Here is a 57671-nt window from a genome sequence, read left to right as displayed (position 1 = left end):
GCAGGAAGTGCTGTAAGCGGTCGCGTAACGTCTCATAAAGAAGCTGAAGTAAGGGGAAGTATTGGGCATTAAGTATTAAATATTAAAAATAACTCTTTTCTATTCCCCATTCCCCATTCCCCGTTTTGATAAAAACTCGGTAAAATGCACCCGGTTGAGTTGACTCTCAGATTCTACCAGTACCCTTTGCTACAAAGTTTTTAATACAGGAAACTGTTCCTGGGACTTTGTGCTGCTAAATAAGACTTTCACAAAGTAGAAATCACAATATCTGATGAATTCTACTTGCTGATTAGTTTTTATTGCAACGGAGCTATAGGATCAACATTTGATTTGATGCCCAATTCATTTTTTTCACTACTTAAATTACACCTTTAAATTTGTGGATTTTCAGCAGCATTACGTAAGCGCATAAGCTGACGGCGCATTTGAGGAGAAGCTTTAAACTCAGACACCTCCTGCGCTTTAACGGACGCTTGTAGTGTCTCTAGAAAGTCATCAGAACCTTCAGTTAAAGCATCAAGTAGCACTTGTAAGAGTTGTTCGCGATCGCTCAATAGACTCTTTTCCTCAATCAACCGGAATTTGAGATGGATTTCGCACTCATAAACACCTACTTCGAGATTATTTATCTGGCGTGGTAATGCTTTGGAGTTCATAACTATTGAGATTCCTTTACTTGGTTGTCATGAGGGTAAGGAGGTAGATGTCCAGCAAAATTCGTTATATCTCTTTTGAATCCAAAGTGCTTGAATTAAGAATTTTTCTTCATCAATCACTTTTGTATTCGATTTTCTTCTCCTGTGTTTTATTTACAAGCTAAGTTTTCACTGTCTAGATTTTGATGTTCCTGTGCCAGATGTAGCTTATGGTAAGCCATAACTATTATTCAGTTTTTAAGATTCTACACAATAAAGTTTCTGTAAGAAGTTGTACAACCTTTTTAAAGGTTTTTACATCAACTTTATGTGAACCTCAATAACAGTTTGACTTGTTACCTTGATTTTGGTGTTTATACGTAAGTAAAATCGCTTAATTTTCTGGGAATTATTACAGCCAGAAGTCGATGTAGCACTATTCAGTAAAATTACTTGATGTACGTTTTTTGCAATAGAAAATTCCGAATAAATTAGTGAGCATAATCATTAAAATAAAAACTTTTTTTCTCCATCAAAAAATGTACACAGACCAAATTATTCCTGGTGAGTGCCTGATACTACTGGGTTTTCGGCTTCATAAGTACGAAAATCCCTAGCATTAGGTAAGATTCACACATCGCTTTGACTTGTTTGTATACGCCAAATAAAAATACTTTCCCCAGTAATTTTTACAAAAAACAATGGGACTACTGTCAGTACAAGCCGCTAATTGTGTCTTCAACTCCTAACAGTAGTAGTAAGTTAATCAGTACAAGTGATATTTTTACTTATGCCCATCCAATATACCCTTTTGAAACTGCGTTCAAAGCTTGTAAATTAAGAGCATTCATAGGTTGAATATAGCGTTTACAATAATTTCAGTGTAATCCACCCAAATCTTACAGCCTTTTTATGGATAACCCGATGCTGCTCAAGTCCACAACCCGGCATGTTCGCATTTTTGCAGGCGAAATTGACCGGGATGGCGACCTGGTTCCAAGTCAACAGGTCTTAACCTTAGATATTGACCCAGATAACGAATTTAACTGGAATGAAGATGCGCTGCAAAAAGTTTATCGAAAATTTGATGAACTAGTAGAAGCATCTAGTGGCCAAGACCTCACGGACTATAACTTGCGGCGTGTGGGGTCAGACTTAGAGCATTATCTGCGATCGCTTCTCCAACTCGGCGAAATCAGCTACAATCTTTCTGCCCGCGTTACCAACTACAGCATGGGAGTCCCTCAAGTTGCTATTGAAGACAAGCAGACTGCCTGAAACTTTCTGAAAATCTAGGCAATCTGGAAAAACCTAACTCTCTTTCCTTATTAGGAAGGTGGAAAATTTAAAATATCTCTCCTACCAGGAGAGATATTTTAGAGATAAGTTTTCTTCCTTGTTTAGGTACTTTTGCCAAAAATATATTTGGTATTCTTAATTCTTAATTAAAGTTAATTGTTGCTATCTTACTTATAAACTAAATAAATGCCAATACGATCTGCCTGTTGATGATGCGATAATTCAGCAAAAGCAAATAGCGCAGTTATGCTTGGGTTATGCTTTGGTAACAGGGTTGGAGCTAGTTGCTTTTGCGATGGTCACAGAGCAATGGAAGCTATGATGAGGCTGTAGGGTTGACTGGGGAGCAGATTTTTTCGATAAGTTTAAGTATTAGCACCTGCTGATATCCGCCAGCTAAAATCATCATCTAAAGTCTGGATATGTCAAGTTTAAAAAATATGAGCGGTCTAGATTGTCCCCACTAATGCTGTTAAAGAAATTGCCAATCGCTGATCGGTGCGAAAACTATGGAAAATGACGCGGCAACGCTCTACTGTCCAAACGAAAATTGTCAGGCTCCCAACCCTCTGACTCACAAGTTTTGCCAGCGATGCTCCACGCCCTTACCCAAAAATTACCTCTGGGCTGTGGTAGATGCCCCAAGTGTGGGTAGCCCTGGAGAAATATTAGCCGATCGCTATTTAGTTCTTGATAAATTTGTTCTTTTAGATACAAAACCTGGTTTATTAGCGCTAACGCCTGAGTTAGAGAACTTACAGCCTCTAAGAGCTTACCTGAGACTCATTCCCTACCGCTTACATGTACCACAGGTATATGGAGTAATTTTTATAGCTGACGGGCCCTCCCATGAAAAAGAAATATTACTCTTAGAAAAACCGCCACTATTAAAACCGCCACTATTAGTAGATGACACAATCCAAGAAGTGTATTTGGGCAGCGAGTTAACCACCGCTTGGCGTGATGCAACATCGATGCGTCAACTCAATTGGTTATGGCAAATAGCTCATCTGTGGCAACCTCTGGCAAGTGAAGGTGTCGCTTCTAGCTTGCTTGACTCTTATGTATTACGGGTAGAAGGATCGTTAGTCCGTTTGTTGGATTTGCGTTTTGACAGCGAAATCTCACCAGAATTGCCGCAATTAGGTGAATTTTGGCAGCAGTTAGTACATGAAGCCAAACCAGCCATAACTGAATTTGTGAATCACGTTAGCCTTGCCTTAATTCAGGGTGAGATTAACTCAACTGACCAATTAATTGGAGTTTTAGATGGAGGACTGGCTGGCTTAGGGCGATCGCAAACGCCCACGATCAAAATTATCACCAAAACTGACACTGGGCCAAGCCGCCAACGCAACGAAGATGCCTGTAGCCCCCCTAGCGGAACTCTGGTAAGTAAACCACCCCAGCCAACAGCTTTAGCAATTGTTTGTGATGGCATCGGTGGACACGAAGGTGGCAATGTCGCCTCAAATTTAGCCATTGAAACCATCCAGCAGCAGGTACAGCAACTAACAAAAGTTCCCTACGACCACATAGACCCCTCACTACTGCTTAATGACCTAGATAAGGCAGTGGCAATTGCCAATGACAAAATCAGTCAGCGCAATGATAGTGAAAACCGCCAAGGGCGGCAGCGCATGGGTACAACTTTAGTCATGGCATTGCCTGTGGCCCACGAAATGTACATTACCCATGTAGGTGATAGTCGTGCTTACTGGATTACCCGCCACGGCTGTTATCAAGTTACCCTTGATGATGATGTCGCTTCCCGTGAGGTGCGGCTAGGATATGCTATTTACCGCGATGCTGTACAACAAAGTTCTGCTGGTTCTCTCGTCCAGGCTTTGGGTATGGGGCCTAGCACTTCATTACACCCCACATCAACACGGTTTATGCTCGACGAAGATGCTGTTTTTCTGCTCACATCCGATGGTTTGAGTGATTTTGATCGGGTGGAGGAATACTGGGAAACAGAAATCTTGCCGATTCTACTTGGCGAAGCAAGTATTGCAAATGTTGCGGATAGATTAATCGAAATCGCTAATACTAAAAATGGACACGATAATGTCACCATCGCTTTAGTCCATTATCAAGTCCAATACTGGGAACCAGAAATTACCATCAAAGCTTTTATTCCAAAAAGTTATTCTGCCAAAACTGTTGATTTGGAATCCAGGGGAACAGATACAACACATTTAGGCAGCCCAAACCAGAAAACTCAGGTGATTCCAGATACTGAGCCTGCAAAACCTGTGCAATTACCGCTACAGTGGATTGTTCCTTTAATATTTGTGATAGTAGCAGGCTGTTTAGGATTGTTGGTGAAGGAATGGCGATCGCCATCAGGCTTACTTCCATTTTTTCCTAAGCCCACCCCAATTGAAAAGCCTAGCATCGAAGCAACACCAGGAGCGCGATCGCTTAATAATCTTTCTCCTGGCTGGGTAATTAAAACCAAAAATCAAATATCTTTGGGAAATAACCAATCACTTCCCCCTGGAGCTTTTTTGCAAGTTATCGAAACCAAACCAAATCCCAAACCTGCTTCTGGGGACTTTGAGGTACATTTTTTGCAGCGTTGCTTGAATCAAGCCACGACAACTTCAATAAATCCCCCAAACCCTCTAGATACTAATAAGCCTTTGCAGGAAGCAAATAAAAAAATATGGATTAAATTCTCTCAAATTCAAAACTCTGAGGTGTTGGAACCAAATCAGTCCCCCTCATGTAATACTTTGCCGCAACCGCCAGCTAATCAATCACCCGGTACCAGTCCAAGTTAGTCAAATACTCGATAAACTGGTAAAGACCTGGAATAATAACAAGTAACAACCAAAGTAAAAAACTTGCAAGGTAAAAAAATATCCAATTTCTACCTTTACAAATTGTTAGTTGAAATTATTTGTTTTTAGCTTTTAGTTTTATGAATCCATGCCATCCCTGAATTTGGCGATCGCCCGTCTTCTAAATACTGGCACTGACAACTTCGCCATTTGGGTGGTCAAGGCTCCCTATCCCAGTGGCTACGTTTTGCGTGACTGTGTATGGCCTGTTGAACTCAATCAAGTCTGGCAAGAATGGCAGCAGATGTTTGCTGGCCATGGTCGCCTAGATATTTCCCCAAACTCAACATCTCAAAAGTCTAACCCATTCCCTATAGATTTTATTTTACCCCCTTCAAGTCAGACTACTGGCCCCTACAGCAGTCGTCTGATGCAATACTTGGGAATGAATTTATGGCGCTGGGTATTTGACGGGCAAATTCTCGGTAGTCTAGAACGTAGTCGTGGGATTGCTATGGGTCAGCATACACGTTTGCGCTTTCGGCTAGAAATTCGTGACCCGGATCTCATCGCTCTCCCTTGGGAAATTATGCAGCGTGAACCTGGTCAATCGGCGATGTCTCTCTCTCAAGATTTGCTATTTAGTCGTACCAGCAGCGAAGTTGACCCTTTACCGTATTTGCGAACCGATCAGGCTTTAAGCATCTTGCTAGTTTTAGGTCATGATGAAAAACTGCAACTAAAACAAGAAGCCGCTATCTTGCAGCAAAGTCTTGTAGATATACCTGTGGGTGGTAACTCCCAAAGATATGCACCTTGTATAGTGAATCAACTCATACAACCAACTCCACATGAGTTGATTCAAGAATTAGAAACCAAAGCATACAATGTTTTCTTTTACGCTGGACATGGTTTGCCAGGGGCAGACGGAGGCTTACTGTTTTTGCAACCAGACATGCCCCTGAATGGCATAGAATTGGCGCAAGTCTTGACCCGTACAGGTGTAAAACTAGCACTTTTTAATGCCTGTTGGGGCGCACAACCAGCTGCTATCAATCATCAAGCTATACCTGCCAGCAGTTTAGCAGAAGTACTGATTCGTCATGGTGTGCCTGCTGTTTTGGGGATGCGTGATGAAATCGCCGATCATGAAAGCCACAGTTTTATTCAAGCCTTTACCGAAGCTTTGCGATCGCACAAACCAATAGATGAAGCTGTGGCACTGGCTAGGCAAGAGTTATTAACACTGTATAAATTTAATCAACCTGCTTGGACTTTACCTGTTCTCTACCTGCATCCAGATTTTAATGGTGAACTCATTAAGAATCTGGATGAAGGTATTACTGAACTACCAGATACAGCCATTCCTGATATAGGTTCCTCGCTTCCCACTGCTTCGTTGCGATCGCTCACTCCAAAAGGTAAAACCTGGCTATTGCGTAATGGAGTCACTCGCATCGGCCGCACGAAAGATAATGATATTATTATTCCCGAACCCTCTGTATCTAAACGCCACGCCGAAATCTTTTGCCGTAATACTCTGACTGATGCTACATTGGTGCGAACTTATTATTTGCAAGATTTTTCTACCTACGGCACAACCTGGTTTTTAGGGCCTAATGGCTGGCAACAAATCCTCCGAGAGGAAGTCCCCTTGAAATCAGGAATACAGTTAAAGTTTGGAAGTGCTAGAGGCGAAATCTGGGAGTTTACTCTTGAAGACTCTTAGGGGAGCTATTGCATAAATAGATTTTGATTTTGATGTTCAGCATCAGCTTTTAAAATATATTTTTCCTTGAGAAAAAATCAACTATTTTTGCGGAAATCTCTTCTAGGAAACTGTAGTTGTCAATACCAGCAAATAATTGTGAGGCAATAAAAAATGGCTAATAAAATTAACGGCTCAGACACCTTCTCTTCTTTACCATCTCAAGTAGATTTAGAGTTATTAGAAGCACTATTAGAACCAGACGATGCTACCTATCCCTGGAATCCAACTGATGAAGAGTCCGAAGCTTATTTTCACGAACTAGAACAACAGTTCGGAATGCAAGATTTACTTGAGGAAGAACTGACGACGCGATCGCAAGATTTTTATGACAATCTAGATGCACTTTGGTCTAATATCTCCCTTGCGTCAAGCTACGATCGCAATCCCCAACAGGCACTAGTGCTGAATCTTCAAGAAAAACTACGTAATACTTTTGCCGCCTGTGTCCCCCAAACATTGCTCAACACCATTGCCACCAAAGCTGCTGAGATTTTTGCTGCCCAGCAATCAATTGGTGAACAACTAGTTGAGTGCGTTCAGACAGTATTACCAACTTGGGGAACTGAGGATCTTTTAGTCTTAGCTCGTCCTTATACTTACGCTATGCGGAGTAGCGAATCAAAAAATAAGGCATCTGCCATCAGTAATCTTAACAATAGCGAGTGGACAGCTTTATCAGAAGTCGAGAAGGCAAAGGTTAGTTTAGCGATCGCTTCTTATGCATTTACTCAACTCAATCAGTCTCAGTCGGAATTATAAACAGGGAATACCTGATAGATGGTGATAGATGGGTAAAAGGTGACAGCAAATAAAAAAGAAAAATGATCTTTTTTATTTATTTTAGTTATAGTCACCCCAGAATAAATTTAAGGTACGCTTCTTTTCAAACTATACCATCTATCCCGATCGATAAATATTCAAGAGTTTTTAGGCATTAGGCATTGGTCAATAATCAATAGTCTTGTTTGCTGCTGCCTCATCTATTATTTTGGGCCCAGAAATCGGGTAGCAAAATTTTGCGATCGCGTCGGTGATAACGCCCGTGCCTTGAGAATTGCCGCCATCAAAAAGGCGTAAGATAACACCCCAACAACTACTAACAGCAAGGCATTAATAGATCCTGTCGCATTCCACAGAGCATGGAGCGCAGAGGCACTCAGATAACCAATCGAAAGAATTTGCCAACTTCTACTAGGCTTGAGAACAGCCAACCCGATAAAATAGCCCAGGTAGCCACTATAAGCCATGTGTCCGGCTACAGAGCCTAAAATTCGCGGAATTAGCAGTTGTAAACCCGCTAATTGACCAGCAGCACCTATACCTACCTGTTGCGTGACATTTTGAGTAATGTCTGGCACATACTGTCCGAGGGTTTCCAATAGAGTGAAGCCCACAGCAGAAGCCGTTCCCAGGAGAATACCATCTAGAGGTTCCCAGACACCGATCTTTTCCCGCCAAGGTGAAGACAACATTCTGCCGATGGCAAAGGCTCCTAATACAGGTAATGCCTTGAGTAATTCCTCCATCAACCCAGCACCAAAAAACATCCGTACCAGTAACTCTGTGAAAGTGGTAGATTCCTGGGGTGAGGGTAAGTTTCCAGGAAGGATGCCGCGAAACACGAAAATAAATACATCCAGCACTGGACTGAGTAAAATCAACGTTGTAGCCAATGCCGAAGCCATTAGCACCCACCAAGGCTTTTCTTTACCACAAAGTTGGTAAACAAAATAGTAGGCAGCAAAAGCGATGTAAGTTGCGACAATAACTTGATTAGCTTGGGGTTGACCGACTGTAGCAAACATTAACACTACAAAGATTACGGTCAGTATACCCGGTACGAGGTAAGCTTTGCGAGTTAAATCTTTACCAGTGGAAATAATGGGGAAAAGTTGGGTAAAGCTAACAGAATCTGGCTGCTTTAATTGCGTGTGGCCGTGGTAATTTGTCGCTGAAGGTAATGGTGTAATTTGGTTAACTGTTGTGGCCGGGGTTTGGTAAGTAAACTCGTACTCAAAAACGTATTGTGGGCCATCAGCACCTAGAGAAATGCGATCGCCTGGGTGCAATTCCTGACATTCATACAAGCGTTCTCCATTCAAATAAGTTCCATTAGCACTATTTAAGTCACAAAGCACCCAGCTGAATTTGCTGTCTGGGGATAAAGAGAGGGGACGAACCACTGCATGACGACGAGATACCATTCGGTACATCATGGCATCCAAGACAACTTGGCAGCTAGGGTCGCGTCCAATTACCATCTCTTTACTGGGGGGCAGCGAGTAGCGAGATTCAGATCCAGAAGCTGTCCCATTACCAGACACTAGCCGCAGAAATGCATTATGTCTTGCGTTTTTGCCTGTCATCGAGTTAGTGTGCGTTTCTAAACTAATTCTTCTTCATATAATTTGGCACCAGGATTAACCTTAGCCACATCAACAGCAGCATTGCTAAATCCACTATAGCTTCACTTCCTGCTAAGAAATTTAAAATTATAGATGGGAAATTTCAAATTCTTTCAGCTAATGTTAATAAGTATTCCATGTACTGAGAGTTTCTCCTAGTATCATTTTCGGGCTGCAAGTTAATAAAGTGTAATGTATCTTACAGATTTAAGGACTTACGCAAAACTATACGCGGTAGGGGCAATTCATCAATTGCTCTCAGAAGAAAATTAGAGTTTCGGCTATTTTTTTCTAACTCCTGATTTCTTCTGTAATTAAAGCAGATTAAATTCTGCGATCGCTATGGGAAAGTTTTTGCTTTCATGTCCTGAGCGGCTGAGTTTAATCAAGGCAAAACGCTGTAAGGGCGTTAAAGCTGCCCAATTTTGCTGTGTTAGGGTTACACCTATTTCTTGAGCTTTTTCCTTGATGCTGGGTGGTACAGTGCTAGAGTCTAGCCATGCAGGATGTGGCTCTATGGGTAATTTTGTAGCTAGTATACCCGTGCGTTGTAGGATTAATTGTTGGATATGTTCGCGGTAAGACTGAATTTCTGTTTCTGTAGTGCAAGGGAATTCAACTAAAGCTTGACGCTCGGCTGTAGTCATTTGATTCCAATCAGACAATTTTAGCTTGATGCCACAAGTATCTAAATTGCAACGCACCTGCATAGGAACACAACGCAGGGAATCAACAAAGTCTGCTTCAAATTTAAAGAAATCTGTCATAATTAAGTATTCAAAATTAAGAGCTTTTGACTATCGGTAATTTTTTGATATTGTCAGTTACAAAAATTAGTAATTAAAAATAAAATTTAATTAGCGATCGCACATTAATAATTTGTTCAAAATGCAGTTTAGGGTGTTCTTAAGTATCAAGTATACTATATTATTTTTTCGGATATCAGACTAAAATATCGCATTTATAAAAATAAATTAATCGCAGAGAGGATAATCGGAGATTTTCACAACTTATTTACGATTGCTATATATCTTCCTAAACATTAGGATTGATGAAAAGCAATCTCTAGAATTTAACGAGTATTTTTGTCATTACTGAGACGGATTATTAAATAACTAATTGAAAGTGCGAGAATAGCAATTCCTAAACCAATTATATCAATACCTGAAACTTTTTCTAAGTCAAGAATAATGATTTTTCTAGAGACAGCAATCAAAGAAGTAACAATAACTAATTCAACCTGAAAAACATGCCTTCGTAGATAAGCTGTGATATTTTCTAAGATTTCTAAAGCAATTAAAATATTCAAGAACAAGCCAAAAATCTTATACAAGGTTGTGTTAAACTTGGCATAAGGGGCTGACAATAACTCTTTAAAAATAAAAAATGCTAAGTCCCCGATCGCAACCAAAATTACAACTACCATAAAAATAGATAGAACTTTAGAAACTAGCACCTCTATGTTTTCAATGATGTGCATGAAGTTCTCATCTTTGGTGGCTCCTATAATTTGCCTCATTAACTTTTTCATTTGCTGCACTCTATTTCTAAATAAAATAAAATCCCATAGATAAATCTAGAGGATTAAAGTAATTCGTAATTCGTAATTGAGTTTTGTAACTCTTATATCTGACAAGAAAACTTACCGATGAAGAGAGCTTATTTGCTTAAACCCTCAGAATTTATTAAAAAAAGATGAGTTAACGTAGGTAGGCATAATTAAATATAAGATCAAACCTCATCCTCAATCCCTCTCTTTAGTAAGGAGAGGGAAGCCGGAGACAGGATGAGGTTTTATATTTAATTTGACCAACTTACTTACTAATACTTCGTAAGTTTTCTAGCTAGGTTTGATTTTTTATCCATAGATAAAACCAATGTTAAGTAGGCGGGCAAGAATAAATCAAACTATGTTACCCAATGTAAAATTAATTAAGTTGGCTTGTAGTAAGGGCTTTAGCCCTATTGTCAGGGCTAAAGCCCTTACTACAAACCTTTAATTATTTACGCCCACTTACTTAGTAGAATCTATATAATTACTAGATATTTTGCCTCTTTGAATATGGTAATTGGTAACAGTCAAAATTAGAGAGTCATAAAAAATGATAATAACTATTGACTATTGATTATTGACAAAATTACTTATAGCGGTTCCTGCTCGGTTAAGGATATTCGTAGGTTGGATTAAGGCAATGCGTTACCCAACAAACCCCGAAAAATGTTGGGTTTCGTTCCTCAACCCAACCTACACATTTTTATTTTTTAGGCAAAACCTACGCAGTATTGATAGCGGTTCCCATTCAGATGCAGTACAACATTAATCGCAAAGTGTAAGGGCACAGCAGTGCTGTGCCCTTACGGGTTTATCTCACTCAACTGAGAACCGCTATATTGCTGATTATAAATTATGACTTGAGAGGTACACTTTGCAGCTTACATTGTGAGGATTGAAGTTGATGATTTTTGACTGTAACTTCTACAGGAATTGGGATCAACTGCACAGCACAGGCTTTTAATTCTGGTTGCAGGGAATCGGGGCAACATTCTGGATGGGTGAGGGCGTTAGCTTCGGCATTATCTGCCCACAGTGAACCCCAATGCATGGGGACGAAAACTGTACCAGGTGCGATCGCTTTTGTTACTTTAGCAGGAAACTGAGCTTGACCACGACGCGATCGCACTTCCACACCCTGATTATCTACAATACCTAACTTAGCAGCATCACGGGGATGAATTTCGATAAACGGTTCGGGGTGCATTTTGCAAATTTTTTCAATGCGTCCGGTTCGTGTTTGCGTGTGCCAATGTCCATAAAGTCGTCCATTAGTTAGCACAAAAGGATAGTCTGGATTTGGTGGTTCTGCCAATCCCTTTGAATAATATGCCCCAAACTGAGCGCGTCCATCGGGGGTATGAAAGCGTAAATCAGTGTAGAGGCGTTTTCCTGTTCTGAGTGTATGGTACTGACGCTTCTTCTCGGCTTCTTTGTGAAAGAAAGTTTCTTCTTCTGGCTGAAAACTTAAGAGTCCGGTTTCAGTATCGATAAATACTGACTCTGCTTTATTTGCTGGGTAAGGCCATTGAGTCGGGCCTTGTGCCAATTGCTCATGACTGATACCCGTCATATCGCAGGGGCGATTTTGAGTTAATTGGACGAATTCAGCATAAACTTCAGCAGAGTTAGTAAAGGCAAACTCTTTCTCAAAACCTAATCTCCGGCCAACTTCAGCGAAAATTTCCCAATCGGCTTTCGCTTCTCTGGGTGGTTGGCGGAATGCTTGACACAGAGTTACCACCCGTTCGGAGTTTGTCATCACACCAGTTTTTTCACCCCATTGGGCTGCGGGTAGGAGAACATGAGCATAGGCGGAGGTTTCTGTGGGATAATAGGCATCTTGGTAAATAGTGAAAGGCGATCGCAACAATGCCTTCTTAGTCCGCTCTAAATCTGGCATACTTACAGCTGGATTAGTAGCCGCAATCCACAGTAACCCGACAGCATCATTTTCTAAGCTAGTAATCATTTCCCAAACACTCAAACCGGCATTGGGCGAAATTTGTCCTGGCTTGAGTCCCCAAAACTCCTCAACTTCTGCGCGGTGCTGAGGATTTTTCACCGAACGATAACCCGGTAATAAATTCGCCAAACCCCCGGCTTCCCTTCCCCCCATTGCATTTGGTTGGCCAGTGAGGGAAAAAGGGCCAGTCCCAGGTTTGCCAATTTGTCCAGTCATCAGGTGCAGGTTGATGATAGTTCTTACCTTGGCTGTCCCTTCTGACGATTGATTCACACCCATTGACCACAAAGACAGTACTCGCTCAGATTTACCCCAATAGTGTGCGGCTGTTTCTAAATCTTCAATGCTGATTCCACATTGACGAGCCACCATTTCCGGGGGATAGTGGCGAATCACTTCCGCATAAGCGGGAAAGTTGCTGGTACAGTCGTCCATGAACATGGTATCGATGTAGTTCCAGCGCATCAATAAATGAGCGATACCGTTTAACAAATCGATATCTGTACCTGGACGAATGGCTAAATGTAAATCAGCCGCTTCTGCGGTTGGTGTCCGTCGGGGATCAACCACAATCATTTTGACCTTGCGATTCTTTTTGTGATACTTTACCAGCCGGTTAAAAACGATGGGGTGACATTCGGCTGTATTAGTACCAATTAAAAATGCACAGTCAGTTAACTCTAGGTCTTCGTAACAACAGGGCGGGCCATCTGCGCCAAAGCTTTGAATGTAGCCAGCTACAGCACTAGACATACATAAACGGGAGTTGGCATCAAAATTATTAGTACCCAAAGAGCCTTTCATCAGTTTCTGGGCTATGTAATAATCCTCAGTTTGAAACTGACCGGAACCGTACATACATAAGGCTTCTGGCCCTTGGGTGAAGCGGACAGTTTCAATACGCTGCGTAATGAGATTAAAAGCTTCATCCCAACTAACACGCCGAAACTCTCGATCTAAAGAGTCTCGCACCATTGGGTAATGTAATCTATTTTTATCTAAAGATTCTGCGATCGTTGCGCCTTTGACACAAACCATTCCTTGACTCGATGGATGGGCTTTATCGCCGCGCACCCGCCAAGTCGGATTTCCTTCACTATCTCGATTAGTTGCTTTGCCAAGTTGGGCTGGGGGTGAAACTTCTAAACCGCAGCCGACACCACAGTAGGGACAAAGGGTTTTGGTAAATTCACTCATGCCAGTTGTACCATTTTGTTATTTGGATTATGCAACCTCAGATTAGCGACAGTTTTAGAAATTTATCCGTTACACAAAAGCTCTTTAAAACTCTTATTTCTTGGCGTTCTTGGCGCTCTTGGCGGTTCGTTTTTCATTTATCGTTCGCGTAGCGTGCCGGAGGCATACCGCCAAGACGCAGAGAGCGCAGAGAAAAGAAAAAGAGATTTTCCTGAATTAGATTATTCTTCAGTTAAGAAGATAGTCGTTGCGGTTTCTGGTGATTCACCTTCATAAGCTGCGGCAAAAGAACCTTTTGGTTCTTTGAGGAAGAAGGCACACATAAAAGCACAGATTAGTGCAGCGATACCCATTGTGCTGAATAGTGTGGGAGCGTCGGTTAAGCTAAAAATTGTTAGGTAAACTACGCCGCCAAAATTACCATAAGCTCCGACATTACCGGCAATTTGTCCAGTGGCTTCTTTTTTAATCATGGGTACGATGCTGTAGGTTGCACCGCAGCCAGCTTGGGCAAAGTAAGCGGCTAACATTGTCACTGCGATCGCAACTGGAATCGGCCAGCTACTATTAATAAAATGTGCCATCAAATAACTAACACCGATCCCAACGCTGATAATTGTCATTGTCCACTTCCGTGAACCAAATTTATCAGAAATTAAGCCACCACTGGGACGAGAAAATAAATTTAAGAAGGGATAAGTTGCGGCAATCATCCCAGCGACAACATGCTCTAAACTAAAGGTTTTCTCAAAAAATGCGGGGAGCATAGAAACGGCTGCTAGTTCGCTGCCAAAGCTAGTTATGTATGTGAATTCTAGTAAAGCTACTTGTCCAAATTGAAAGCGTTCTGATGCAGGGTAAGTTTTCTTACCACTGAGAAGTTCTCGGTTTACTTCCCAAGCTTTGTAAGTTTGGTAAGCAAATAATCCTGCTAATACTAACCAAGTCAAATACATTTGACTCAGAGTTAAAAAGTGAATTTTCTTTTGTTCTAAGCGCCAAGCTAATAAACCCAAGGCGAAAATCAAACCAAAATTCGAGAGAATCATTGCCCAGAAGCTTTTGATGCTAGTTACTTCTAGGGAACCATTCTTTTTAGGTTTACTGTAGACTTTACCTGCGGGTGTATCTTGGACGGTGTTGTAATAAATTACGCCGTAGATAGCTGCAATGATACCTGTAAGTGCGATCGCAAACCGCCAGTTAGAAGCGCCACCAGCAAAAAAGCTTGTAGCAACTGCAATCATCGGTAAGGCAAATTCTGCGCCAAAAGCCCCAAAGTTTCCCCAACCGCCATAAATGCCTTGAGCAACGCCCATCTCCTTGGGCTGGAACCATTCTGCTACCATGCGGATACCGACAACAAACCCAGAACCGACAATTCCCATTAGCAAACGACTGATGACTAATTGATTAAAGTCTTGCGCTAGCGCCGTCGCCAAACAAGGAACAACCGTAAACATTAACAAGATTGAGTAGGTGATTCTGGGGCCAAAACGATCCAGAAGCATCCCAATGATTAACCGGGCGGGAATTGTGAGGGCGAGGTTACAGATGCCCAAAGTTTTGATTTGTTCTGGGGCTAAATGTAGCTCTCTGCCAATGGTTGTAGCGAAGGGAGCAAAGTTAAACCAACAGACAAAGGTGAGAAAGAAAGCGAACCAAGTCTGGTGTAAAATGCGGTAGCGATCGCTGAATGAAAATAGTTTTTTAAGCATTCTAATCTTTCTAAATTGAGGGGATGGGAGGGAGATTTTAAACGCAAAGGGGAGGCAGCGCGTTGCGGGGGTTCCCCCAGTTGTAGCGACTGCCGTCGCGCAGACGGACGCAGAGAAGTCGCTAGGAACTTATGTAAAGCTGTACTAACTGCTAATTACTAAGGCTTCTTGTTTGAGTTTTGCTCCGAAGTTTTTGATGAGTAAGTCTTGCAATACTGGCTGCAAGTCTTCACAGGGTATACCTTTGATAACACAAGTTCCTAAATGAGCGTCTTTGCCGACTTTGCCGCCCATATATATGTCAACGCCTTCGAGGGTTTTGCCATTTTTGCGAGTTTTGGTTCCCATCAAGCCGATGTCTGCAACTTGGGGCTGCCCGCAAGAGTTGGGGCAACCTGTCCAGTGAATTCGGACGGGATTGGTGAAGATTAAGTCTTCTTCTAAGGCTTTAATCATTTCCAGGGCGCGGTTTTTGGTTTCGATGAGGGCGAAGTTGCAAAATTGTGCGCCTGTGCAAGATACTAGCGATCGCGCCAGTAAACTTGGATTAATTGAAAATCTTTCTAGCAATGGTTCTGTTAAAAATGTTGCTAGCCGGGAGTCAGATATGTTAGGGATAACAATGTTTTGCTCAACGGTAAAGCGAATTTCACTACTACCGAAAACGTCTGCTAGACGAGCAATTTCAAACATATCTTCGGCATACAGTCGCCCGACGGGAATATTTAACCCTACGTAATTTAATCCCGGTTGCTTTTGTTTATATACTCCGATATGGTCGCGTTTTTCCCAATCGATCTCGTCTTTTGCGGCTGCGGGTAATAATAATTTACCCAAACGGCTTTCTACTTCTGCTCGAAATTTTTCTAAACCCCATTCATCAATTAGCCACATCAAGCGGGATTTTTGCCGATTAGCACGTGGGCCACAATCGCGGAAGACTTCCAAAACCGCTCTACATACTGCTACCACATCTTCGGGAGCCACCCAAGCATTTAGAGGAATCGCCGCCTCACAACGTTTAGCTGAGAAAAAGCCACCCACAAGAACGTTAAAGCCGAATATTGCCGACTGGGAAAATTCTTCCCCTGTCCCCTCCTTAAATGCTGGAACAAAAGCTAAATCGTTAATTTCAGCGTGAACTGAATTGTCTCTTCCACCTGCGATCGCAATATTAAATTTCCGTGGTAAATTACTAAACTCTGGGTTTCCTTCGCCTTTGTTGGTGAGCATATCTTGAATTTGCTGTACCAACTCTCGTGTGTCATACAACTCATCCGCATCCAACCCCGCCACAGGATCGCCTGTAATATTGCGAACGTTATCCATCCCTGATTGGATAGTGGTTAAACCAACTGCGTGAAATCTATTAAAGATATCTGGTAAATCTTCAATTCTGATTCCCCGTAATTGGATATTCTGCCTCGTAGTAATATCAGCGCAACCATCATCACCGTAACGCTGCACCACTTGGGCTAAAACACCCATTTGACTGCTGGTGAGAATACCGTTAGGCATACGTAACCGCATCATAAATTTGCCTGGGGTTACTGGGCGAAAAAACACGCCTACCCACTTAAGCCGATGATCGCGATCGGTTTCGTCCATTGCTTCCCAGCCCAAGGTAGCAAACTTCTCTATCTCATCCTTGATGGCGAGTCCATCTTTTTGCGCCTTTAATTTCTCGAATTTATTCAGGCTGGTAGTCGTAGTTGTTGTGTCTGTCATGAGGCTGACTCTCGTGAGAATTTGTGCTGCTAATTGCCCAATATCAATAAATAATTCGTAATTAAAAAATGACGAATTAGTAATTATTAATTGTTGATCAACCCGTAGTTCCATCAGGTAGATGGTGTATCTACGAGGGCTAGGGAATAAAAACTTAATATTTGGTTACGGCTGATTATTGTTACTCAAAAGCATTCCAACGTTAAAGTTCAAACCCGTGGTTAGTTAAAGGAAATTTGTCAAGCAGGTTTAGATAATGTTCATGTAACAATTTCGATATTCATAACTTAAGGTGAGTTTTCTGTTAGAATCGTATAAATTGTTACGATTTTTTGGTAAAATTGCTGAAAATAAATACGTAATATGCATTTTTTGCATCAAAGTCAGCCAATAAGCCACACAAACCGCTTGATGAAAAGCGTTTGAGATAACCAAAGCGATTTTGGATTGCCATAGATTAATCCAAAATCCAAAATCTAAAATCCAAAATTGAGTGTGGCACTATGAAACGTCGTGATTTTATTAATTGGGTAGGTTTGGGTTTGATAGCGAGTTCTCTACCTGTAGCGATCGCAGCTTGTTCTTCTCAAACACCTTCTGCATCTGGAGATTGGCAAACAGTAGGCACTTCGGCAGAATTAGATAAAACTGGTCAATTGCTGGTTAAAAACTCACCTGCTGGGCCTGTGTTGGTAGTCGGCACATCTAAAGGCGCAAGTCTGACAGCAGTTAACCCTACCTGTACTCACGCAGGTTGCACCGTCGCATGGAAAGCCGAGGCAAAAAAATTCGCTTGTCCCTGTCATGGTTCAGAATATGGTGCTGATGGTAAAGTGCTAAAAGGCCCAGCGACAGAAGCGCTGAAAACTTACGCCACCAAAATTGAGGGGAATTCAGTTGTAGTCAAGCCAACTTAAACAATATAAATAATTAAGGTATCGTGAACAATATCAAGCAGCTTTTGGTGCAAGCCCAGACAGCATACAATGCAGCTGATTGGTCATCACTGATTCAATATTTACAACAATTAATTTTAGGGACAGACTCGGAAGATCCAGAGATAGTTAAAAATCGAGAATATCTGCTGAAATTAGCACTTTCAATCTTAGAGATGGGAGATTTTCAGCAACGGTGGGAAATTACCAAGGTGTTGACTCACTTGGGAAATATTGCTATTCCACCACTCATTGATATCTTAGAAGATGAAGATGCAGAAGAAGAATTACGCTGGTATGCAGCGCGAACTTTGGGCCAATTTCAGCAACCAGAAGCGATCGCACCTTTGGTTGAATTATTGAAAACTGATGAGGATGAAGAACTCAAAGCGATCGCAGCCACAGCACTAGGACAAATGGGTACTGTTGCGATCGCTGCTTTATCTGAACTCCTAAAACAAGAAGATACAAGGCTTTTGGCAGTGCGATCGCTTTCCTGTATTCCCCAAACAGAAACAATCACACCACTGTTGAGTGTAGTACAAGATTCACAAGCAACAATCCGCACGGCTGCAATTGAAGCCCTGACAAGTTTTCATGACGAACGTGTACCACCAATCTTGTTAAACACTTTGGATGACATAGCCGCTACAGTTAGGCGGGCAGCAGTGATTGGTTTAGGTTTTCGCCCCGACTTACGCGAAGCCTTAGATTTGGTGACGAGACTGCAAGCCAAGCTTTACGACTTTAATCTTGATGTTTGTTGTGCAGCCGCAGTTTCCCTTTCTCGGATGGGTTGTGATGAGGCTGCAAAACATTTATTTGATTTGTTGATTTCACCCCAGACACCGATAAAGTTGCAATTAGAAACTATCCGCGCTTTAAGTTGGATTGAAACACCATCTAGTTTGGAATATTTGCAAACAGCATTTAATCAAAGCACTTCAGAGACACTCTGGCAAGAAATTGTTACAGTTTTGGGGCGAGTCCAAAAGCCGCAAACTACACAAGGCACAGAAATATTATTGCAAATATTGCTAACGCAGCATCCAGCCACAGAGATTGTAAGTGTAAAAAGTGCGATCGCTCTATCTTTAGGACAGTTAGGCGAAATCCAAGCTATTGAACCATTGATTTCACTGCTAGCTGATTCTAATGCATCGGTAAGACTACACGCGATCGCTGCACTCAAAAATTTAGCCAATAATGCTGCACTCACAACAGATTTGCAACAAGGAATAGCGATCGCTTTGGCTGAGTGGTAATTTCTCTCAACTAAACTATAAAAGTTATAGTATTATGATATATAACGAGCGTTCGATATAAATAATTGAGTCATGCCTAAGATTGTTGATCATGAGCAATACTCTAAAGAACTGCTCGACAAGTGCTTTGATTTATTTGCCCAAAAAGGCTATGGTTCCATTACTATGCGCCAAATTGCTGAAGGATTAGGGGTTTCTACTGGTACGTTGTACCACTATTTTCCTAGCAAACAAGCTCTATTTGAGCAATTAGTCCAAGAAATATGTGAGCAAGATTTAAGTGCAGCATTTGCTGAATTAGAAGGATCGCAAACGCTGCAAGAGGGAATGGAAGCAATAGGAAGATATTTAGTAGCAAACGAAGATTACTTCATTAAATGGACTTATATTTGGATTGATTTTTGTCAACATCAAGACTCTAAAGAAATGTTGAAAAATAGTGTTTTTAAGCGAACTAATGAACGTTATCAGCAGGCAGTTTGTGATTTTTTAGGTATTCAAGATCCGGTATTAGCTTGCTTTGTCTTGAGCTTTCTAGATGGTTTAATTATGGAGAAGTTATGGGGTAATGAAAGAATTGATTTTATGGAACAATGTTCATTGTTAGGTAAAATGCTGACGGCATATTTGCCGCAACATAGGAGTTAGGAGTTAGGAGAGACGCAATTAATCGCCTCTGTACAAGAGTTTGGAATAGAGACGCGATTAATCTTTGTCTGTTTAGAATAAAATATAGGACTAGTATTTGATTTGTGAAAATATACGTAGGATGTGTTAGCGACAGCGTAACGCATCAAACCCTTGATAATAGTGCGTTACGAACTCCGTTCTAACACACGCTACAATACCTAATTTTGTTCAAAAATTAAATATGATTCCTATAGTTTTTTTATTTATCTGATATTCATTGATAAATAACAATTAGCTGCTATCACTATAGGTTCATTTGATGTAGAAAAATAATTTTTTATGAGGGTAAAATAGATGGTTCAAAAGCTGTTTAAAAAAGCTTCTAATAAAGGGTTAGTTGCATTAGTAATTGCAGCTACCGCTATTACAGGTGTAACTATTTTTTATGGGATTTCTCAGTTTGGATTAGTTAGTCAAGCTGAGAAATCTGAGCCAGTAGAAACCACGCCTAAAAGTCCAAAAGTGGCTGCATTAGGACGGCTAGAACCGGAAGCTGAGGTAATTAGCTTGTTTGCGCCCCTGGCATTGGATGGCGATCGCGTTGCTCAAATTTTAATCAAAGAAGGCGATCGCGTTAAAGCTGGACAAATGGTAGCAATTTTAGATGCCCGCGATCGCTTACAAACTGCTGTACTACAAGCTCAACAACAAGTCAGAGTTGCCCAAGCTAAACTCAATCAAGTGCAAGCGGGAGCAAAAGTAGGAGAAATTAACGCCCAGCAAGCCAGCGTTGAACGCCTCGAAGCCCAGTCTCAAGGAGACAAAACAGCGCAACAGGAAGCAATATTCCGCATAAAGGCACAGTGGGAAGGCGACAGAATCGCGCAACAGGCAACCATTAAGAAGCTAGAGGCAGAACTCAAAAATGCCAAAGCCGAATATCAACGTTATCAGCAGCTATATTCTCAAGGAGCAATTTCTAATTCTTTGTATGACAGCAAAGGTTTAACTGGAGAAACTGCCAAACAGCAAGTAGATGAAGCTAAAGCAGTTCTTAACCGGATTAACACAACTGCTAGCAAACAATTAGCTGAAGCCAAAGCAGCACTTTTCCGTACTAATGCCACTGGTAGTAAGGAAGTTAGTCAAGCTAAAGCCACCCTTACCAGTATTGCCGAAGTTCGACCTGTAGATGTAGCCGCAGCCAAGACAGAAGTTGAAAATGCGATCGCCACACTTAAACACGCCCAAACCGAGTTAGCGGGTGCTTACATCAAAGCACCGATGGCGGGACAGATCATTAAAATTCATACGCGAATCGGAGAAAAAATTAGTGATTCTGGGATTGCAGACTTAGGGGAAACAGATCAGATGATGGCAGTAGCAGAAGTTTATCAAACCGATATCGGTAAAGTGAAATTAGGACAACAGGCAGTGATTAGCAGTCAGGCATTTGCCGGCGAACTGCAAGGAACCGTTGCTCAAATTGGGCGACAGGTGATTAGACAAAACGTTTTTAGCAATCAGCCAGGGGAAAACCTCGATCGCCGAGTAGTTGAGGTGAAAATTCGCCTCAATCCTGAAGACAGCAAGCGAGTTGCAGGTTTCACCAACTTACAGGTACAGACAGCAATTGAATTGTAAAAGGGTATTGGGCATTGGGCATTGGGCATTGGGCATGGGGCATGGGGCACGGCTAATGAGTATTTGAACTCCATTAATGAGGCTTTGAACTCCATTACAGCGCTTACGGCTATTATGCAATACAGTTTTTCTCCTTGCCCTCTCCTATCAAAGCTTTCAGATTTGAGGATGTACCTCATAGCTGCCGGAAGTGCTGTAATGAGGCTTTGATACTCGTCAATCCAGTTCGGCATTGTCCATACCTAATGCTCCATGCCCAATCTGACTTTTCACGTTATGTGGAAAAGCCACGAAAAACCTAACCCCCTAACCCCCTTCCCTACGAGGGAAGGGGGAAAATTCAAAGTCTCTCTCCTTTTAGGAGAGAGATTTAGAGAGAGGTTTTCCAGATACCGTGAAAAGTCAGATGCCCAATGCCCAATGCCCAATGCCCCATGCCCCATTCCCAATTCCCAATTCCCAATTCTAAAATTATGAAAATATTTCGCAAAACGCCTTTAGCATGGCGGCAGTTAATGAAAGAAAAAACCCGTCTGGCTGTTGCAGTGGCAGGTATTACTTTTGCCGACTTGCTGATGTTCATTCAGTTGGGATTTGAAAGTGCGCTTTTTGATTCAGCCATCAAACCCCACCGCAATTTACAGGCAGATTTAGTTTTGATTAGTCCCAAATTTCAAACTCTGTTCTCTGTGAAAAATTTTTCCAGAGAGCGACTATACCAAACATTAGGTTACGACGGTGTTCAGTCAGTGAACTCTGTCTACATCAACACCGGAGAGTGGCGAAATCCTGAAACGCATCTCGATCGCGCTATCTTAGTTTGGGGTGTCGATCCGGCACAATCACCATTCAAATCGCTTGAAATCAAACAAAATCAGCATCACCTAAAACAGTTGTATCAAGTTCTGTTTGATCAAGCGGGGCGGCCGGAATACGGAACAGTTGCGGATATTTTTAATAAAACAGGCAACTTTGAGACGGAACTGAATAATAAACTTGTCTCTGTTAAAGGCTTGTTTACTGATGGTGCTTCTTTTGCTGCCGATGGGAATGTTATCACCAGTGACTCCACCTTTTTGCAACTATTCTCAGATAGTAAACCCGATCGCATCACAGTTGGATTAATCACTCTCAAGCCCGATGCCGATCTCGAAAAAGTGCGATCGCAATTGGCAGCATCACTACCCAATGATGTTAAAGTCCTGACTCCAGAAGAGTTTGCCCAAATCGAAAGAAAATACTGGGAAACTGGTACTGCCATTGGTTTCATTTTCGGTTTAGGTACAGGAGTTGGGTTTATTGTTGGCATCGTTATTGTTTATCAAATCCTTTACTCTGATGTTTCCGATCATTTGCCAGAATACGCCACACTCAAAGCAATGGGATACACCGATCGCTATCTCTTGGGAGTCTTATTCCAAGAAGCATTGTTTTTAGCTATTTTGGGTTTTATCCCTGGATTTATCCTTTCTTTGGGGTTGTATCAACTTGCCTACACTGCTACAATGTTACCTATTTTTATGAAGCTTGAAAGGGCGATATATGTCTGGATTTTGACTGCAATTATGTGTAGTGTTTCTGCTGCGATCGCAATGCAGAAGTTACGATCTGCTGACCCTGCCGATGTTTTTTAGACACGCGAAAAATCTTTGTCTGTACAATTCCCAATTCCCAATGCCCAATGCTCCATGCCCAATTCCCAATGCCCAATTCCCAATTCCCAATTCCCGATAAAATGCTATGTTGCAAAAATCTTTATCAGAAAATCCCAACTCAATACTTTCTGTTTTAGAACCCGTGATTTCCATCAGTAATCTTAATCATTATTTTGGTGAAGGTGCGCTTCGCAAACAAGTATTATTTGATATTAATTTAGAGATTAATGCTGGTGAAATTGTTATTATGACTGGCCCCTCTGGATCGGGGAAAACCACCTTATTGACCTTAATGGGTGGATTGCGTTCTGCTCAAGAAGGTAGTCTCAAAATCTTAGGAGAGGAAATTTATGATGCCAAAAAGCAGCAGTTAACGAAGCTACGCCGCCAAATTGGTTATATTTTCCAGGCTCATAACCTGATGACTTTTTTGACAGCTAGAGAAAATGTCCGAATGTCTTTAGAGTTGCATGACGATTTTCTCAATCAGGATATTGATGCTAAAGCGATCGCTATTTTGGAAACTGTCGGTTTAGCAGATCGTGTCAATTACTACCCAGAGAAACTATCTGGAGGGCAAAAGCAACGGGTAGCGATCGCTCGTGCTTTAGTTAGCCATCCTAAGATTGTCTTAGCAGATGAACCCACTGCTGCACTTGACAAAAAATCTGGGCGCGATGTTGTAGAAATAATGCAAAAACTAGCTAAAGAACAAGGGTGTACGATTTTGTTAGTTACCCACGACAACCGCATCCTCGATATTGCCGATCGCATCATTTATATGGAAGATGGTCAACTGAAGACCAATGATGCAGATTCTACTGCAACCTTCCAAGTCAAAGTTAATTAGGTTTTTGTAAATTAGAGAAAAATTACTGTAACAAACCTTACCAAATTGTGGTTAAAAATCCGTTAACTTAATGAAACCGATAAATGTAATTCAGGCTACATAAAAATGCGCCTAGAGCAGTTGCAAGCCTTTCTAGCGATCGCACAAACCGGCAGCTTTCAACAAGCAGCGCGAAAATGTGGTATTACCCAATCAACGATTAGCCGCCAAATTCAGGCATTAGAAGCAGATTTGGGTATAGAACTATTTCATAGAACAACTCACGCAAAATTAACGATAGCAGGTGAATGTTTACTACCCCGTGTCCGCAAAATTTGCCAAGAATGGGAGACAGCTACACAAGAATTAACTGATTTAATCGCCGGAAAGCAACCAGAACTTTGTATTGCCGTGATTCACTCATTATGTGGATCTTACTTACCACCAGTGTTGCAAAAATTTTGTCATGCTTATCCAGATGTACAATTGCGGGTGACTTCATTAGGAAGCGATCGCGCCCTAAAAGTCCTCAAAGATGGATTGGTAGATTTAGCAATTGTCATGAATAATCGGTTTTTAACCACTGCTAGAGAAATGGTGGTAGAAGTACTTTATGATGAACCAATAGAAATTTTAACAGCAGCAAATCATCCTTTAGCTCAATATGAATTTGTCCCTTGGTCGGAGCTAATTCGTTATCCCCAAGTGGTTTTTAAAGATGGTTATGGGATGCAGCGCTTAATACAAGATAGATTTGAGCGAATGGAAGCTACACTCCAGGCGGCTTTAGAGGTAAATACCCTAGATGCCTTCCGGGGAGTGGTGCGCCAAGGAGAACTGATCGCGTTGCTGCCTCAATCAGCATTACTGGAAGCACGTCTTGACCCTACTCTGGCGATTCGTTCCTTAGCCAGCAATAATATTAGTGGTTTAGCCGATGGTTCCAGTTTGACTCGGCGGGTAGTTATGGTAACAACTCAAGACCGGCTGCAAATTCCCCCCATCAAGCACTTTTGGCAACTCGTGCGCGAAAACATTCCATTACAAATTGATCGGGAGCGATCGGTTTCTTAAGTGTCCTTTGTCATCTGTTATTGGTCATTTTCGGTTATTCACAAAGGACAATGGACAAATGACAAAGGACAAATGACAAATGAGCAATATATTTAGGGAATTACTGAAAAAAGTAGGTAGCGGAAATCATACAGGCGAAAATTTAACTCGTGCCGAAGCAGCCACCGCCACTAAAATGATGCTGCTGGGTGAAGCGACACCAGCCCAAATTGGAGCGTTTTTGATTGCTCATCGAATCAAGCGTCCTACGGGGGAAGAGTTAGCGGGAATGTTGGATACTTATGATGAACTGGGGCCAAAACTGCAACCATTCGACTCTGGCCGAACAGCGATCGCTCTTGGCATCCCTTATGATGGCAGAACCCGTACAGCACCAATTAGCCCGGTAACAGCTTTACTACTCGCCGCAGTTGGACAACCAGTGATAATGCACGGTGGCGATCGCCTTCCAACAAAGTACGGTTTACCCCTGATCGAGATTTGGCAAGGTTTAGGAGTCGATTGGACTACTCTACCACTAGCCAAAACCCAGCAAGTGTTTGAGCAAACAGGAATTGGCTTTATTTATCTGCCTCAGCATTTTCCCCTAACTACAAGTATTTGGGAGTACCGCGACCAACTTGGCAAACGTCCGCCCTTGGCGACAATGGAGCTAATTTGGTGTCCTTATACTGGCGATGCTCACGTAATTTCTGGGTTTGTTCATCCGCCGACAGAGGGGATGTTTCAGACAGCTTTAGGGCTGCGGGGAGTAACAAAATTTACATTAATTAAAGGATTGGAAGGTAGTTGCGATTTACCGCGCGATCGCACTGCCATTATCAGCTTATCTCCATCCGTAGCATCCCAAGAGGTAGAGCGATTGCACCTTGTACCGCGTGACTACGGCTTTACTACCAAGAACGTACCCCTTGGAACTACTGAAGAATTGGTGGTAGATATTCAGGGTGTTTTGGCAGGTAAACCAGGCGAACTAATGCAAACAGCCTTGTGGAATGGTGGATTTTATCTATGGCGGAGTGGTATTTGTTCAGATATGCCAGAGGGTTTAGCGAAGGCAGAAGAATTATTAAGCAATGGTACAGTAGCAGCTAAACTCCAAGAACTTAGCCAGATAGTAAATTCTCTCTCAGCAGCATTTATGCCAGTGTAATTAATTACGAAATATTACGAATTATTTCGCCTTCTCCAAAATAGATTTTTGTTGCAACCAATCTTTCCCTACTTGAATACTGACATCTGAGCCAAGGTTGCCAGTACTTTCCACACGCACTTCGCCAAATCCCAAGGTTTCACGAATTGATTCGGCACTGTCACCATCTCCTTGCTGGGCGACAATGTGAGTTACATCTAGAGGTTCACCCCATGCCTTAGCTATATAAATATTGCGATATCCAGATTTTTCTAACGCTCTAATTAATGGTTGGAGATTAGAGCGATCGCCACCTGTACTGTCTTGAATTGCTACACGCAAAGAACGTGGATCAGTTGTCTGCTGTTGCTGCTCTGATTCCACCCCAAAGTGTTGAGCCATCAATTTGGTAATACCATCTTTATTGGGCAACCAATAGCTAGCATCAAACTCATTCTTTTCGCTAAAACGACCTGGCAGCATTAACATTTGCATATTAGAGCGATTAGTCCGCACCCCAAAACCCATTAGTGCCACCAACTCTTCAACCGTCAAATTGGTATCGATGTGGTCTTTAACTACGTCTAGAACTTTAGGTAATTGAGCAACAGTAGCTGGATTGAGTGTTTGATCCATGAAAGCACGCATGACCATTTGCTGGCGTTGAATCCGACCAATATCACCAAGTTCATCATGGCGAAACCGCAGCAATTGCAGTGTCTGTTCGCCATTGAGATGCTGCTTACCCGCCTTCAAATTGATGTACAAATGCTGAGAATCATCTTGGTACTTCATATCTTTGGGGACGTAGACTGTTACGCCTCCTAAAGCATCAATCAGCTTGGCAACTCCCAAAACGTTAATTCGCACATAGCGATCAATTCCCGCCCCACCTAAAAGATTACTGACAGTTCTGGCAGTTAAAGCTGGCCCGCCTTCAACATTGGCAGCATTAATTTTTTTTACTCCATGCCCTTCTATTTCTGTGCGGGTATCTCTGGGAATGGAGAGCATAATTATTTTTTTCGTCTCTGGATCAAATTTGACCAAGAGCATAACATCAGAAAGACCATCAAAGGAGTTTAGCTGGGGCTGGTATCTAAGGTTTTTGGTTTCAGGGGGAGGGTTTTGGATATCTGGGGGAAGTACGCTCATCCCCATAACTAAGAGATTGACTGGGCGAGTTAATTGTGAAAATCGCATTACACCTCCAGAAATGCGATCGCCATCAAAGGCTGCCTCCTCCTGGGGACTTAGCTGGGCTTGTTGCAAAGGCGTACTGGTTAAAGACACCGCCAAAAGTGCCCCTGCTGTTGCTGACACCATTGCAATCCCACTCATCCCTACCCAAAACCACACCCAACGTCCAGATTTGGAGTTTTGAGAAATTTTTTTATTGGACTTTGAGGCTTTTCCCGATTGGTTTTCTTCCGCCGAACTTCTTTGAATGGTCACAGACTTCCTCACACTTACTCAATAATCAAATTCGGTAAATTTGTAGATTAAAAACATCCAAACAAATCAACCCATAATAACTAACTCTTAATTATCAGTGCTAACTTTTTTATGTAGTGTCAACCACAACACTTATAGCAGCATTTTTCCTTCTTTTGGGCCAACCTAGAGATGTTTTACTGAAGTATGGCAATAATAAACTAGATTTGACTAGATATATAGATAAATCAACCATAATTTTTTAGAAAATAGGTAAAACTACTGAAGAATTATCATCGTAAAAAATTAAGATAAGTACTTACCAAACACTCGTTCAGCTAAAGTACTAAAGCCTGGTAAACGGCCAGATTTGCCCTTCGTCAAGCGCAAAATCAACCAGACACTGACTACAAAGTAACCCGATGTAAGAAAACTATTCAGGATAAATAGACGTAGCGAAAAAAAATCTGAAGTTGTGGCTCCAGTACTTAATAATAAATATCCCAACAGCCAAGTAAGTGCCAAAGTGATAGACAGACGACTAACAGTAAGTTGTTCCCGGCTACCCTGTCCACGATAGAGAGTCCATAAAGATGGAAAAAAGCCAACGATCGGAATCAAGTATAAAAGCAACTGGGCATTGGGCATTGGGCATTGGGCATTGGGAGAAGATAAAGGAGAGACTTCTTCAATTATTCTTCCTTGTCTTCCTTGTGCCCACTCCCCACTCCCCACTCCCCACTCCCCATTCTCTTTTGGTTCAAAATTATCCATTGGGGTTAGCCTAACTCCTATAACTAGAAGGATGAATAAGACTCATATAGTTAGCGATAATAAGCTGTAAAGAAAGATTTAACTTAGTTCTATCCCGCAATTAGCTCAAAATGCAGACACGCAAGCTACTCGACTGGTGGCAAACATTCACACCAATAGCGCGAATCGTGGCGATCGCGTTATTTGTTCCACTGCTAGTTCTAAATGGTTGGGCACTTTCGGTATTTTTCAATTACTTCCATTCTCTCATAGTCATTTTAGTGGGAGCCTCAGTCTTAGCATTTCTGCTCAACTACCCCGTGAGTTGGATGGAACATCAAGGTGCTAGGCGGGAGCAAGTCGCTATCTTAGTATTTCTCTTGGCTTTATCGATTTTATTGGCGTTGGGTGTGACACTGGTTCCCTTAGCCCTTAGCCAAGCTCAACAACTGGTGGCTCGGTTGCCAGAGTTGATCGACTCTGGACGCTCTCAGTTAATGATATTAAACGAAAAAGCTGAGACTTTTGGCTTACCCATTAACCTCGATGCTTTGGTAGTACAAATCAACGATCGCGTCAAGGGACAACTGCAAGCGATCGCTGGACAAGTTTTAAATTTAGCGGTGGTTACAGTCACAAGTCTTCTAGATATCCTCTTGACGATGGTTTTGACTTTCTACCTTTTACAGCATGGCGGCGAACTCTGGGAAAGTTTAGTGGAATGGCTACCCTCTAAATTCCGCGATCCTTTCTCTAAAACAGTCCGCCTCAGCTTTCAAAATTTCTTCATCACCCAGCTAATTTTATCTACCTGTATGGCCTCAGCCCTCATTCCTATCTTTTTGTGGCTAAAAGTGCCATTTGGACTGCTATTCGGCTTAACTATTGGTCTGATGGCTCTCGTCCCCTTTGGTGGTTCTGTGGGCATCGCCCTGACTACGCTATTGGTAGCACTGCAAGATTTCTCAATGGGTGTAAGAGTGTTGATAGCAGCATTAATCGTACAGCAAATTCTCGAAAACTTAATTGCCCCCCGAATTTTAGGTAGTTTTACGGGTTTAAATCCAGTGTGGATTTTAATTTCAGTTCTAACAGGGGCAAGAATTGGCGGACTATTGGGTGTAATTGTGGCAGTACCCACAGCTGTTGTGATTAAAACCGCTTTAACTGCCTTGCGTCTTGGAGGCGAGACAAACGATAGTGGCACGGGAGAAATAACTGCACCCGTTGCAGCCAACGAATCTCCGAAAGCAAAAGTCAACAACACTCTAAGTATTTCTGAAGCAACACAACCTTAAGGAGGCAGGAGGTTTCCTACCTCCTCATTGCGGTTCAATTATGGAACCCATAAACAAAATGTTTCCCGTTTGATTATCCCTAATAGCACAGAAGAAGGGACGATCAACAATCATTCGGAATGGTTCTGGTTCGTCTCTCAAAGATGTTGTGACTATTCCCACTGAAGTAGCCGCAGCCGCTTCAGTCCCTTCTTCGTTTACTTCGACAAAAGTTTTATGCTTAACTTGGCTAATGGCAAAATTTTTACCCATGCCAGAAAAATTAGCTTTGTTGCTGAAAGCCTCTTCCATGCCTAAAGTTTTCAAGGCATCATTGAGTGTAACTTCGTAATCTGTTTTGAAGCGGGGTAGCCGAATAAACCCTTTTTGTTTGTTGAACTGAGTCATCCATTTTTCCCAGTTTTCAAAACTCAGATTTTGATATAAGGCTTTTAGGTTAGAGTTCTGTTTGGGAAGGAATATATAAAAACTGGTTTTCCCATCTTTACCGTAAGGTAAACTAACTGCCTGAAATTGTTCATTTTGATAATATCTATAGTCACCTTCTTGTGACATCATCGGGTGTTGTTTTCGTCTACTAGGTGTGATGTAAAAAGGGTATTGAGCAGTTTTGTTTTTGTCAAATTCGTTACTCCAATTACCTTTAAAATATATAGCATTAATTAGAAACAACACTTGATTGGGTTCAATTGTTTCAACTATTTTATTAATTTTACCCTTAGTATTTTCTTTTACCCAGTTATTTATAATACTAGATGCGGCGGCATCTTTAAAGTTTAAATTGCTAACCTTAGCTTGATAGAAATCATGAGTTCTCTTGAGAAAATCTGGGGCAAAGCTAACATCTTGATTTGCCCACAGCGAGTTAGCAATACTCAGTTGGACTTTGGCATCCTGATTTTCTAAAAGCTGCTTTAATGCCGCCGCGTAAGCAGAGTTGATTTCTGGTAGATTCATTCCCTGTAATTCCAGGGTTTTTGCCATTGCTTGTTGAGTTGAGCCGCTAGCGCCGTTGTAGGTCATGGCGAGAGCGATCGCTACACTCGAAGGTGAGATAAAAATATTATTCTCACCTTTATCATCTTTCAGAACTTCTGAAAATAGTTTGAAGCCAAACTTATTGCTAGACTCAACTATTCTTGTATCAGGGTTGACTGTTTTTTTTTGCAATGGAGTTTCTGGTTGAGGTAAACTAGATTGGGCAAGAGCGCTTTTGTTACTCTCAACTTGAGAACACCCTAATACACTGAATAGAACAACACTTGCAGCTGCCAAAGCGTAACGTCTGCCTAGACTCACACCATAACGTCTTTGCAGAAAATTCTCTTTTGCATCACTAAATTTTTGTCGATTCATTCTGCTACCTCAATTGCCAAAGATTCCCGATCTGTCCTCATGATTGACGCAGACACTGTGTCAATGATTAACTATTGCATTTGCTGCAATAGAAAATGAGACTGTTACAGTTTTTGTAACAGCAAGTTAATGGCTCAGAAGAATTAAACACAGCTTATTAAAGCTGCTAGTTTTTAATTGAGGCGACTATGCAGACAAATTATGAAAAATCTCAATTTTTAGGAAATTTATCTATTTATCAATAACAGTATTGTAGACTACCTAATCACAAAATAACCACTTGTAAGTAAGTGGGTCAAATTAAATATCAAACCTCACCCTGCCTCCGGCTTCCCTCTCCTTACTCCGGCTTCCCTCTCCTTACTAAGGAGAGGGATTGAGGGTGAGGTTTGATATTATATTTAATTACGCCTACCTACTTATTAGGTTTTTATAGATATAGGATTACTATTTGATTTTTGAACAAAGTTAGGTATTGTAGAGTGTGTTAGAACGGAGTTCGTAACGCACTATTCTCAAGGGTTTGATGCGTTACGCTGTCGCTAACACATCCTACGTATATTTTCAGAAATTAAACCGGATTCCTATATAGGACTTACGTAAAACTAAACGCGGTAGGGGTAATTCATGAATTACCCTAAGAAGAAAATCTTTCTTTTCGGCTATTGTTTTCGTAAGTCATGAGATGAAATAACGCCGTGTGCAACTTTCTCTCAAACCTAACCCCCAACCCCTTCCCTACTAGCGTTGGGGAGGAAGAATCAAAGCCTCTCTCCCTGTGGGGGAGAGGTTTGGAGAGGGGTCTAAGAATAAGTTGCACATCGCGTAAAATAACGTTTTTTAGTTGTATGAAGTACAGAAATTTCGTAGGGGCGCACGGCTATGCGCCCCGATACAATAGTGTTGTTCGAATAGATGAAAACGCTGTAAGTTGGCACAGATAAAAGTTGTGTGTCGCTATTTTAATTGATAGGTACACTCCACCAAGCTAAACTATAGGGTTGAGTCGCTTCATTTATCTTTTGACGAAACTGAACGCGGATTTTGTAATTGCCATTAGCAGGAATGGGGCAGAAAATATGTTCTACACTATCAACTGGGCTGATTGAGGAGCAAACAGCACCAGCATCGGAATTTTGAGCATCAGCTTTTACTAAGTATAGGTCGAGATTATTTAAGCCGCGATCGCGAAAACTTTCGCCAACATCATATTGCTGGTTTTTATTTTTATCGTTGAGTTCCACCAATCGATCCCAACTCAGGGTGACAGCAACAAAACTTCCCTGCTTTAAAGGTTTAGCTAACACATAGTCAACAGATGCTCCAACATTAACTTGGCGATAATCCCAACCAATAGCCGGAACCGCAGACGATGGCTGCCATTGACCAGCACTAAATTGCTGATAACCGCGAAATGCGTTCAAATGACCCGCTCCCATTTGGGAATCCAAAGGAATCTTGGGATCTTTATAAGCATCAGAATCTAGCCAGCTTTGATTTTGTTTATCAATTAGCGTCCGGCTCATTCCCAAGCGCAAGCCATCACCGCTATCTTGGATTTTGTCTGCTGAATTCAACAATACAGCTTTCATTACTTGATGATGCCGAGAATCGATGCTCCAGTTGGGTTGTTTTGTGCGTATTTGTCGGTCAGCAAATTCTTGTAATAGAGCGACAGTAGCCGTAACTTGAGGCGCAGCAAAACTAGTACCTGTAACCTTGTTCAATTTGCCATCTGGATTTAGCAAAGGAATATTATTCCCAGGAGCAACCAAACTGATGGCGCTACGACCACCAACATCAAACTCCCTTCCAGCTAGCCTTCCACTCACTCCTTTGTTAGCACCCGCCAGATTAGCCACATCTACTTTATTAAAAACTCCCCCTCGGCGGGATGAAAAAGCCACGTTCACTCCGTTAAAATTATCTGTAGGAATAGGAATACCACCTTTACCTTGATTGCCTGCGATCGCATACAAAACATCATGAACCCGGCTAGACCAGTCAACACATAAAGTTAGTAAAGCATTACCGTCTAAAACAGCCTCTGGTCTAGGATCGCGGCTTAAAGGTTCACCAAAACTAAAATTAATCGCACGAACATCGCCACCATTTTGTAGCGCTATATGCTGTGCCGATAAACACTCCTCTGGCTGACCCATGCTTTTAGTGGAACCCACCGCAGACGAATACAGTCTCGCTCCCGGAGCTATTCCCGGCAAAGCTTTGTCTTTACTTACCATCACACCAGCAACATTGTAAGCGTGGGGGTCAACACCAGTATTAGACTTAGCTGGCCCATTGCGTAAAAATACTCCCGCTAAAGATATAGCGCGATTTTTAGAAACCGCCTTATCCCACCCAAACATTCCCGGCCGACCAATTTCCACTTGACCAATAGCAATCTTACGACCGATTAAATTATAAGGAGCTTGGTGTAGCTTCAGAGCATCAATACCATTAGTTCCCAAAGCAGATTCTAAAGCTGAGGCAATTACTGGCGCACTCAGACAAGAAGCACTTAATCCCAAAATTATCCAAGTTAGTTTTTTAGTCATTTGTTATTTGTCATTTGTTATTTGTTATTTGTCATTTCTCATTGGTCATTGGTCATTGGTCATTGGTCATTGGTCATTGGTCATTGATCATTCTTTCTCCCTCATCTCCCCCACTCCCCAAAAAAGCCGGGATCAAAATTATGAGTCTTGCTCAATGTTTTGTTACAATGATTACAGACGAGGACGCTTAAAAACCCACTAGCCATGACCCAAAACCTATCTCAAAAGCCCATTGTAATTTCTCCATCTATCCTATCAGCCGATTTTAGCCGTCTGGGTGACGAAATTCGCGCTATAGACGCGGCCGGAGCAGATTGGATTCATGTTGATGTAATGGACGGTCGTTTTGTACCTAATATTACGATAGGCCCTCTGATTGTGGAGGCGATTCGTCCGGTTACAACCAAGCCCCTGGATGTCCACTTGATGATTGTGGAGCCAGAAAAGTATGTAGAAGGATTTGCTAAGGCGGGTGCTGATATTATCTCCGTACACTGCGAACATAATGCTTCCCCACATCTGCACCGTACCTTGGGACAAATTAAAGAACTTGGTAAGAAGGCTGGAGTTGTACTTAATCCTGGTAGTCCTCTAGAGCTAATTGAATATGTTCTAGATTTGTGCGATTTAGTACTAATTATGAGCGTCAACCCTGGTTTTGGTGGTCAAAGCTTTATCCCAGGTGTGTTACCCAAAATTCGCAAGCTACGTCAAATGTGTGACGAACGCGGTCTTGACCCTTGGATTGAAGTGGATGGAGGATTGAAGGCAAATAATACCTGGCAAGTTTTGGAAGCGGGAGCTAATGCAGTTGTCGCTGGTTCAGCTGTATTTAACGCTAAAGATTATGCTGAGGCTATTACATCAATTCGCAACAGCAAGCGTCCTACCCCAGAATTAGCTAAGGTTTAATTCATTTTTGGATTAACCATTCTCCACAAAAAATAGGGTGAGCAATTTGCTCACCCTATTTTTATTTACACATAAAAAACTGGAAGTTCAAAACTTGAAGAACTTCCAGTATTTACTAAGAAGTAGGTCAAATTAAATATAAAACCTCACCCTGCCTCCGGCTTCCCTCTCCAAAGTATCGGAGAGGGATTGAGGGTGAGGTTTGACCTTATATTTAATTACGCCTACCTACTTATATAGATTGAAAATTTAGAAAGCAGAGATAATCCAGGTTGGGAGGACTAGGATTACAATAGTCGAAAGAGAAGCGTATTACCTATTAGTTCTACCAGCCACGACAACGATTTAACCATAACTTTTCTGTTTCTGTTCCTGTTATTGGTGTTAAGCGTTTGCTTTAGTTAATAAAGCAACACCAACCACAGGATAGAAAGTTTTATCAGCCTTACTCACATCGTCTGCAGTCGATGAAAGGTGTGTAAAATCTGGATTGGGGGAATCCACCTCCCCAAATTCTCTTTGCTCAGACTTCCTCAGAAAAAGAACCACCAGTAGTAATGGTTGCATTGTTGGTCTTGGTATACGAGTTATTTACTCTATGAGATACTGACTACTTTTGTAATCAGTTTAATTTATTTCATAGTCAGAACTAATCATTGATTTTATTTTTTAATTAACTTACTTGCCAGTAATCACCTCTATTTAAGTTAAAGTTTTAGTTGTTATTAGTTTACCAGTCTCGTCAGTATATATTTGCCATTTTGGCATATTTTTTTAAAGGATATCAAATTAATTAGTGCTACAGAAAACCTCCCATGCTATAAATTTTAAATTAGCATGGGAGGCTTTCAGATACTCAAGCAACTTTATGGCAGAATCTAGTGATTCCAAATTGTTTTTAATTGACTCCACAGTATTTCAAGGATATATCTTGAGTTAATGGCGATTTCCTTGATTAATATTCGTTAATTGGCTATCCCAATCTCTGGTCTAAACTACCACCACGAATATCTGTTTTTTGCTTTCCAACAACTTCAAGATAAGCAGGTCTGGAATCATTGGCATGTTTCAGCATTTTTAGATTCTCGCTTTGCTGTTGTTTTGTTCTGTTGGTTTGAGAATTTTCTTTGAGCAATCTGTTATAAGTACGATACGGAATGTAATGGAGAGGATTATAACCAGCAAAACGTAGCATTAAAACACATGCCCAGGAGTACTTTCCAGCAATAATTGCTTCAACTACTTTGTCAAATTGTTGAGCCTTAACTGTTGTATCTAAGTTACTACTAATACCAGCAATGTCTTGATTCATCATAGTGTTTAGTTATCTTGGATGAAGTAAACTAGTTCGGTTTATGCGATTATTGGCGTTTCGATTCAGGTTTACAAACTGCACTAACCTTTTTTGCAGTTGTTGAATCGCTTTCGGGAAATTATCAGCAATTTAGTGGTGTAGGATGTTGACGATGGCCAAAAATCTATCAATCACAGATGCGTATATAACTTTCCCAAACTCTGATTTATTCTTACAGCTTTGAGTGGTAAAGATACAGGCTTAAACCTCTCTGCTGTTTAAGCTTTACCTTGGCGATGTTGAGCAGAGTTTTGGTAATTTTGGCTGATAACTCCCCTAGTAAACTAGTTTTGACAAGAGCTAGCTTGTAGTAGGGATATAAATTATATAGATTCATTGCTGAACTGTCCCCTTGGCTTGAGGTTTCGACTGCATTTGACCTGATGATTTTTTTCATGAACTCACCTTTGATTAAAAACAATCAAGTGTTTAATCAAGTTTGTTGGCTGCTCAGTCCTGTTAGTAGGTGAAAGGTAAAAATTTATCTTTTGTCTTCTCATTTGAATGGTAGGACAAAAGTCTCGGCGTAGCTCTTGATAGATGCAGTTATGTTCTCTGAAACTTTATCGACTCCTAATTCAATAAATTTTCTCTGTTAGAACGTCTGTATTTCTTACTACTGCTTAATTAAGCAATTTCCGGCAAGTTTTCATATTTTTTGAGCAGTTAAAAAAATTTATTTATCTTTGAGCTTTAACAACGCCATTCGTATATATACTATTTTTTGTCGTTAATGTCATCTACTAAGTTAGTAGATTTGTAAGTTAAATTTACTGAATCGATTTCGATATGTACTTCCGTATTGTGCAACTTTAAATTTTGTCCTCTCTTGCTAATTTATGAGGGGTCTGACCCCCCACACAACCTCACTTTAAACACTTTATTATTGTCGAGTCACTAAAAAATAGTACCACTAACTATGATGTAAAACAACTTCTAAAAATCGTAAAATTTAAAGACTAAAAACGTTCGCAGTCATAGCATTGAACATATTTTTTGATAGGTTCAATCAGATAATGATATTGATTATCTTCATGTTTCTTGATTTACAAGAACTATAGCTTCAGCCTAAGTAAGTCAGTAAGAATAACTCAAACTAAATTAACTAAATTAACTAATGTAAAAAATATTGAAATTAGTTCTTAGTGTTAGCGTAGCGTCTCTACAAACGTTTAATTATTTACGTGAACTTACTTATCTAAAGAAAATCACTGTAAACAGAACCTGAATATTTCATAATTATCAGGGAGTAATTACAGCTACATTAGATTTTAAAAAATTACTGAGTATTAATAATATAGATAGATATTTTTTATTATTGTCAACTGAATGAATTGAAATTTTAGCAAGATTTTTTTAATAGAAAAATCTTGCAGTTTAAATCTATAAAATATTAGAAATATTCGCAGTATAGATAAAACCAAGTAACACATAATATCGTTAGTTTTCTTTAAAAGCCATTTCTATGTATCTTAATATTTAAAATATTTCTCAAGCTGAGATTAGAGATGCTGTGGCAGTTGAGCTAAATGCTAGTAAAAACTACCAATTGCCATGAGTTTGTGATGAGTGCCTTGCTCAACCAGAATACCTCGGTCTAAAACAAAGATATAGTTGGCATAAAGTGGTCTGGAATTCTCAATGCTTCAACTCTTACCATTACTGAAATTTTCCTTTGCTTCCGGAAACACTCGGAAAATCAAATCACAAATCTAGACTCTGCTTTCTCAGATAAAGATAGGCTAATTTTGGCAACGCATATACTACAGTAGGCAGTGATAAATAATTAGAAGATAGTCTACTCTAAGAATTACGCGAAACTACACGATCTAGGGGCAATTCATGAATTGCCCCTAGATAAGGGTTTTGCTTATTGTTTGTGTAAGTCCTAAGCCACAAAACGAGAACTGTTTGGATAGCTAATTAATAACTAAGTAAATTCCCCAGATTGCCATTGCTCGTAAGTAAGTGCTGGCGCGGAAAGTACCAGCTGCGGTGATAGCTTCAGGGGTGCGAAATTGCAGACCATTGTTATAAATCTGCTGCACTACAACTTGTGTTAATCTCAAGGCTTCGTCCTTCATTCCCATTTGTACAAGAAAAGCCGCTAGCCCAAAGTTTATCCCTGTCCAAACTTCCAGGGGATGAGTAGCTTTAGGGTTTTCTGGTGAACCGTCAGGACGAACACCATTAGCAGCACCAAATTCTCCATTACAGAATTTCAAAAAGCAGGCATCATAAATAGTTGTCAGGGCAGAAAGGGCGCGATCGCTCGGTACAATATCAGGTAAGTCTAATAATCGGGCGTAGAACTGTCCGCACAACTGATCTGCCATTACCACATCTGAACCACTTTCACTATCAAGTTTGTAATATTGCCCATTCCAGAGTTTTTCTTGGTAAATAGGAAGAGATTGCTGTAACCAAGTTTCATAGATGGATTTTTGAACCCTTAACTCCTCTGTGTTCTCTGCGCCTCTGCGGTTCGTTAACAAAACATCGCTAATTGCGATCGCAGCCTCCAACGCCGCTAACCATAACCCACCACAATAGGCGCTGACACCTTGTAACCGCCAATCATCAAAGGTTTGATCGGGCGCACCAGAATTTTCAGGTATCCCATCGCCATCAAGATCAAAGGTTTTTAGGTAGTCGAGGGTTTGAACGATCGCAGGCCAGCAATCTGCTAAGAATTCTACATCGTTAGCACCTGTGAGCAAAAAATCACGGTATACTTGCAAGACAAAATCGCTACCTAAATCTTTCCATAAATTGCAGTCTTGATAGCTGGTGTAGTTGGTTTTCTCCCACACGTGTTCATTGGGTGCGCCTAAATCGTGGGGTGTTGCACCTACGACTTTGCGAACTGCAATCGGACTTTCAGCTTTGATTGTCATGTAATAGCCGATTATCCGGGCTGTATCATCACCTTGAGGAATCGCCCGTGCAAATGCCCTCATCACCGACTTTTCTAATTCGGGAAACAGCATCAGTAAGGCAAAAGAGCCATACAGCCGCACATCTAGACTTTCATACCAACGATAATCTAAGCACTCTAGCACCGCAAACTGACCGATGGGGTCAAGTTTTGATGCAGCACTCCAGAGAGTACCGCCGCTAGTGAGGTCGTAAAGCTCATTAAATAGAGCCATTTTAAACCAATTGGGCAAATCTTCCCGGTCGATAATGGGTTGTTGCCAAGTTTGAATTTGCGATCGCCAGCTTTGGTATTCTTGTAAAGCAGTAGATGCAATCGCCCAAGCATTATTTCCACTTCGATCAAAAAAGTCTGTATATCTGCGATAATAGTTGACTCCGGCGGCAAATTCTGTAATGGGTAAATCCCAGGCGAGGACAAAGGGGATTTCAAGAGTTTCGCCTGGTTGGAGAGTGAAACGAAGTGCGATGCCTGCGGCCGGCGTAGCCATCGCAGCCCCTAACTGTTCACCTTCTGCTACCGGATTTGTATCTATATAATTGGGCAAAGAACCATCTTTAGCAAAGCTTTGCCACACCTCCTCACCCCTTCCTTCAGGATTCCAGCGAGTTTGGTGAAATATTTCCACTTGGGGATGCTTCAGTGTAGCAATACACCAAGTTCCGTCACCTTCTTGCAAAGGTTCATCACTACCAACGCGACTTAAAACACAGCCAAACTGTTCTGTATTTTCAACTATTTGGTTATAGTTCCCTTGACTTTCGCCCCAGCGTGGCTGGTATTCGTAAACCGGACTACCATCATCGCGCACCCGCACTTGGGGAGATTTCAGGGCATTAGTAAACCAGCCTACCATATTTTGCCAAGTGAGCATGATGCTGAGAGTGATTGGTGCATCTGTAGGGTTGTGGGCATTCCAGAGGAATGTTGCCACAGGGTAGCTAGTTTCTTGATAATTCCCAGCCCAAACTGGGGAAAATTGCTCACAAGTCAACTGTGCTTGAAAAACATTTTCATACACAAACCAGCTACGTGGATATAGCGCGTGATAATTACCTGTCCCCTCTGCAAGTGTCGGATACCATTGCCAAGCTTTGAGAGTACCATCATTAGGCCCTTGGGTAGACAAGGCGTAGGCTTGAGAAGATGTGCTATTGGATTCAAACACACTGAATTGACAAGCGTGAACATTTTTGAAGGTATGTTCACCGCCATCAATGTGCCACAGGTTAAAATCTCCCCGTGAAGAACGACCGATGCAACCTGCACCAAAGCCACCTAGAGGCATACCATGCCAAGGGCCATCATCGATATTACTTTCATAGCGGACGGTATAAGGTTTTTCCCAGCCTAAACCGATAGGACGGCTCCAAGTGCAAGAGGGAATTTTCGGAGAAAGTTGATTTGTCATCGCCTAATGTTACAGCGTGCAGTTACGTCAATGAAGACTAGCGCGATGTGTGATTTTTCTCAAGAGGGACAACAATATCAGAGAATTTGTCAATGAACTCGGCTATTGAAAGCGAAGTCCAGCCGCCCGAAAGCCTCAACAGTCTTGGCTAGGACTGCGTTATGTCGCACCAGACAGCGAACCGCCAGCGCTATCCTTACCAAGGCTGCGTGGTTGGGCCAATCGTAAATTCGTTCACGTTTGTGTCTTCTGGCTGGTCAATCGCAAACGCCACAACATTGGCTACTCGATCTGGTGAGATACCATATTGCTTATACAACGCCGTCATTTTTTCAGCCGCATCTTGGTCAGTAATCCGATCTAACAATTCGGTGTTAATTGCAGCAGGATAAATTGTCGCAGTACGAATGTTAGTCCCCTCTTGAGCAGACTCTATGCGTAGAACTTCCATGAAATCGCGTACAAACCATTTCGTCCCACCATAGATCGCACCACCTGGATAAGCTTTTAATCCAGCAACCGATGAAGTTGTGATAACATGCCCAGACTTTTGGCTAATAAACGTTGGCAACACAGCAGCGACACCATTTAGTACACCCTTGATATTGATATCAACCGTTTGATTCCATTCATCCGTTTTTAATGCAGAAAGTGGAGAAGTGGGCATGATGCCAGCGTTCAAGAAAATAACATCAACGCCTCCAAATGTTTTCTTGGCAAGCTTGACGATCTGGGCGTTATCAGATGGGTTAACCACATCCATCACTTGATAGACTGCTTGTCCGCCAGCTTTTTGAATTTCATCAACCAGTTGTCTCAATTGCTGCTCACGTCGCGCCCCCAATACGACTTTAGCTCCTTTGGTTGCAAGCAATTTCGCACTTGCTTCACCAATCCCTGATGATGCGCCGGTAATAATCACAACTTTGTCTTTAATCATCTTATTTCTCTTTTTGTTGAGTAACTACTGAGTTCTGCCTAACGGACTTGCCAATTAGAGGCTAAGGGCACGCCGACGGTTCGATGTGGCATCAGCAAAAACAACCATTACTGAACCGTTTGGCCGCCGTCGATAACCATAGCGTGCCCAACGACGAAGGCAGCTGCGTCTGAGCAAAGCCAGACGACGGCTGCGGCGATCTCATCGGGCTTGCCCATCCGTCCGATCGGCTCCTCCGCAATCACCTTCGCGCGCCCTTCGGCCGTGCCGCCAGTGAAGCGATCCATCATCGGGGTGTTGATGTAGCCAGGACAGACGGCGTTGATGCGGATGTTCTGCGCGGCGTAATCGAGGGCTGCCGACTTGGTGAGACCGATCACGCCGTGCTTCGCGGCGGTGTACGCGGGGCTGCCCTTGATGCCGATGATTCCCGCGCCCGATGACGTGTTAACGATCGCGCCGCCTCCCTGCTTGAGAATCAGAGGGATCTCGTACTTCATACACAGGAAAACACTACGGAGGTTAGTATCGATGATCCGGTTCCACTCCTCCTCCTCGTACTCAGCTGTCGGAGTTGGCTTCCTCGGCTCAATGCCCGCGTTGTTGAAGGCGAAGTCCAGCCGCCCAAAAGCCTCAATGGTCTTGGCTAGAGCCGCCTTCACTTCCTCAGCCTGCGTCACGTCACACCTGATGGCGATCGCCTGTTTGCCGAGTTCTTCGATCATGCGGACTGTTTCTTGATTGCCCTGTTCTGAAATGTCAGCAACCACCACATTAGCGCCCTCACGTGCAAACGCCAGCGCCGTAGCTCGACCGATGCCGTTCGCTGCTCCGGTCACAAACGCAACTTTTCCTGTGTAGTTTCCATTTTGGTTTGTCATCATTATTTTTCTCCTTCAATTCTTCACCTAACAAGGTCTTAAAATCACCAAATGCGGAGATCAGTTGGGATATTGCTCGTCATTGACCTGTTCCATCCAGTCCACAGGCTTACCATCGAGCCATTCCTGAATGGCGATGTGCGTCATCGCCGTGGTTGGCGTAGCACCATGCCAATGCTTCTCACCCGGCGAGATCCAGATCGCGTCCCCCGGACGAATTTGCTCGATCGCGCCGCCCCATCGCTGTACAAGTCCGCAGCCCACTGTCACGATCAGAGTCTGTCCTAATGGATGGGTGTGCCATGCTGTCCGAGCGCCTGGCTCGAACGTGACGCTAGCGCCAGACGTGCGTGCTGGATCATGCGCCTCGAACAGGGGATCAATGCGGACAGTGCCGGTAAAATACTCGTCCGGTGCTTTGGCGGAAGGCTGTGAGCCACTTCGTTTGATGTCCATGTTTTTATAAATAGAATGCTTACAAGAAGCCGGAATCACTTTTCATTGCTTTAGTTTTATTCTAAAAATTCTCAAGGGCAAGCAATAAAACGATCGTCTAAGATCGTTGTACAATCCTGCAAACTTAGAAATAAACGCTACTAAAACGAATGAGAAGTCCAATATGGATTTAATGAAGGAGCAGCACGCAAAGCGCGAGGCTTCCAGAGTGCAAGCCAACCGAGACGAATTGGTTGAGCGCATCTTACAGGCTATTCGTCATGATGGGACAATCGAGCCTCTGAAGGGCTTGCATCTTAATCGATTCTCCTTGCCTATGGAAGCCTGTCATGCTGTTTCTATCCCAGCCTTTTGTGTAATCGCTCAAGGCAGTAAAGAAGTGCTTTTGGGTAACGATCGCTATCAGTACGACCCTGCACATTATCTGCTGGCGACGGTCGAATTGCCGATTATGAGCCAAATTCTAGAAGCATCCAAAGCGCAACCGTGCCTGAGCCTTCGCCTGGATCTCGATTCCACGCTGGTCGGTTCAGTCATGGTTGAGGCGGGCTATTCCGCGTCCCAAAGTCGTGCCAATGTCAAAGCGATCGATGTGAGTCCACTAGATGGGCCGCTGCTCGATGCCGTTGTCCGGCTCGTTCGGCTATTGGACACGCCCGCCGAAGCGCGAGTTCTCATGCCTCTGGTCGCACGGGAAATCATTTACCGACTCCTGATTGGAGAGCAAGGCGCGCGGCTTCGTCATATTGCCGTTCTGGGTGGCTACACCCACCACATTGCTCTTGCCGTCGAGCGACTTCGTAAAGACTTTAAGGAGCCGATCAAGATTGAAAGCATCGCACGAGAACTGGCAATGAGTGTCTCAGGCTTCCACCATCACTTCAAGTCTGTCACTGCAATGAGTCCCTTGCAGTTCCAGAAGCAACTGCGGCTCCAGGAGGCTCGCCGTCTGATGCTGGGGGAAAACCTTGACGCTACCAGTGCTGCTTACCATGTAGGTTATGACGATGCCTCGCACTTCAACCGGGAGTATAAGCGGCTGTTTGGCGCACCACCGATACGCGATGTGGAGCGGTTGCGAGAAGCTGTTAGGGAGACTGCTAGCATTCGTGAGAAGTTGAGATAGAGCGCCTTTTGTCAATCAGTCAAAATACTCAAAATATTCTTAATAATAATGATAATCGTGTGTGAGGAGAGGGGGAGGGTTTAAGACTCCTGGGAAGCTACTGTTGCCTCCTGCCCCCTGCCTTCTTAAATCCCTTACCACGGGCTACCAATCATAGTGAATGGTGCCCAGTAAAACGGATGGGAGAGATTACCAACGATATTCTGCTTTAAGTAGGTTGCCATTTGCGGCGGCAAAGATATGCCTTCTTTTATGCCAGTTAATTGATTACCTTCAATTCGCACTTTTCCTTGAATCATTGCTAACTGTGCTTGTCGCAATGCTTCTGCTTTAATTGGTGCAGTCTTTAACTCGTTGTAAAACTCCGTCATCAGCCCTAGAGTTCCGGCATCTGAGACATACCACAAACTTGCAATAGCTGACTTCACACCCGTCTGTATCGCTAACCCCGCAAAACCCAACTCCGCCTGTTCATCCCCAAAAGCTGATTTACAAGCACTTAAAACCAGTAATTCCACGGGTGGCTTATTCCATCCCAACTGGCGTACTTGATCTAACCGCAGTTTGGTATCGTATAACTGAATATATGATTTACTTGAGTCTCCAGGTACAAAGTCTACGTGAGTTGCTAGGTGAATCATCGCAAATGGATTTTGCTGGCGTTGTCCCCTAAGATTCTTTAGGGTAAAGTCTTTATTGAGCAGGAATTTACCGCGCCACAGTTTTTGAACAATGGTAGAAACTTCTAGAGGCACAGCTTCTAAGGGGTTTTGGTTTTGATCTTTAGCAAATTCACTAGCACCCATTGCCAAGAGTTGGGAGTTTTTGAGATTAACGTAGCTAGTATCGGTGAGGCTGAGACTGGGTAACATTCCCAGACTGTATTTTTCAATCAGAAACTGTTTCCCATCGTGGAGTGCAGCTAGGGGGATAGAACGTAAACCTGCATCCATTACAAAAGCCAGATTTTTAATGCCTTGCTTTTGCAACTCTGCTTCTTGAGGCAGAATTAGCCATTTATATAGTTGCTGTGCTGAGATTAAATAGCTGGTAGTGGCAGCTTTGTTAACATCTGAAATTTCATTGTAAAATTTCTGAGCGACTCGCAAAACTTTTGCTCTGGTGACACCAGGAAGCCGCTTACGAATGGGTTTTCCTTCAGCAGTGACAACGACTAAATCGAGTATGTCTTTATCTTTTGCTGATATCTTGCTGCTAGGAGTAAACTGTGCATAAATAATTGCTGGTTTGACACCTGTTTTTGCCTGAATTTCGGCAAGGGTGGCGCGTGCATCTGCCAAGGATTTGAGAGAAGTTCCGCTTGATTTTCCTAGATATTGATCAAACTGGCGTGTAGCTTGTTCGTCTACTTCGGCAAATGCTGTGTCAACTCCAACTGAAAAATTGCTATTACGTATTGGTGGGCTAGGTAGAGGCGGTGTTACCTCATCGGGTTTCGGATCGTTCTTAAAAGATGATGAGGTAATTATTTGAATATTACCTTGTGTGTAATTACCAGTATAAAATCTGTTGGGCAAAATAGCATTGTTAGAGTCAGTAGTAATGGCTCCAGCAGTGCCATTAGTGTCAGCGTTACCGACTACAAAAGGTGTAGTGCCATTACCCCCGTGAACGATAGTAACTGCGCCGCTACCAGTTCCACCAGATGTAGAGATGCTAGCATTGATGCCATTGCGATCGCTAAATGTGCCAATAGCTCGGAAAAAACTGTTAGTTATAATATCAACATTACCGCCAGTACCATTACTTCCACCCTGAGCATTGATAGAAGTAACCTCAATATCATTATCTGGATCTAGCGTTATATTACCGCCATTACCAGTACTAGAACTGGAATTTAAGACTCCAGCTTTAATACTGTCTTTCGCCTCAAAAGAAATTCCTCCGCCATTAGTTGTAATATCTTGAGTTGCAACCGCTCCCCTAGAGCTTTGGAGGGTGACATTATTATCATTAGTGACAATATTATTAGTAGTAATTCCTAGAGGTGCAATGAGGTTAGCTATTCCACCTTTTCCATTAGTAGCGTCTGAAAGTAACGAAGAGGTAGAGATAGAGCCGTTGGTGGAATTTATATCGATATTTCCACCACCAGTTCCACCTTTAGTATTGATATTAGAAGTTGTAATGCTGTTATTTGCATTTAAGGTAACTGCACCACCATTACCAGAAGTGCCGTTACTACTAGAAGAATGGCTAGTAATATCACTGGTGGTGATAGTACCATTTACAGCAACGAGCTTAATTGCACCTCCAGTACCACCTATACTAGAAGCATCTAAGCCACCATTCGATTGTGCGCCATCATAAACAAGATTACTAATGTCAATATTACCGTTGGTGCTAGTCAGGGAAACATCTCCACCAGTTACAGAACCTCTGGATGATATACCACCAGTGATGATGTTACCAAAAGCGTTGAGTGTAATTTTACCACCAGTACTTCCTGATGAATCTATCTCGCAGGAACTATAACTTCCACAGAGTAAACCGCCAATAGTATTGATTCCACCATTGCTACTGACGATTTGAATTTCGCCACCTTTGTCACCACCAGCCCCAATACCACCTGTAGTAATATTACCAGCAGCTTTGAGGATGATGTTACCACCGTTATTAGAGCCAAGAGCATTGTCAGTGAAGAAACCCGCCCCACTGAAGATATTGCCATTGCTACTAGTGACGAAAATGTTACCACTTTGACCACTTTCGCTACTAGCGACGATCGCATCTTTTCCTGTGCTAATGTCGCCTATAGCATTAATAGCAATATTTCCACTTTTAGTAAGACCAAAGCTAGATACCCTACCAGTAGTAATTTTACCGCCACTGATAATAGAAATATCTCCTGCTGTTGTTACTTCACTTAATTGTTCCCCAGTTCCAAAATCATCTGATAAGTTAATATCTCCACTAGCTTTGAGGGTGATGTTGCCAGAAGCACTACCATAATAAGAATAAGATTGGATATAATTTGTATTTTCAATACCACCGTTGTTGCTAGTGATGTCGATATTTTTACCGTTGGTTGTGATGCTGTCAATGGTAATTTTCTGGTTTGCTAGCAGATTAATTGAGGCATTATCTGTACCTGTAATTGAACCAGTTGCTATTATTGAACCTGCTCCAGTAGGAGTTTGAATTTTTACAGGATCGTTAAATGTAGCATTGTTAATTGTAATTATACCACTACTATCATTACGTCCGATGGTGATGGAACTGAAGCCATTTTGTAGGGCTGCTAAGTCAGTTGTGGTCAAATTTAAGACATTTGTACCAGTGTCAGAGGAATCGCCAAGGGTAATATTTTGACTAGGCGTGAAGGGTTGAAGTAAAAAATTACCACTTCCGTTGAAAGAATTCGCCCCTCCCAGGAGGTTAATCTCATTAGCAGTCAGGGTAATGTTTCCAGAGCCTGCTAAAACTGAACCTCCACTGGTAAAATTAATGCTGCCATTGTTACTGCTAATGGCAATGTTCCCGCCGCCTGTAGTCCCATCGGTGCGAATACCCTGAGTGTTGATATCGCCTTGAGCATTAAGATTGACACTACCACCTAAACCGTTTGGTGAATAGACATCTATTGATGGGAATGGTGCTATTGCTACCCCGATATTTATTCCACCACCGCTATTTACTAAAACATTACCAGGAGTATTAGCGATCGCATCCACTTGTCCCCCAACTGTAATATCCCCGCTAGTAGTGTTGAGGGTAATATTTCCTCCTTTTGTCGCTGTAGGAGAACCAGCACTAATACTAGTCGCAACATTTATCCCATTATTTGCCGTCAGATTCACGTTACCACTGTTATTATTACCATCAGAAACTACGGCATCGGTAATATTAATGTTACCAGTAGATTGAAGGTTGACGTTACCTCCGTTACCATTTCCCTCAGAGATGTAAGAAAATAAACCACCAGCAGTCAGATTACCACTATTTGAAGTGAGACTGATATGGCCACCATTGCTGGCCGATATATTACTAAAAATATTTCCTAGAGATAAACTACTTCCTAAAATAGAAATATCTTTTCCTGGTGATGTAATCTGACTTGAGGTGACTGAACCATTACCCGCATTAATGGTTGTAGTACCTACTCCAGTCAAGGTTAGTGGACTGTTAAAGTTGATATTGCCAGTGGTGGTAATGTTACCTGGGACGGTTGTACTTCCGCCAGTAATATTGAGGCTAGCTAGAGGATTTGTACTGCCGATATTACCACCAAAGCTGATATTACCAGTACCAGCAACTAAACTCAAATTACCAGCCCCGTCTATTGTATTAGCAAAGCTGATGTTGGCATTGCCAGAGTTAAGCGCAACATTAGCACCATTGCCAATTAAGACTTTATTTAGAAAGTTGATGAGTTGGTTGTTGTTAGTGATATCTGCATTGAGGGTAGTTGTGGCAGCATTGAGAATAACTGAAGCGTTGTCTGTACCTGTAATTGCACCGTTAACAGAAATATTGCCGAGAGAAGTAATTGTGACAGGGTTCTTGAATGTGACGGGGTTGATTGTAATTGCACCAGTACCATCATTGCGTCCGATGGTGATGGAATTGAAGCCATTTTGTAAGACGGATAGTTCTGTATTAGTCAAGTCTAATGTTCCAGTACCACTATCGCTAGTTCCGCCAATGATAATATTCCGACTGGTTGTGAAGGGTTGCAGCAGTAAATTACCAGTGCCAATAACAGGATTTCCCAATGACGATGAGTTGGGATTAATTTCATCTGCCGTTAGGGTGAGATTATTGCTGCCAGCCAGCAGTTTACCACCAAATCCAATGTTACCTGTTCTGGCATTGAAGATAGTATTACCAGTTAAAGTAATAATGCCACTTAGGTCGATATCTCCGTTAGCGGTGGTGATATTATTGGGGGCGGTAATGTTTTTTGACTCAACTATGAAACTATTCAACGGCTGTGTGTTGCCAATATCACCGTTAAGTACAACATCGCCGACACCTGCACCGGTGGTAAGTTTCAAGCTATGAGAACCATTAACCGTACCATTTAACGCGATCGCATTACCTGAACCTGCGTTGAAAATGGCATCATTGTTAAGAATTAGTGGACTGGTAATACTAATATTACCATTTGTGGTAATGTCGCCAAAGATATTTGTCTTAGCAGCACTGGTGATGTTGAGGCTACTGAGTGGATTTATCCCACCAATAATCCCGTCAAGGTTAATATTACCTGTCCCCGCAGTCAGGGTTAATTTGTTGGTTCCATTAACTGTATCAGTAAAGTTAATATTTCCTGGGGTAGTGCTATCAGTGCTAAAGGTGGTATCACTGCCAAGGATAACTTTACCATTCAAGTTGATGTCGTTGCCTTTGGTGGTTAAATTGCCAGAAGTAATCCGATTAGGAGCAGTAAGTGCGATCGCTCCGCCAGTTCTATTGGTAGAATTAGCATCTATGGAGCCTGTAATAATATCGCTCAGACCTTTAAGAGTTACAAAACCACCATTGCCGGAAGTCGAGCTAGTTGTAAGATTGCCTGTAGTTATTGAACCACCAGTGGTTTGAGCATCGATATTACCACTACTGTTAGTTCCGCCTGCATATATTCCCCCGGTGCTAATATTTCCTGCTGCACGCAGAGTCACTGTCTTACCTGTTGGAGCATCAGGGGCATATACAGCTACTTGACCACTAGTAATTTCGTTTTTAACATCAATTGTGCCATTTTTACTAGTTAAGTTAATTGCCCCACCAGCGCCAGAACTAGATTGAGATGCCACATAATCTGCGATCGTAATATTACCAGCACTGGTGACATTGATATTAGCAGCAGTGCCACTACCTGAGACAGCATTTAAATGGGGGGTAAAACTTTCACCACTAGCAGAAGTAAAATTGTTAACTGATACAAATCCATTAGTGCTGGTGATGGAAATATTACCAGCATTAGCCCCAGCCAAGCTACGAATTGCACCACTATTGATGTTACTGCCAGCTGTGAAAGTAACTGTACCACCTATTCCACCATTATCATTGGCTTCAGCGCGAACAAAACCCGTAGTTATGGAGTTAGCGGCATTTAAACTAACATTACCTGCTATACCCCCAACAGCAACACTATAAGATTTGAGTTCATCTGTGGTAATAGAACCGCCACTGCTGATTACAGAGATATTACCACCGTTACCTATTCCTAAAACATTTATAGGGAAAGGATCTGAGAATGAAGTAATAAATCCTGTTTTAATATCTCCAGGGGCAGATATATTAACGGTTCCGCCATTGCCTAAATCGGAGTTTGCAGCTAGAAAGCCAGTCTGAATAGTACCGCTATTACTAGTAATTGTAATGTTGCCACCATTGCCATTTGCCGGAATAGCATTTGAACCATTATCTGCTGATGAATTAATAAATCCTGTTTTTATATTTCCAAGGGCAGATATATTAACGGTTCCACCATTACTTGACAGGGAACTGGATGATAAATTCCCAATATCAATAGTACCTTTATTAGCAGTAATCGTAACATTGCCACCATTACCATTTGGATCGAACGCATTGATATATCCTAAATTGGCTAAGTTAGTATTGATATTGCCGTTATTACTAATAAAAGTAATATTGCCACTGTCGCCAATAGATGGAAAATTTGAAAGCCCTGAAGCAAAACTCTCTACACAGTAACTCGCATTAGTGCAATTTAAGAGGATATCGCCGTTTGCTATCAGAGAAATTGGGCCACCGCCATTGTTTGAGAAAGAGGCGATGTTACCTGTAACAGAAATTTTACCACCTGCATTAAGTGCGATCGCTCCACCCTTACCTGGATCTATAGAACTATGTGTGGCACGCAGAGTTCCTGTGATAATATCCCCTGTGGCAGTTAAAGTGATAGGGCCAGCATTACCATTTGAGTTACTTGTGTTAACATCCCCCACCTGAATACTTCCAGGTGCTAAACCCAACGCACTTATTGGCGATTGGAAAGTAGTTGCTGGCGAACCTTGAGATGAAGGAAAATTCCCAGGTGTAACTGAAGCCAAACCCGCCCGCAAAATTAAAGCAGGGCTGGTAGTCAAGGTTGTAATATCTGGATCTGAGATCGGAATACTCCCACTCGTATCGGGTGAATTAATTGTAATATCGCCACCCTTAATACTTCCTGTCGCTTCAACCTTTAACGCTGCACCTGTGTAATTCCCAAATTCTACATCGCCATTAGCCCGAATAATCGGATCGTACAAACTAACAAAATTACCAGGATTTCCCGCCAAATTCTTGATAGAAAACAGTCCACCACTGAAAAAGTGAGCATCCCCAGAAACATTACCGTCGCTAACTAAACTCAGATTTCCACCACTGACAAACGGTGTCTGCGGATGATTTAGCGCCAGGATATCAATATTCTCATTTCCTTGAATATTCAGATTCCCGCCAGCTTGGGCTGAAAAGGAATTCGCTACACTATCGCGTACCTGCACCGTGTCTTTAGCTAACAGGTTTAAATCTCCTGTTGTCGTCAGTTGACTTTCTGGTAGTGTCAAATTATGTGCAGCTAATAAAGTTGCTGTCCCAGATGTGACGTTTTTGACTACAACATCCCCGGAATTTACCGCAATCCCAGAACCTGAGAGTTCTACTTGTCCGTTGCTATTAACTTTTAATTGATTGGCGTTACCCACACCAGCACCTGTTAACAACTGCGGTAGACTTGCGGGGTTAACGGATGTACCTGATGGCGGTTGAATTTCTAAACTTAGCAGATGTCCAGGTTGGCTGATGCGTAAGAGGTTTTCACCTGGAACGGCGGCGACGGTAATGTTACCCCCTGGTGCTGATAGCTTTCCGGTACTGATGACAGTGCCACCGAGTAAATTTAAGTTCTTGCCAGTACTGACTGCTAAGTTGCCAGAATTAACAATACTCCCTGGTTGAGAGGTTGCGAAAGCAAAGGTATTGGGGGTTCCGACAAAATTGGTGTAATTGTTGCTACCAACTGCATTAAAGGAATTTGAGCCAAAACCGATGCTGCTAGCGGTGGTAGCAGTGAAATCACCAGGTACGTTTAAGCTGGCGTTAGCACCAAATATAATACCGGCTGGGTTCATTAAGAAGAGGTTAGAATTCCCGCCAGTAACTTGTAATATTCCGTTAATTACTGAAGGATCGCCACCAACCACACGCCCTAAAATGTTCTGAATATTCGGGTTAGAGAGAAAATTTGCTATCTGGTTGGAGTCCAGTCCGAATTTTTGGAAGCTGTGAAAGAGATTCGCGCCATCTCTAGAAAGACTACCACCACTGATATCTAACTGGTTGCCGTTGGGTGTGACAAGAGAACCTGTACCATCAGTAGCTGGTGTAATAGATTGTGCTTTCACGAGAACGATCGCCTGGAAAACAGCAACCAGAGCGATCGCTTGAGTTAGCAAATATAAACCAATTTTTTGAGCTACAGAATTCATCTCAATCCTTGTATAAATAAAACTCCAATCCCAATACAATGTCGCCTATGCAACAACATAAGCGACATCAGTACAAATATGGAAGTTTCCTCAAAGATGAGATAAAATCTAGGGTATAATGCTTATAAAATCTTTCTACCTCAAGATACAACAGATACCATCAATAGCCCGATTCAATCTTGGTTTGAGGTTTTCTGCGCGATCATTGGCGCTCATGTTGCCCACCCCACAAGATGGGATAATTCATTTCTTGAAAATCCCTTAGCTGACTAAGATGGTGTGTAACCGCGAACGCCTCTTAATAATCACCACGCACGAGAACCGGAGGAACTAGGAGCAGTATTTTGGGTTGGTGCAGGCTGAGTATTTTGGGTTGGTGCAGGTTGAGTATTTTGGGTTGGTGCAGGCTGAATAGAAGTTGGGCGGGATGGTGTGTTATTCTGTGCATGTTCCTTTACAACTTCGGTAGTTCCATCTTCTTCTTCGCTAATATTTGTACTAGGCGGGATTTTCGAGGAATTGTTACTACCACCTCTCAAGGCAATCAGGTTACTGAATAACCCAGGTTCCGAGTTGTCAAATTTTACACCCAATTCTTGGACAGCATTCGGTACTAATTTCAGAAAAGTCTGAATGGGAATACCCAAGTTAAATCCAGTTTTATCGGTAATGCTTTGAGCGCCACTTTCTTGATTTTCTCCAGGTGATGCTGGGCGACTACTGGTTTCCTCTCTGTCGCCTTTGCCGTGAATACCTACAAGCCTTCCTGACACATCAAATACGGGGCCGCCACTCATCCCGACTCTGGTAACACTTGTATAAACTATCGCATATCCATTTTCGACATCTGTTGCCTCTTGTTCGCCCTCAACTGAACTTTCATCTAAGCGACTAGAAACCAAAGAAGAGGTGAACTGAAACACACGCTTTTTAATCGCTGCACCAGGGTTAGGAAATCCAGCAATATAAACACCAGCGCCCTCAGTTGTATACTTAGAATCACCAAGAGCAGCTATTCCATAAGTGCGATCGCTCCGAAAACGTACAATCGCTAAATCTACACCAGGCAATTTCTGAATGTCTTTCTGAGCGGAAATTGCAATTTTTTGGCGTTTTCTACCTCCTTCGGGCAGAGGTGTAACAACGGCATATTCATCATCGTCGTATTGCACAACGTGAGTCGCTGTCAGTACCACATAAACGTTTGTTCCTCCTTCCTTGTATCGTCCGATAATCACGCCTGAACCTGGAGAATTAACTGTAGGCTCAATCCGCACTACGGTTGATTTAGCAATATTAGCTACATCAGTTGGTAGTAATGCTTGTTTAGCCATCGCTGGACTGGCTAGCACTACCATTGCTACACCAACAATGCAACCTGGTAAGAGATATCGATTTAGCATGGCGCTGATTCCTTAATGACTCTTAACTTCTTTACCAAAACGAACTGGGAGAGGTTTGATTAGTTGCTGGAATTGGAAAACTCGGTGCCCCCTCTGGAGATAAAGGGGAATCGGGAATCTCAGGAACAATGGGAAAGGAAGATTGCACTTGAGAAGGAACGATCGCCCCATTCGCAAATTGGGGAGCAAGTTGTAAAAATGTTTGGATTGGAACAGCCCAACTGTAAGCATCAAATTTTTGTCGGACTTGCAAAAGGGGGGTGGAACCATCTTTAAAGATATAAGTATTGCCCCAGAGTGGGTACTTATGTTTGCCGTTGATTCCTACAAGTTCACCACGACGATTTAGTAATGGGCCACCACTCATCCCTTTAAAAATGTCGTTGCTATAACCAACTTGATATCCACCCCGAAAAGCTTTTGGTAATAAATATTCAACTTTGCCGGTTGTGAAAACTAAGCCTTGTTGTTCATCAGGATAACCAGTTGCAAAGGTTTCATCGCCAATAGCCAGAGATGAATTAGCGATCGCTGCGATCGGATAATCACTAGCACTTCTAAAATTGAGTAGCCCTAAATCATCTTCTGGAAATTGAGTAGATTTAACAGTCTGTCCGGTGTAAATCTTCCCGTCGGCAGTTTGGATTTGATAACTCTTACCAATTCTCAGGACGTGGGCGTTAGTTATAACGGTGTAAACTTGACCTTGTTTTTTAATTAAAATTCCTGAACCCCAACCTTGTCCTGCAATCACTTTGACGGTAATTGCGCGGCCGCGATCGCGTAATTGCTTTAATGACAATTGCGCTTTTGCTTGACTAGTTAAATTGGTACTCAAAACACTCGGCTGAGAAGCAACTTCTGAAGAAAATGCTTGTGTTGATAGCGCAAGTGCTAAACTACCAACACAAGCAAGCATACAAAAAATACGAAATTTCATTTTGTACTTAATAAAAATTCTTTAGAATGCGCGACCGGGCTTGCTTGGTGTAGCTGCTGCACCATTATTAGATCCAGTAGATCCAGTAGATCCAGTAGATCGAGCTTCTCCTGCCGATGCGTTCAGAGGAGCCAATTTTTTTGTCAAATTAATATAAGTCCGACCTTTTGATTCATACAAAGCAGGGCCAGCACCATCACGTACATCAAAGAGTCTCTGCAAGGTTTCTGCCGCGTTCACACCACGCTTGAGGGTGAATAGCAGGTTGCTGGTGTTGCAACTACCTCCTGGAGTAGCTGCACAAACCACAGGCATACCATTAACTACCCCTGCGGTGATGTAATCTAAAGAACCATTGTTGTGAGCTTGTTGAAATCTTGCAGATACTTGCTGACAACGGGTTATTGGGTCATATCCAGAACCAGTAAAATACTCTGAGTACCAGTTTACTACTGACAAAGTTGCACCTGTAACAGTGTTGGTGGCCTTCGTCGCAGGTAATGAACGGCTAGTATCGCAAGAAAACTGAATCGGGCCTCCTGCGTAGCTAGGTGTATTGAAAACTGCTCCTAGACCACTTAAAAGTGCAACTCCACTCAGAATAGCTAAAGATTGTCTCAGCATCAAACTGTCTCCTAAGAAATATTGTTTCTATTTCTCGTCCAACATAGCTTGTAATAAATCAAACTGAGTATAGAGGTATTACTTAGGTACGCACTTGATAATTTTTCAGTAAAATGTTGATTTCTTTACTAATAAATGGCAATTTATCAGACCATACATGTAAATCTTGTGTGCTTTATATTACCTAAAGTTGTGGTGCTTATTTCGGCTAATTGGAGAAAAAGCCCATAAAGTTAACCCAACACTACATCAGAGTGAAAGTCGTGTGTTAACTTGGAAACCTCCTAGTTATCTACGTAGACAAATCCCAAAGAGAGTAGTAATTGTATGCGCTGGTATTTAAAGTTTAGGGTGCAGTGTGTATTTTTAGTTCCTAGTGTGTTATTGCTGGCATCCATATCGCCAAGTTATGGTGGTTCATTTATATATTTAGAATCACCACAGATATTGGCGCAAGCACCAAATCCAGAAGGCGACCAAAATCGGCAAAGGTTTCCGCAATCTGCACCAATCCCAGAACCGCTACCACCAGAAACTAAAAAACCTGTGCAGCCGATTCCTACCCCAAAACCCTCTTCTGTGCCTGTTGTTGAAAGTATTCAGGTTAAAAAAATTGAGGTTACGGGCAGTACAATTTTGAAGTCACAGCAACTGAATTCCATCACTAAAGCAGTTGAAGGACGTTCGGCCAGTTTAGAAGAACTCAGAGAAGTTGCTGATGCTATTACCCAACTCTACCTTGAACGCGGCTATATCACCTCAAGAGCGATTTTGGTAGACCAAGCAATTACTGCTGGTGTAGTACAAATTCAGGTAATTGAAGGTGGTCTAGAGAAAATTGAAATCCAAGGAACAAAACGCCTCAATCCTAATTATGTGCGATCGCGTGTCTCTTTAGGCGTTAGCAAACCTCTTTCCACTGCTAAGTTAGAAGACCAGTTAAGATTGTTGCGAACTGACCCTTTACTGTCAAATGTAGAAGCCAGCTTACGCACAGGTAAGGAAGTTGGTCAAAGTATTTTGATAGTCAGAGTTACTGAAGCTGATGCTTTTAATGCAAAATTAAGCATTGATAATTATTCACCACCTAGCGTTGGTTCTGAAAGATTGGGCGTTACTGGTAGTTATCAAAACCTCACAGGTATAGGTGATGAACTTAGAGCAGCTTTTTACCGCACAACTGGGGGAGGCTCAAGTATTTACGATCTTAGCTACCTAGTACCTCTGAATGCAATGAATGGTACTTTACAACTACACACCACTATTAGTAACAACGAAGTCATCCAAGAACCTTTTAAGAATTTTGATATTCGGGGAGAATCCCAGGTATATGAAGTAAGTTATCGTCAGCCTTTGGTGCGATCGCCCCGTGAAGAATTGGCTTTATCGTTAGGCTTTAGCGTCCAAAATGGTCAGACGTTTACCTTTGCAGGCCCAACAGCCTTTGGCTTTGGCCCCGACACACAAGGTAACAGCCGCACCCGTGTGATTAAGTTTGGTCAAGATTATGTACTACGAGATGTAACCGGTGCATGGGCATTGCGATCGCTATTTAGTTTAGGTCTTGGTAGCTTTGATGCCACCATCAACTCTGACCCTGTTCCCGATGGTCGCTTTTTCAGTTGGTTAGCACAATTTCAACGGGTACAACGGTTGAGTGATATTAATTTTTTAATTGCCCAAGCTGAGTTACAACTCTCACCTAATGGTTTATTACCCTCTCAGCAATTTGTGATTGGTGGTGGTCAATCTTTGCGTGGTTATCGACAAAATGCTCGTGCTGGAGATAATGGGGCACGATTTTCGCTAGAAGACCGCATCACACTTCAAAAAGACGAATCTGGAAACTCTATACTCCAAGTTGCTCCATTTTTCGATGCAGGAGTTATCTGGAATGTGAATGATAACCCCAACCAATTACAGAAACAGCAATTTTTAGCCGGTGTGGGACTAGGAATTTTATGGGAACCTTTACCACATCTAAATATGCGGCTAGACTATGGTCTTCCTTTAATTGAGTTGGACGATCGTGGTGAAAACGCTCAGGATCATGGCTTTTATTTTAGTTTAGGATATAGACTTTAAGGCTCATAATTTGCAAACTAAAACTACTACAAATATCTTGCGTAGGGGCACAACATTGTTGTGCCCTAATAAAACTGTTCACCGCAGCCAATATTTTATTTGTAATTTTCCGTAGAGAAATTAGTATCATTCAAATGTAATAGGCATTGTGCAGAACAATATTGTTTCTCGTTGAGATGCAAAATGGGTATGAGGGTACGGCAATGCCGTGCCCCTACGTTATTTATATCAATGGCAATAAAAATTACCAGTATTATTCAAATGTAATACGCACTGTGCAAAACAATATTGTTTCTCGTTGAGATGCAAAATTGGTATGAGGGCACGGCAATGCCTTGCCCCTACGTTATTTATATCAATGGCAATAAAAATTACCAGTATTATTCAAATGTAATAGGCATTGTGCAGAACAATATTATTTCTCGTTGAGATGCAAAATGGGTATGAGGGCACGGCAATGCCTTGCCCCTACATTATTTATATCAATGGCAATAGAAATTACTAGTATTATTC

Annotated in this window: 40 protein-coding genes and 1 pseudogene; 17 read left to right on the top strand and 24 right to left on the bottom strand. The window is 42.1% G+C overall.

The window, feature by feature from the left end; genetic code table 11:
* Nucleotides 1-374: 374 nt before the first annotated feature.
* Entirely contained in the window at nt 375-659 is a 285-nt protein-coding gene (locus V7K98_RS17345; protein ID WP_335023925.1) for an Npun_R1517 family heterocyst differentiation transcriptional regulator, read from the bottom strand.
* Between the two features lie 891 nt (nt 660-1550).
* Here V7K98_RS17345 and V7K98_RS17340 point away from each other — a divergent pair.
* The 4 genes from V7K98_RS17340 to V7K98_RS17325 all read left to right on the top strand — a co-directional run bounded on the left by V7K98_RS17340 (nt 1551) and on the right by V7K98_RS17325 (nt 7253).
* Entirely contained in the window at nt 1551-1916 is a 366-nt protein-coding gene (locus V7K98_RS17340; protein WP_335023923.1) for an NAD(P)H-quinone oxidoreductase subunit M, read from the top strand.
* 530 nt (nt 1917-2446) lie between these two features.
* Nucleotides 2447-4723 (top strand): protein phosphatase 2C domain-containing protein, encoded by a 2277-nt coding sequence (locus tag V7K98_RS17335; RefSeq protein WP_335023921.1) that lies wholly within the window; start codon nt 2447-2449, stop codon nt 4721-4723.
* A 148-nt stretch (nt 4724-4871) separates the two neighbouring features.
* On the top strand, nt 4872-6452 hold the full coding sequence (locus tag V7K98_RS17330; protein ID WP_335023919.1) for a CHAT domain-containing protein: 1581 nt from the start codon (nt 4872-4874) through the stop codon (nt 6450-6452).
* A 153-nt stretch (nt 6453-6605) separates the two neighbouring features.
* Nucleotides 6606-7253 (top strand): hypothetical protein, encoded by a 648-nt coding sequence (locus V7K98_RS17325; RefSeq protein WP_335023917.1) that lies wholly within the window; start codon nt 6606-6608, stop codon nt 7251-7253.
* Between the two features lie 224 nt (nt 7254-7477).
* Here the strand turns inward: V7K98_RS17325 and V7K98_RS17320 are convergent, their stop codons facing one another.
* The 7 genes from V7K98_RS17320 to V7K98_RS17290 form a co-directional block, all read right to left on the bottom strand.
* A complete protein-coding gene (locus tag V7K98_RS17320) occupies nt 7478-8860 on the bottom strand; it encodes a PrsW family glutamic-type intramembrane protease (RefSeq protein ID WP_335023915.1) in 1383 nt (460 codons plus the stop codon).
* 353 nt (nt 8861-9213) lie between these two features.
* Nucleotides 9214-9666 carry a nitrate reductase associated protein gene (locus V7K98_RS17315; protein WP_335023913.1) on the bottom strand — a complete coding sequence of 151 codons (453 nt, stop codon included), beginning with the start codon at nt 9664-9666 and terminating at the stop codon, nt 9214-9216.
* Nucleotides 9667-9971: 305 nt separating this feature from the next.
* Entirely contained in the window at nt 9972-10430 is a 459-nt protein-coding gene (locus V7K98_RS17310; protein WP_335023911.1) for a phosphate-starvation-inducible PsiE family protein, read from the bottom strand.
* Between the two features lie 874 nt (nt 10431-11304).
* Nucleotides 11305-13614: a molybdopterin oxidoreductase family protein gene (locus V7K98_RS17305; protein WP_335023909.1), complete on the bottom strand. Its 2310-nt coding sequence runs from the start codon at nt 13612-13614 to the stop codon at nt 11305-11307.
* 221 nt (nt 13615-13835) lie between these two features.
* Nucleotides 13836-15332 carry a NarK family nitrate/nitrite MFS transporter gene (locus V7K98_RS17300; protein ID WP_335023907.1) on the bottom strand — a complete coding sequence of 499 codons (1497 nt, stop codon included), beginning with the start codon at nt 15330-15332 and terminating at the stop codon, nt 13836-13838.
* A gap of 144 nt (nt 15333-15476) precedes the next feature.
* Nucleotides 15477-17060, bottom strand: coding sequence for a ferredoxin--nitrite reductase (locus tag V7K98_RS17295; RefSeq protein ID WP_335024139.1), 1584 nt, complete (start codon nt 17058-17060; stop codon nt 15477-15479).
* Nucleotides 17061-17382: 322 nt separating this feature from the next.
* Nucleotides 17383-17514: a hypothetical protein gene (locus tag V7K98_RS17290; RefSeq protein ID WP_335023905.1), complete on the bottom strand. Its 132-nt coding sequence runs from the start codon at nt 17512-17514 to the stop codon at nt 17383-17385.
* Between the two features lie 49 nt (nt 17515-17563).
* Between V7K98_RS17290 and V7K98_RS17285 the strand changes: the two genes are divergently transcribed.
* From V7K98_RS17285 to V7K98_RS17270, 4 genes are all read left to right on the top strand, one after another.
* Nucleotides 17564-17977: a QcrA and Rieske domain-containing protein gene (locus tag V7K98_RS17285; protein WP_335023903.1), complete on the top strand. Its 414-nt coding sequence runs from the start codon at nt 17564-17566 to the stop codon at nt 17975-17977.
* Between the two features lie 20 nt (nt 17978-17997).
* Nucleotides 17998-19260 (top strand): HEAT repeat domain-containing protein, encoded by a 1263-nt coding sequence (locus V7K98_RS17280; RefSeq protein WP_335024137.1) that lies wholly within the window; start codon nt 17998-18000, stop codon nt 19258-19260.
* A 72-nt stretch (nt 19261-19332) separates the two neighbouring features.
* Nucleotides 19333-19908, top strand: coding sequence for a TetR/AcrR family transcriptional regulator (locus V7K98_RS17275; protein ID WP_335023901.1), 576 nt, complete (start codon nt 19333-19335; stop codon nt 19906-19908).
* 336 nt (nt 19909-20244) lie between these two features.
* Nucleotides 20245-21534 carry an ABC exporter membrane fusion protein gene (locus V7K98_RS17270; protein ID WP_335023899.1) on the top strand — a complete coding sequence of 430 codons (1290 nt, stop codon included), beginning with the start codon at nt 20245-20247 and terminating at the stop codon, nt 21532-21534.
* Here the strand turns inward: V7K98_RS17270 and V7K98_RS17265 are convergent.
* Nucleotides 21505-21654: a hypothetical protein gene (locus tag V7K98_RS17265; protein WP_335023897.1), complete on the bottom strand. Its 150-nt coding sequence runs from the start codon at nt 21652-21654 to the stop codon at nt 21505-21507. The genes V7K98_RS17270 and V7K98_RS17265 overlap by 30 nt on opposite strands.
* A 132-nt stretch (nt 21655-21786) precedes the next feature.
* On the opposite strand from V7K98_RS17265, the gene V7K98_RS17260 reads away from it, so the two are divergent.
* The 5 genes from V7K98_RS17260 to V7K98_RS17240 all read left to right on the top strand — a co-directional run bounded on the left by V7K98_RS17260 (nt 21787) and on the right by V7K98_RS17240 (nt 26245).
* The gene (locus tag V7K98_RS17260) at nt 21787-22011 is read left to right on the top strand and encodes a hypothetical protein (protein ID WP_335023896.1); all 225 of its coding nucleotides are present in this window, start codon (nt 21787-21789) and stop codon (nt 22009-22011) included.
* Complete coding sequence (gene devC / locus V7K98_RS17255) at nt 22008-23168, top strand: ABC transporter permease DevC (RefSeq protein ID WP_335024135.1); 1161 nt, start codon at nt 22008-22010, stop codon at nt 23166-23168. The genes V7K98_RS17260 and devC overlap by 4 nt, the downstream gene beginning before the upstream one ends.
* A 106-nt stretch (nt 23169-23274) precedes the next feature.
* On the top strand, nt 23275-24039 hold the full coding sequence (locus tag V7K98_RS17250) for a DevA family ABC transporter ATP-binding protein (RefSeq protein ID WP_335023894.1): 765 nt from the start codon (nt 23275-23277) through the stop codon (nt 24037-24039).
* A gap of 105 nt (nt 24040-24144) precedes the next feature.
* On the top strand, nt 24145-25092 hold the full coding sequence (locus V7K98_RS17245; RefSeq protein WP_335023892.1) for a LysR family transcriptional regulator: 948 nt from the start codon (nt 24145-24147) through the stop codon (nt 25090-25092).
* A gap of 79 nt (nt 25093-25171) precedes the next feature.
* Nucleotides 25172-26245, top strand: a complete 1074-nt coding sequence (locus V7K98_RS17240; protein ID WP_335023890.1) for an anthranilate phosphoribosyltransferase family protein — start codon at nt 25172-25174, stop codon at nt 26243-26245.
* Nucleotides 26246-26266: 21 nt separating this feature from the next.
* Here the strand turns inward: V7K98_RS17240 and V7K98_RS17235 are convergent, their stop codons facing one another.
* Together V7K98_RS17235 and V7K98_RS17230 are read right to left on the bottom strand one after the other, a co-directional pair.
* Nucleotides 26267-27679 (bottom strand): LCP family protein, encoded by a 1413-nt coding sequence (locus V7K98_RS17235; protein WP_335023888.1) that lies wholly within the window; start codon nt 27677-27679, stop codon nt 26267-26269.
* A gap of 285 nt (nt 27680-27964) precedes the next feature.
* Entirely contained in the window at nt 27965-28306 is a 342-nt protein-coding gene (locus tag V7K98_RS17230; protein WP_335024133.1) for a hypothetical protein, read from the bottom strand.
* A gap of 236 nt (nt 28307-28542) precedes the next feature.
* Here V7K98_RS17230 and V7K98_RS17225 point away from each other — a divergent pair, with 236 nt between their 5' ends.
* Complete coding sequence (locus tag V7K98_RS17225) at nt 28543-29709, top strand: AI-2E family transporter (protein WP_335023886.1); 1167 nt, start codon at nt 28543-28545, stop codon at nt 29707-29709.
* 24 nt (nt 29710-29733) lie between these two features.
* On the opposite strand, the gene V7K98_RS17220 is transcribed toward V7K98_RS17225, so the two are convergent.
* Nucleotides 29734-31065: a serpin family protein gene (locus tag V7K98_RS17220; RefSeq protein WP_335023884.1), complete on the bottom strand. Its 1332-nt coding sequence runs from the start codon at nt 31063-31065 to the stop codon at nt 29734-29736.
* A 962-nt stretch (nt 31066-32027) separates the two neighbouring features.
* Complete coding sequence (locus tag V7K98_RS17215; protein WP_335023882.1) at nt 32028-33623, bottom strand: S8 family serine peptidase; 1596 nt, start codon at nt 33621-33623, stop codon at nt 32028-32030.
* Nucleotides 33624-33827: 204 nt separating this feature from the next.
* On the opposite strand from V7K98_RS17215, the gene rpe reads away from it, so the two are divergent.
* Entirely contained in the window at nt 33828-34535 is a 708-nt protein-coding gene (rpe, locus tag V7K98_RS17210) for a ribulose-phosphate 3-epimerase (RefSeq protein ID WP_335023880.1), read from the top strand.
* Nucleotides 34536-34919: 384 nt separating this feature from the next.
* On the opposite strand, the gene V7K98_RS17205 is transcribed toward rpe, so the two are convergent.
* From V7K98_RS17205 to V7K98_RS17175, 7 genes and pseudogenes are all read right to left on the bottom strand, one after another.
* Entirely contained in the window at nt 34920-35102 is a 183-nt protein-coding gene (locus V7K98_RS17205) for a hypothetical protein (RefSeq protein WP_335023878.1), read from the bottom strand.
* A gap of 391 nt (nt 35103-35493) precedes the next feature.
* A pseudogene (locus V7K98_RS17200) lies at nt 35494-35847 on the bottom strand (HetP family heterocyst commitment protein); the annotation flags it as partial.
* A gap of 214 nt (nt 35848-36061) precedes the next feature.
* Nucleotides 36062-36286: a hypothetical protein gene (locus tag V7K98_RS17195; RefSeq protein WP_335023876.1), complete on the bottom strand. Its 225-nt coding sequence runs from the start codon at nt 36284-36286 to the stop codon at nt 36062-36064.
* Nucleotides 36287-37808: 1522 nt separating this feature from the next.
* Nucleotides 37809-40238, bottom strand: a complete 2430-nt coding sequence (locus V7K98_RS17190) for a GH116 family glycosyl hydrolase (RefSeq protein ID WP_335023874.1) — start codon at nt 40236-40238, stop codon at nt 37809-37811.
* A gap of 196 nt (nt 40239-40434) precedes the next feature.
* Nucleotides 40435-41178 carry an SDR family oxidoreductase gene (locus tag V7K98_RS17185; RefSeq protein ID WP_335023872.1) on the bottom strand — a complete coding sequence of 248 codons (744 nt, stop codon included), beginning with the start codon at nt 41176-41178 and terminating at the stop codon, nt 40435-40437.
* A gap of 107 nt (nt 41179-41285) precedes the next feature.
* Nucleotides 41286-42062 carry an SDR family oxidoreductase gene (locus tag V7K98_RS17180; protein WP_335023870.1) on the bottom strand — a complete coding sequence of 259 codons (777 nt, stop codon included), beginning with the start codon at nt 42060-42062 and terminating at the stop codon, nt 41286-41288.
* 57 nt (nt 42063-42119) lie between these two features.
* Nucleotides 42120-42515 carry a (R)-mandelonitrile lyase gene (locus V7K98_RS17175; RefSeq protein WP_335024131.1) on the bottom strand — a complete coding sequence of 132 codons (396 nt, stop codon included), beginning with the start codon at nt 42513-42515 and terminating at the stop codon, nt 42120-42122.
* 163 nt (nt 42516-42678) lie between these two features.
* Between V7K98_RS17175 and V7K98_RS17170 the strand changes: the two genes are divergently transcribed.
* Nucleotides 42679-43641, top strand: coding sequence for an AraC family transcriptional regulator (locus tag V7K98_RS17170; RefSeq protein ID WP_335024129.1), 963 nt, complete (start codon nt 42679-42681; stop codon nt 43639-43641).
* Between the two features lie 134 nt (nt 43642-43775).
* Here the strand turns inward: V7K98_RS17170 and V7K98_RS17165 are convergent, their stop codons facing one another.
* The 4 genes from V7K98_RS17165 to V7K98_RS17150 all read right to left on the bottom strand — a co-directional run bounded on the left by V7K98_RS17165 (nt 43776) and on the right by V7K98_RS17150 (nt 55073).
* On the bottom strand, nt 43776-52106 hold the full coding sequence (locus V7K98_RS17165) for a CHAT domain-containing protein (protein WP_335023868.1): 8331 nt from the start codon (nt 52104-52106) through the stop codon (nt 43776-43778).
* Nucleotides 52107-52411: 305 nt separating this feature from the next.
* Nucleotides 52412-53509, bottom strand: coding sequence for a S1 family peptidase (locus V7K98_RS17160; RefSeq protein ID WP_335023866.1), 1098 nt, complete (start codon nt 53507-53509; stop codon nt 52412-52414).
* Between the two features lie 31 nt (nt 53510-53540).
* Nucleotides 53541-54449, bottom strand: coding sequence for a S1 family peptidase (locus V7K98_RS17155; protein ID WP_335023864.1), 909 nt, complete (start codon nt 54447-54449; stop codon nt 53541-53543).
* Between the two features lie 21 nt (nt 54450-54470).
* A complete protein-coding gene (locus V7K98_RS17150; RefSeq protein ID WP_335023862.1) occupies nt 54471-55073 on the bottom strand; it encodes a COP23 domain-containing protein in 603 nt (200 codons plus the stop codon).
* A gap of 327 nt (nt 55074-55400) precedes the next feature.
* Between V7K98_RS17150 and V7K98_RS17145 the strand changes: the two genes are divergently transcribed.
* Nucleotides 55401-57158, top strand: a complete 1758-nt coding sequence (locus V7K98_RS17145; RefSeq protein ID WP_335023860.1) for a ShlB/FhaC/HecB family hemolysin secretion/activation protein — start codon at nt 55401-55403, stop codon at nt 57156-57158.
* Nucleotides 57159-57671: the final 513 nt, after the last annotated feature.

The organism is Nostoc sp. (assembly GCF_036917435.1).
In the GTDB taxonomy this organism is placed as follows: domain Bacteria; phylum Cyanobacteriota; class Cyanobacteriia; order Cyanobacteriales; family Nostocaceae; genus Nostoc.
Note: the sequence above shows the minus strand (reverse complement) of the source record. Positions and strands in the feature narration are given on the sequence as shown.

Coding starts and splice junctions, on each gene's coding strand:
- V7K98_RS17345 (WP_335023925.1), bottom strand. CDS start 659: ATGAACTCCAAAGCATTACCACGCCAGATAAATAATCTCGAAGTAGGT.
- V7K98_RS17340 (WP_335023923.1), top strand. CDS start 1,551: ATGGATAACCCGATGCTGCTCAAGTCCACAACCCGGCATGTTCGCATT.
- V7K98_RS17335 (WP_335023921.1), top strand. CDS start 2,447: ATGGAAAATGACGCGGCAACGCTCTACTGTCCAAACGAAAATTGTCAG.
- V7K98_RS17330 (WP_335023919.1), top strand. CDS start 4,872: ATGCCATCCCTGAATTTGGCGATCGCCCGTCTTCTAAATACTGGCACT.
- V7K98_RS17325 (WP_335023917.1), top strand. CDS start 6,606: ATGGCTAATAAAATTAACGGCTCAGACACCTTCTCTTCTTTACCATCT.
- V7K98_RS17320 (WP_335023915.1), bottom strand. CDS start 8,860: ATGACAGGCAAAAACGCAAGACATAATGCATTTCTGCGGCTAGTGTCT.
- V7K98_RS17315 (WP_335023913.1), bottom strand. CDS start 9,666: ATGACAGATTTCTTTAAATTTGAAGCAGACTTTGTTGATTCCCTGCGT.
- V7K98_RS17310 (WP_335023911.1), bottom strand. CDS start 10,430: ATGAAAAAGTTAATGAGGCAAATTATAGGAGCCACCAAAGATGAGAAC.
- V7K98_RS17305 (WP_335023909.1), bottom strand. CDS start 13,614: ATGAGTGAATTTACCAAAACCCTTTGTCCCTACTGTGGTGTCGGCTGC.
- V7K98_RS17300 (WP_335023907.1), bottom strand. CDS start 15,332: ATGCTTAAAAAACTATTTTCATTCAGCGATCGCTACCGCATTTTACAC.
- V7K98_RS17295 (WP_335024139.1), bottom strand. CDS start 17,060: ATGACAGACACAACAACTACGACTACCAGCCTGAATAAATTCGAGAAA.
- V7K98_RS17290 (WP_335023905.1), bottom strand. CDS start 17,514: ATGGCAATCCAAAATCGCTTTGGTTATCTCAAACGCTTTTCATCAAGC.
- V7K98_RS17285 (WP_335023903.1), top strand. CDS start 17,564: ATGAAACGTCGTGATTTTATTAATTGGGTAGGTTTGGGTTTGATAGCG.
- V7K98_RS17275 (WP_335023901.1), top strand. CDS start 19,333: ATGCCTAAGATTGTTGATCATGAGCAATACTCTAAAGAACTGCTCGAC.
- V7K98_RS17270 (WP_335023899.1), top strand. CDS start 20,245: ATGGTTCAAAAGCTGTTTAAAAAAGCTTCTAATAAAGGGTTAGTTGCA.
- V7K98_RS17260 (WP_335023896.1), top strand. CDS start 21,787: ATGCCCAATCTGACTTTTCACGTTATGTGGAAAAGCCACGAAAAACCT.
- devC (WP_335024135.1), top strand. CDS start 22,008: ATGAAAATATTTCGCAAAACGCCTTTAGCATGGCGGCAGTTAATGAAA.
- V7K98_RS17250 (WP_335023894.1), top strand. CDS start 23,275: ATGTTGCAAAAATCTTTATCAGAAAATCCCAACTCAATACTTTCTGTT.
- V7K98_RS17245 (WP_335023892.1), top strand. CDS start 24,145: ATGCGCCTAGAGCAGTTGCAAGCCTTTCTAGCGATCGCACAAACCGGC.
- V7K98_RS17240 (WP_335023890.1), top strand. CDS start 25,172: ATGAGCAATATATTTAGGGAATTACTGAAAAAAGTAGGTAGCGGAAAT.
- V7K98_RS17230 (WP_335024133.1), bottom strand. CDS start 28,306: ATGCCCAATGCCCAGTTGCTTTTATACTTGATTCCGATCGTTGGCTTT.
- V7K98_RS17225 (WP_335023886.1), top strand. CDS start 28,543: ATGCAGACACGCAAGCTACTCGACTGGTGGCAAACATTCACACCAATA.
- V7K98_RS17220 (WP_335023884.1), bottom strand. CDS start 31,065: ATGAATCGACAAAAATTTAGTGATGCAAAAGAGAATTTTCTGCAAAGA.
- V7K98_RS17215 (WP_335023882.1), bottom strand. CDS start 33,623: ATGACTAAAAAACTAACTTGGATAATTTTGGGATTAAGTGCTTCTTGT.
- rpe (WP_335023880.1), top strand. CDS start 33,828: ATGACCCAAAACCTATCTCAAAAGCCCATTGTAATTTCTCCATCTATC.
- V7K98_RS17205 (WP_335023878.1), bottom strand. CDS start 35,102: ATGCAACCATTACTACTGGTGGTTCTTTTTCTGAGGAAGTCTGAGCAA.
- V7K98_RS17195 (WP_335023876.1), bottom strand. CDS start 36,286: ATGAAAAAAATCATCAGGTCAAATGCAGTCGAAACCTCAAGCCAAGGG.
- V7K98_RS17190 (WP_335023874.1), bottom strand. CDS start 40,238: ATGACAAATCAACTTTCTCCGAAAATTCCCTCTTGCACTTGGAGCCGT.
- V7K98_RS17185 (WP_335023872.1), bottom strand. CDS start 41,178: ATGATTAAAGACAAAGTTGTGATTATTACCGGCGCATCATCAGGGATT.
- V7K98_RS17180 (WP_335023870.1), bottom strand. CDS start 42,062: ATGATGACAAACCAAAATGGAAACTACACAGGAAAAGTTGCGTTTGTG.
- V7K98_RS17175 (WP_335024131.1), bottom strand. CDS start 42,515: ATGGACATCAAACGAAGTGGCTCACAGCCTTCCGCCAAAGCACCGGAC.
- V7K98_RS17170 (WP_335024129.1), top strand. CDS start 42,679: ATGGATTTAATGAAGGAGCAGCACGCAAAGCGCGAGGCTTCCAGAGTG.
- V7K98_RS17165 (WP_335023868.1), bottom strand. CDS start 52,106: ATGAATTCTGTAGCTCAAAAAATTGGTTTATATTTGCTAACTCAAGCG.
- V7K98_RS17160 (WP_335023866.1), bottom strand. CDS start 53,509: ATGCTAAATCGATATCTCTTACCAGGTTGCATTGTTGGTGTAGCAATG.
- V7K98_RS17155 (WP_335023864.1), bottom strand. CDS start 54,449: ATGAAATTTCGTATTTTTTGTATGCTTGCTTGTGTTGGTAGTTTAGCA.
- V7K98_RS17150 (WP_335023862.1), bottom strand. CDS start 55,073: ATGCTGAGACAATCTTTAGCTATTCTGAGTGGAGTTGCACTTTTAAGT.
- V7K98_RS17145 (WP_335023860.1), top strand. CDS start 55,401: ATGCGCTGGTATTTAAAGTTTAGGGTGCAGTGTGTATTTTTAGTTCCT.